This window comes from Aeromonas dhakensis (genome assembly GCF_000820305.1).
Taxonomy (GTDB): Bacteria; Pseudomonadota; Gammaproteobacteria; order Enterobacterales; family Aeromonadaceae; genus Aeromonas; species Aeromonas dhakensis.
The window spans coordinates 1-53690 of the sequence record NZ_CDBH01000038.1 but is presented as its reverse complement, the minus strand read 5'-3'; the positions used below and the strand labels follow the sequence as shown (position 1 = coordinate 53690).

At 60.7% G+C, this 53690-nt stretch carries 58 protein-coding genes and 7 tRNA genes; 46 read left to right on the top strand and 19 right to left on the bottom strand.

The genetic code is table 11. From position 1 onward, the window contains the following. Positions 1-75 precede the first annotated feature (75 nt). The 5 genes from BN1143_RS09475 to deoD all read left to right on the top strand — a co-directional run bounded on the left by BN1143_RS09475 (position 76) and on the right by deoD (position 4869). Positions 76-246, top strand: coding sequence for a XapX domain-containing protein (locus BN1143_RS09475; RefSeq protein ID WP_005305103.1), 171 nt, complete (start codon positions 76-78; stop codon positions 244-246). Positions 247-636: 390 nt separating this feature from the next. Beyond that, positions 637-1410, top strand: a complete 774-nt coding sequence (gene deoC, locus BN1143_RS09470; RefSeq protein ID WP_017783084.1) for a deoxyribose-phosphate aldolase — start codon at positions 637-639, stop codon at positions 1408-1410. A 110-nt stretch (positions 1411-1520) separates the two neighbouring features. After that, positions 1521-2852 carry a thymidine phosphorylase gene (gene deoA, locus BN1143_RS09465; RefSeq protein ID WP_010636140.1) on the top strand — a complete coding sequence of 444 codons (1332 nt, stop codon included), beginning with the start codon at positions 1521-1523 and terminating at the stop codon, positions 2850-2852. Between the two features lie 14 nt (positions 2853-2866). Then, entirely contained in the window at positions 2867-4075 is a 1209-nt protein-coding gene (locus BN1143_RS09460) for a phosphopentomutase (RefSeq protein ID WP_042050370.1), read from the top strand. 77 nt (positions 4076-4152) lie between these two features. Continuing rightward, the gene (gene deoD, locus BN1143_RS09455; protein ID WP_005305092.1) at positions 4153-4869 is read left to right on the top strand and encodes a purine-nucleoside phosphorylase; all 717 of its coding nucleotides are present in this window, start codon (positions 4153-4155) and stop codon (positions 4867-4869) included. Between the two features lie 69 nt (positions 4870-4938). Here deoD and BN1143_RS09450 read toward each other — a convergent pair whose 3' ends face one another. Beyond that, the gene (locus tag BN1143_RS09450) at positions 4939-7185 is read right to left on the bottom strand and encodes a sensor domain-containing diguanylate cyclase (protein WP_042050369.1); all 2247 of its coding nucleotides are present in this window, start codon (positions 7183-7185) and stop codon (positions 4939-4941) included. Positions 7186-7245: 60 nt separating this feature from the next. Then, positions 7246-7854: an AhpA/YtjB family protein gene (locus tag BN1143_RS09445; RefSeq protein WP_042050368.1), complete on the bottom strand. Its 609-nt coding sequence runs from the start codon at positions 7852-7854 to the stop codon at positions 7246-7248. A 120-nt stretch (positions 7855-7974) separates the two neighbouring features. Here BN1143_RS09445 and serB point away from each other — a divergent pair, with 120 nt between their 5' ends. Next, positions 7975-8985: a phosphoserine phosphatase SerB gene (gene serB / locus BN1143_RS09440; protein WP_042050366.1), complete on the top strand. Its 1011-nt coding sequence runs from the start codon at positions 7975-7977 to the stop codon at positions 8983-8985. 50 nt (positions 8986-9035) lie between these two features. Then, complete coding sequence (locus tag BN1143_RS09435) at positions 9036-9941, top strand: alpha/beta hydrolase family protein (protein WP_005305083.1); 906 nt, start codon at positions 9036-9038, stop codon at positions 9939-9941. A gap of 116 nt (positions 9942-10057) precedes the next feature. Here the strand turns inward: BN1143_RS09435 and BN1143_RS09430 are convergent, their stop codons facing one another. Beyond that, on the bottom strand, positions 10058-12436 hold the full coding sequence (locus tag BN1143_RS09430; RefSeq protein WP_010636145.1) for a PilZ domain-containing protein: 2379 nt from the start codon (positions 12434-12436) through the stop codon (positions 10058-10060). Positions 12437-12536: 100 nt separating this feature from the next. On the opposite strand from BN1143_RS09430, the gene radA reads away from it, so the two are divergent. Beyond that, positions 12537-13901: a DNA repair protein RadA gene (radA, locus tag BN1143_RS09425; protein WP_005305075.1), complete on the top strand. Its 1365-nt coding sequence runs from the start codon at positions 12537-12539 to the stop codon at positions 13899-13901. 71 nt (positions 13902-13972) lie between these two features. On the opposite strand, the gene BN1143_RS09420 is transcribed toward radA, so the two are convergent. Together BN1143_RS09420 and BN1143_RS09415 are read right to left on the bottom strand one after the other, a co-directional pair. After that, positions 13973-14353 (bottom strand): PilZ domain-containing protein, encoded by a 381-nt coding sequence (locus BN1143_RS09420; RefSeq protein ID WP_005305070.1) that lies wholly within the window; start codon positions 14351-14353, stop codon positions 13973-13975. A 101-nt stretch (positions 14354-14454) separates the two neighbouring features. After that, positions 14455-14940: an Rsd/AlgQ family anti-sigma factor gene (locus tag BN1143_RS09415; RefSeq protein WP_005305066.1), complete on the bottom strand. Its 486-nt coding sequence runs from the start codon at positions 14938-14940 to the stop codon at positions 14455-14457. A 97-nt stretch (positions 14941-15037) separates the two neighbouring features. On the opposite strand from BN1143_RS09415, the gene BN1143_RS22375 reads away from it, so the two are divergent. From BN1143_RS22375 to BN1143_RS09405, 3 genes are all read left to right on the top strand, one after another. Next, positions 15038-15223 (top strand): hypothetical protein, encoded by a 186-nt coding sequence (locus tag BN1143_RS22375; protein ID WP_156141296.1) that lies wholly within the window; start codon positions 15038-15040, stop codon positions 15221-15223. A 58-nt stretch (positions 15224-15281) separates the two neighbouring features. After that, positions 15282-15554 carry a nucleoid-associated protein HU-alpha gene (gene hupA, locus BN1143_RS09410; RefSeq protein WP_005305063.1) on the top strand — a complete coding sequence of 91 codons (273 nt, stop codon included), beginning with the start codon at positions 15282-15284 and terminating at the stop codon, positions 15552-15554. A gap of 101 nt (positions 15555-15655) precedes the next feature. After that, positions 15656-16081, top strand: a complete 426-nt coding sequence (locus tag BN1143_RS09405; protein ID WP_005305052.1) for a hypothetical protein — start codon at positions 15656-15658, stop codon at positions 16079-16081. 75 nt (positions 16082-16156) lie between these two features. Here the strand turns inward: BN1143_RS09405 and BN1143_RS21900 are convergent, their stop codons facing one another. Both BN1143_RS21900 and dusA read right to left on the bottom strand, forming a co-directional pair. Next, on the bottom strand, positions 16157-16306 hold the full coding sequence (locus BN1143_RS21900) for a hypothetical protein (RefSeq protein ID WP_005305049.1): 150 nt from the start codon (positions 16304-16306) through the stop codon (positions 16157-16159). A 2-nt stretch (positions 16307-16308) separates the two neighbouring features. Then, positions 16309-17295, bottom strand: a complete 987-nt coding sequence (gene dusA / locus BN1143_RS09400) for a tRNA dihydrouridine(20/20a) synthase DusA (RefSeq protein WP_024943335.1) — start codon at positions 17293-17295, stop codon at positions 16309-16311. 138 nt (positions 17296-17433) lie between these two features. On the opposite strand from dusA, the gene zur reads away from it, so the two are divergent. From zur to BN1143_RS09385, 3 genes are read left to right on the top strand one after another with little or no spacing between them, the layout of a single operon-like run. Beyond that, the gene (zur, locus tag BN1143_RS21895; protein WP_005305041.1) at positions 17434-17892 is read left to right on the top strand and encodes a zinc uptake transcriptional repressor Zur; all 459 of its coding nucleotides are present in this window, start codon (positions 17434-17436) and stop codon (positions 17890-17892) included. After that, entirely contained in the window at positions 17882-18343 is a 462-nt protein-coding gene (locus BN1143_RS09390; RefSeq protein ID WP_005305039.1) for a chemotaxis protein CheX, read from the top strand. The genes zur and BN1143_RS09390 overlap by 11 nt, the downstream gene beginning before the upstream one ends. A 4-nt stretch (positions 18344-18347) precedes the next feature. Continuing rightward, positions 18348-18575: a hypothetical protein gene (locus tag BN1143_RS09385; protein WP_005305036.1), complete on the top strand. Its 228-nt coding sequence runs from the start codon at positions 18348-18350 to the stop codon at positions 18573-18575. A gap of 64 nt (positions 18576-18639) precedes the next feature. On the opposite strand, the gene brnQ (BN1143_RS09380) is transcribed toward BN1143_RS09385, so the two are convergent. From brnQ (BN1143_RS09380) to BN1143_RS09370, 3 genes are all read right to left on the bottom strand, one after another. Next, positions 18640-19917 (bottom strand): branched-chain amino acid transport system II carrier protein, encoded by a 1278-nt coding sequence (gene brnQ / locus BN1143_RS09380; protein WP_042050364.1) that lies wholly within the window; start codon positions 19915-19917, stop codon positions 18640-18642. 393 nt (positions 19918-20310) lie between these two features. Beyond that, the gene (brnQ, locus tag BN1143_RS09375; RefSeq protein WP_005305030.1) at positions 20311-21618 is read right to left on the bottom strand and encodes a branched-chain amino acid transport system II carrier protein; all 1308 of its coding nucleotides are present in this window, start codon (positions 21616-21618) and stop codon (positions 20311-20313) included. A gap of 191 nt (positions 21619-21809) precedes the next feature. Next, positions 21810-22520: a tRNA1(Val) (adenine(37)-N6)-methyltransferase gene (locus BN1143_RS09370; protein ID WP_042050363.1), complete on the bottom strand. Its 711-nt coding sequence runs from the start codon at positions 22518-22520 to the stop codon at positions 21810-21812. Positions 22521-22648: 128 nt separating this feature from the next. On the opposite strand from BN1143_RS09370, the gene srmB reads away from it, so the two are divergent. Next, positions 22649-23872, top strand: coding sequence for an ATP-dependent RNA helicase SrmB (gene srmB / locus BN1143_RS09365; RefSeq protein WP_042007906.1), 1224 nt, complete (start codon positions 22649-22651; stop codon positions 23870-23872). A 176-nt stretch (positions 23873-24048) separates the two neighbouring features. Here the strand turns inward: srmB and yaaA are convergent, their stop codons facing one another. The 3 genes from yaaA to tapT are packed head-to-tail and all read right to left on the bottom strand — an operon-like array spanning position 24049 to position 27026. Further along, positions 24049-24822, bottom strand: coding sequence for a peroxide stress protein YaaA (gene yaaA / locus BN1143_RS09360; protein ID WP_017783834.1), 774 nt, complete (start codon positions 24820-24822; stop codon positions 24049-24051). Between the two features lie 31 nt (positions 24823-24853). Next, positions 24854-25963 (bottom strand): type IVa pilus ATPase TapU, encoded by a 1110-nt coding sequence (gene tapU / locus BN1143_RS09355; protein ID WP_017787575.1) that lies wholly within the window; start codon positions 25961-25963, stop codon positions 24854-24856. A gap of 28 nt (positions 25964-25991) precedes the next feature. Then, positions 25992-27026: a type IVa pilus ATPase TapT gene (gene tapT / locus BN1143_RS09350; protein ID WP_005305010.1), complete on the bottom strand. Its 1035-nt coding sequence runs from the start codon at positions 27024-27026 to the stop codon at positions 25992-25994. A gap of 39 nt (positions 27027-27065) precedes the next feature. Between tapT and BN1143_RS09345 the strand changes: the two genes are divergently transcribed. From BN1143_RS09345 to BN1143_RS09325, 5 genes are read left to right on the top strand one after another with little or no spacing between them, the layout of a single operon-like run. Further along, positions 27066-27767, top strand: a complete 702-nt coding sequence (locus tag BN1143_RS09345) for a YggS family pyridoxal phosphate-dependent enzyme (RefSeq protein ID WP_042050361.1) — start codon at positions 27066-27068, stop codon at positions 27765-27767. Between the two features lie 60 nt (positions 27768-27827). Next, a complete protein-coding gene (gene proC / locus BN1143_RS09340) occupies positions 27828-28652 on the top strand; it encodes a pyrroline-5-carboxylate reductase (RefSeq protein WP_017780457.1) in 825 nt (274 codons plus the stop codon). Positions 28653-28692: 40 nt separating this feature from the next. Further along, positions 28693-29244, top strand: coding sequence for a YggT family protein (locus tag BN1143_RS09335; RefSeq protein WP_005305000.1), 552 nt, complete (start codon positions 28693-28695; stop codon positions 29242-29244). Next, on the top strand, positions 29244-29543 hold the full coding sequence (yggU, locus tag BN1143_RS09330; RefSeq protein WP_005304998.1) for a DUF167 family protein YggU: 300 nt from the start codon (positions 29244-29246) through the stop codon (positions 29541-29543). The genes BN1143_RS09335 and yggU overlap by 1 nt, the downstream gene beginning before the upstream one ends. An 18-nt stretch (positions 29544-29561) precedes the next feature. After that, complete coding sequence (locus BN1143_RS09325) at positions 29562-29981, top strand: DUF4426 domain-containing protein (protein WP_005304995.1); 420 nt, start codon at positions 29562-29564, stop codon at positions 29979-29981. Between the two features lie 62 nt (positions 29982-30043). Here BN1143_RS09325 and BN1143_RS09320 read toward each other — a convergent pair whose 3' ends face one another. After that, positions 30044-30355, bottom strand: coding sequence for a hypothetical protein (locus BN1143_RS09320; protein WP_005304992.1), 312 nt, complete (start codon positions 30353-30355; stop codon positions 30044-30046). 120 nt (positions 30356-30475) lie between these two features. Continuing rightward, positions 30476-32080: a peptide ABC transporter substrate-binding protein gene (locus tag BN1143_RS09315; protein ID WP_042050358.1), complete on the bottom strand. Its 1605-nt coding sequence runs from the start codon at positions 32078-32080 to the stop codon at positions 30476-30478. Positions 32081-32248: 168 nt separating this feature from the next. Between BN1143_RS09315 and BN1143_RS09310 the strand changes: the two genes are divergently transcribed. Then, positions 32249-32956, top strand: coding sequence for a ParB-like protein (locus BN1143_RS09310; protein WP_042050356.1), 708 nt, complete (start codon positions 32249-32251; stop codon positions 32954-32956). A gap of 40 nt (positions 32957-32996) precedes the next feature. Here BN1143_RS09310 and BN1143_RS09305 read toward each other — a convergent pair whose 3' ends face one another. Next, a complete protein-coding gene (locus BN1143_RS09305; protein ID WP_042050355.1) occupies positions 32997-33656 on the bottom strand; it encodes a CatB-related O-acetyltransferase in 660 nt (219 codons plus the stop codon). 290 nt (positions 33657-33946) lie between these two features. On the opposite strand from BN1143_RS09305, the gene BN1143_RS09300 reads away from it, so the two are divergent. Further along, the gene (locus tag BN1143_RS09300; RefSeq protein ID WP_005304979.1) at positions 33947-34375 is read left to right on the top strand and encodes a DUF2753 family protein; all 429 of its coding nucleotides are present in this window, start codon (positions 33947-33949) and stop codon (positions 34373-34375) included. Between the two features lie 3 nt (positions 34376-34378). Here the strand turns inward: BN1143_RS09300 and BN1143_RS09295 are convergent, their stop codons facing one another. Next, positions 34379-35128, bottom strand: coding sequence for an enoyl-CoA hydratase-related protein (locus BN1143_RS09295; RefSeq protein ID WP_019838899.1), 750 nt, complete (start codon positions 35126-35128; stop codon positions 34379-34381). Between the two features lie 89 nt (positions 35129-35217). Between BN1143_RS09295 and BN1143_RS09290 the strand changes: the two genes are divergently transcribed. The 3 genes from BN1143_RS09290 (at position 35218) to BN1143_RS09280 (ending at position 37127) form a co-directional block, all read left to right on the top strand. Continuing rightward, on the top strand, positions 35218-35658 hold the full coding sequence (locus BN1143_RS09290) for a copper chaperone PCu(A)C (RefSeq protein ID WP_042050354.1): 441 nt from the start codon (positions 35218-35220) through the stop codon (positions 35656-35658). A 93-nt stretch (positions 35659-35751) separates the two neighbouring features. After that, the gene (locus tag BN1143_RS09285) at positions 35752-36381 is read left to right on the top strand and encodes a TIGR04219 family outer membrane beta-barrel protein (protein WP_010636188.1); all 630 of its coding nucleotides are present in this window, start codon (positions 35752-35754) and stop codon (positions 36379-36381) included. 65 nt (positions 36382-36446) lie between these two features. Then, positions 36447-37127: an SDR family oxidoreductase gene (locus tag BN1143_RS09280; RefSeq protein ID WP_005304962.1), complete on the top strand. Its 681-nt coding sequence runs from the start codon at positions 36447-36449 to the stop codon at positions 37125-37127. A 92-nt stretch (positions 37128-37219) separates the two neighbouring features. Here BN1143_RS09280 and BN1143_RS09275 read toward each other — a convergent pair whose 3' ends face one another. Further along, a complete protein-coding gene (locus BN1143_RS09275) occupies positions 37220-38944 on the bottom strand; it encodes a proline--tRNA ligase (RefSeq protein ID WP_042050353.1) in 1725 nt (574 codons plus the stop codon). A gap of 135 nt (positions 38945-39079) precedes the next feature. Further along, on the bottom strand, positions 39080-41089 hold the full coding sequence (locus BN1143_RS09270) for a methyl-accepting chemotaxis protein (RefSeq protein ID WP_042050352.1): 2010 nt from the start codon (positions 41087-41089) through the stop codon (positions 39080-39082). Positions 41090-41326: 237 nt separating this feature from the next. Between BN1143_RS09270 and ruvA the strand changes: the two genes are divergently transcribed. The 21 genes from ruvA (at position 41327) to BN1143_RS09170 (ending at position 53659) form a co-directional block, all read left to right on the top strand. After that, on the top strand, positions 41327-41941 hold the full coding sequence (gene ruvA, locus BN1143_RS09265) for a Holliday junction branch migration protein RuvA (RefSeq protein WP_042050351.1): 615 nt from the start codon (positions 41327-41329) through the stop codon (positions 41939-41941). 8 nt (positions 41942-41949) lie between these two features. After that, a complete protein-coding gene (gene ruvB / locus BN1143_RS09260) occupies positions 41950-42960 on the top strand; it encodes a Holliday junction branch migration DNA helicase RuvB (RefSeq protein WP_005304949.1) in 1011 nt (336 codons plus the stop codon). A gap of 440 nt (positions 42961-43400) precedes the next feature. Beyond that, positions 43401-43547 (top strand): hypothetical protein, encoded by a 147-nt coding sequence (locus BN1143_RS22370; protein ID WP_156141295.1) that lies wholly within the window; start codon positions 43401-43403, stop codon positions 43545-43547. Between the two features lie 348 nt (positions 43548-43895). Continuing rightward, on the top strand, positions 43896-45452 hold the full coding sequence (cydA, locus tag BN1143_RS09255; protein WP_005304948.1) for a cytochrome ubiquinol oxidase subunit I: 1557 nt from the start codon (positions 43896-43898) through the stop codon (positions 45450-45452). A gap of 12 nt (positions 45453-45464) precedes the next feature. Then, a complete protein-coding gene (gene cydB / locus BN1143_RS09250) occupies positions 45465-46601 on the top strand; it encodes a cytochrome d ubiquinol oxidase subunit II (protein ID WP_005304945.1) in 1137 nt (378 codons plus the stop codon). Positions 46602-46615: 14 nt separating this feature from the next. Then, complete coding sequence (gene cydX / locus BN1143_RS21890) at positions 46616-46732, top strand: cytochrome bd-I oxidase subunit CydX (protein WP_005304933.1); 117 nt, start codon at positions 46616-46618, stop codon at positions 46730-46732. Continuing rightward, positions 46719-47030, top strand: a complete 312-nt coding sequence (locus BN1143_RS09240; protein WP_041203624.1) for a cyd operon YbgE family protein — start codon at positions 46719-46721, stop codon at positions 47028-47030. Before cydX ends, BN1143_RS09240 begins: the two co-directional genes overlap by 14 nt. 105 nt (positions 47031-47135) lie before the next feature. After that, positions 47136-47543, top strand: coding sequence for a tol-pal system-associated acyl-CoA thioesterase (gene ybgC, locus BN1143_RS09235; protein WP_005304924.1), 408 nt, complete (start codon positions 47136-47138; stop codon positions 47541-47543). Further along, on the top strand, positions 47533-48222 hold the full coding sequence (gene tolQ, locus BN1143_RS09230; protein WP_005304921.1) for a protein TolQ: 690 nt from the start codon (positions 47533-47535) through the stop codon (positions 48220-48222). Before ybgC ends, tolQ begins: the two co-directional genes overlap by 11 nt. Then, positions 48222-48668 carry a protein TolR gene (gene tolR / locus BN1143_RS09225; RefSeq protein ID WP_005304918.1) on the top strand — a complete coding sequence of 149 codons (447 nt, stop codon included), beginning with the start codon at positions 48222-48224 and terminating at the stop codon, positions 48666-48668. Before tolQ ends, tolR begins: the two co-directional genes overlap by 1 nt. 5 nt (positions 48669-48673) lie before the next feature. After that, positions 48674-49831, top strand: coding sequence for a cell envelope integrity protein TolA (gene tolA / locus BN1143_RS09220; protein WP_017765796.1), 1158 nt, complete (start codon positions 48674-48676; stop codon positions 49829-49831). Positions 49832-49925: 94 nt separating this feature from the next. Further along, positions 49926-51251, top strand: a complete 1326-nt coding sequence (gene tolB / locus BN1143_RS09215) for a Tol-Pal system beta propeller repeat protein TolB (RefSeq protein ID WP_010636193.1) — start codon at positions 49926-49928, stop codon at positions 51249-51251. Between the two features lie 49 nt (positions 51252-51300). Beyond that, on the top strand, positions 51301-51825 hold the full coding sequence (gene pal, locus BN1143_RS09210; RefSeq protein WP_005304908.1) for a peptidoglycan-associated lipoprotein Pal: 525 nt from the start codon (positions 51301-51303) through the stop codon (positions 51823-51825). Positions 51826-51983: 158 nt separating this feature from the next. Further along, positions 51984-52793 (top strand): tol-pal system protein YbgF, encoded by an 810-nt coding sequence (ybgF, locus tag BN1143_RS09205; protein WP_042050350.1) that lies wholly within the window; start codon positions 51984-51986, stop codon positions 52791-52793. Between the two features lie 174 nt (positions 52794-52967). Continuing rightward, positions 52968-53043, top strand: a tRNA-Lys gene (locus BN1143_RS09200). 30 nt (positions 53044-53073) lie between these two features. Then, positions 53074-53149 (top strand) — tRNA-Val (locus tag BN1143_RS09195). Positions 53150-53198: 49 nt separating this feature from the next. Continuing rightward, positions 53199-53274: transfer RNA gene (locus BN1143_RS09190), tRNA-Lys, on the top strand. A 21-nt stretch (positions 53275-53295) separates the two neighbouring features. Further along, positions 53296-53371: transfer RNA gene (locus BN1143_RS09185), tRNA-Val, on the top strand. A 22-nt stretch (positions 53372-53393) separates the two neighbouring features. Beyond that, a tRNA-Lys gene (locus BN1143_RS09180) sits at positions 53394-53469 on the top strand. A gap of 16 nt (positions 53470-53485) precedes the next feature. Continuing rightward, positions 53486-53561 (top strand) — tRNA-Val (locus BN1143_RS09175). Positions 53562-53583: 22 nt separating this feature from the next. Further along, positions 53584-53659, top strand: a tRNA-Lys gene (locus tag BN1143_RS09170). Positions 53660-53690: the final 31 nt, after the last annotated feature.

The window sequence follows — 53690 nt, the reverse complement described above, 5'->3', positions numbered from 1 at the left end:
GGCGTTCGTGTATGGAGCGGTGACAACCGTTTTCCTTTCTAAACTAATAATAAAATGAGTCAAATCGGAGGTTATATGAATGAAGTGCTACTGGCGATGGCAGCCGGCTTTATCGTTGGCTTGTTGTTTTCTTTCCTCAAATTGCCGATCCCGGCCCCGCCCGTACTGTCCGGGGTGATGGGGATCGTTGGAGTCTATCTGGGGGGCCTGGCATACTCCTGGATACTCACCCGTTTCTTCTCTTAACGCACTTTCCAGTACCGGATTTGCCAGATGTGAGGTACCTCTGAAAATGGCAAATCCGGCTTGCAAACAAGGGGTATCTCGGCTGAAATAGGCATTGCCAGCAGGGTGCTGGCATTGACTAATGCCCGATGAAATCGGGTGTTGGCGGTCAAATGGAATTGATTGGGAAGTCGGGTCAGACCTTGTCTGCCTTTCTCAAGTCTTCATGGAACCAAGTCCGCACTTTTGTAAGAAAGTGACAGGGCTCTTGCCTTATTTGCAGCCTATTGCCCGTGCAGTTGCGCTGCAATTCCATTCCCGTTTTTCCGGGAGTCGCGTCTTGCCGGTTGCGTTGCGACAGGCAGCACCATGCCCTGGAATTCGGACTACATCGAGACTTTGGAGAACAGAATGACTGATCTGAAACTGGCCGCCCAGCGCGCCCTGAATCTGATGGACCTGACCACCCTGAACGATGACGACACCGATCAGAAGGTGATCGACCTGTGCCGCAAGGCCAAGTCTCCGGCCGGCCTGACCGCCGCTGTCTGCATCTACCCCCGTTTCATCCCCATCGCTCGCAAGACTCTGCGTGAGATCGGCGCCGCCGACGTGCGCATTGCGACCGTGACCAACTTCCCGCACGGCAACGACGACATCGAGATCGCCGTGGCCGAAACCCGCGCCGCCGTGGCCTATGGTGCCGACGAAGTGGATGTGGTGTTCCCGTACCGCGCCTTCATGGCCGGCAATGAACAGGTCGGCTTCGATCTGGTCAAAGCTTGTAAGGAAGCCTGTGGCGCCAACGTGCTGCTGAAAGTGATCATCGAGACCGGCGAGCTGAAAGAGGAAGCGCTGATCCGCCGCGCCTCCGAAATCTCCATCGACGCCGGTGCCGACTTCATCAAGACCTCCACCGGCAAGGTGCCGGTCAATGCGACTCCGATCGCTGCCCGCATCATGATGGAAGTGATCAAGGCCAAGAACCCGAAAGTGGGCTTCAAGCCGGCCGGTGGCGTGAAAGACGCCGCCGTGGCGGGCCAGTACCTCGCCATGGCCGAAGAGATCCTGGGCAAGGACTGGGTATCCGCCCGCACCTTCCGCTTTGGTGCATCCAGCCTGCTGGCCAGCCTGCTGGCCACGCTGGGGCATGGCGACAAGCCGGCCAACACCAGCGGTTACTAATAGGTTGATGAGAGGGCGGACCGCTGTCCGCCCTGTTGCGCCCCACCCGTGTGGGGTGCGGGCAAGGATTCAGACTTGTGTAACGCCAGCAATGGCGGAGGGAATGAAAGATGTTTTTGCCTCAAGAAATCATTCGCAAGAAGCGCAACGGTGAAGCGCTCAGTACCCAAGAGATTCAATTTTTCGTTCAGGGCATTACCAACAACACCATCGGCGAGGGCCAGATTGCGGCGCTGGCGATGGCGGTCTACTTCAAAGACATGACCATGGATGAGCGGGTTGCCCTGACCTGCGCCATGCGCGATTCCGGCATGGTGCTGACCTGGGACCACCTCAATCTGGGCGGCCCCATCGTCGACAAACACTCCACCGGCGGTGTGGGTGACGTCGTATCCCTGATGCTTGGCCCCATGGTCGCTGCCTGTGGCGGTTTCGTGCCGATGATCTCCGGCCGTGGCCTGGGCCACACCGGCGGCACCCTGGACAAGCTGGATGCCATTCCTGGCTACCAGACCTCGGTCGACAACGACCGTTTCCTGAAAGTGGTGAAAGAGGCTGGTGTGGCCATCATCGGCCAGACCGGCGATCTCGCCCCGGCCGACAAGCGTATCTATGCGGTACGCGACATCACCGCCACCGTCGAATCCATCGCCATGATCACCGGCTCCATCCTCTCCAAGAAGCTCGCCTCCGGGCTGGAAGCGCTGGTGATGGACGTGAAAGTGGGCTCCGGTGCCTTCATGCCGACCTTTGAAGCATCCGAGGAGCTGGCCAAGAGCATAGTCGCGGTGGCCAACGGCGCCGGCTGCCGTACTTCAGCGCTCTTGACCGACATGAACCAGGTGCTGGCCTCCAGCGCCGGCAACGCGGTGGAAGTGCGCGAAGCGGTGCGCTACCTGACCGGCGAATACCGCAACCCGCGCATCCATGCCGTCACCATGGCGCTGTGCGCCGAGATGCTGATCTCCGCCGGTCTGGCCAGCGACGACAGCGATGCCCGCCGCAAACTGCAGGCGGTGCTGGACAACGGCAAGGCGGCCGAGATCTTCGGTCGCATGGTGACCGGCCTCGGTGGCCCGAGCGACTTCATGGAGCGCTACGATCATCACCTGCCCAAAGCCGCCATTGTGCGCCCCGTCTATGCCGCCAACAGCGGTTTCGTGACCGCCATGGACACCCGCGAACTGGGTCTGGCCGTGGTCGCCATGGGCGGTGGCCGTCGCGCTGCCGGTGACAAGCTTGATTATGCCGTCGGTCTGACCGACTTTATCCGCCTGGGTCAAAGTGTTGAGGCAGACAAGCCGCTCGCCCTGATCCACGCTCAAACTGAAGAGCAATTTGCTCAGGCCGCCAGCATGGTGCAGGCTGCCGTCAAGATCGGTGATACCCAACCGGAGGCGCTGCCCGAGGTTTACCGTCGCATCGGTCTGGCTGATTTGTAACAAGGGGAAGTCCCATGAAACGTACCTTTATTCTGATGATGGACTCTTTCGGCATTGGCGCAGCCGCCGACGCCAACAAGTTCGGCGATGTGGGCGCCAATACCCTTGGCCATATCGCCAAGGCCTGTGCCGCCGGCGAACTGGAGGGGCGTGGCGCCCTCAATCTGCCGAACCTCAGCAAGCTGGGTCTGGGCCACGCGGGTGAACTCGCCAGCGGCACCTTCCCGGTCGGCCTGAACAAGGACGTCGAGGTAGTCGGTGCCTACGGCTTTGCCCAGGAGCTCTCCTCCGGCAAGGACACCCCGTCCGGTCACTGGGAAATTGCCGGCGTGCCCGTGCTGTTCGAGTGGGGCTACTTCAAGGATCACCACAACAGTTTCCCGCAGGAGCTGCTGGATGCCATCGTCGAGAAGGCAGGTCTGCCCGGGTATCTGGGCAACTGCCACGCCTCCGGTACCCAGGTGCTGGATGATCTGGGCGAAGAGCACATGCGCACCGGCAAGCCGATCCTCTACACCTCCGCCGACTCCGTGTTCCAGATCGCCTGCCACGAAGAGACCTACGGCCTCGAGAAGCTCTATGAGCTGTGCCACATCGTGCGCGAGCTGCTGGAGCCCTACAACATCGGCCGCGTCATCGCGCGTCCGTTTGTGGGCAGCGGCAAGGGCAACTTCAAGCGCACCGGCAACCGCCACGACTACTCCGTGCTGCCGCCGGCACCGACCGTGCTGGACTACATGAAGGAAGCGGGCGGCCAGGTGGTTTCCATCGGCAAGATCGCCGACATCTATGCCCAGCAGGGCATCACCAAGCAGGTGAAGGGCACGGGTCTGACCGAGCTGTGGGACAGAACCCTGGAAGAGGTGAAAGCGGCCGGTGACCAGACCATCGTCTTCACCAACTTCGTCGACTTCGACTCCTCCTACGGTCACCGTCGCGACGTGAAGGGCTACGCCGATGCGCTGGAGTACTTCGACTCCCGCCTGCCGGAGCTGTTCGAGCTGATGCAGGATGGCGACGTGGTGGTGCTGACCGCCGACCACGGCTGTGACCCGACCTGGAGCGGCACCGACCACACCCGCGAGTACATCCCGGTGCTGTTCTACGGCAAGCCGGTCAAGGCCGGTTCCGTCGGTCGTCGCGAGACCTTTGCCGACATCGGCCAGAGCATCGCGGCGTACCACGGTCTGCCCAAACTGGCGTACGGTACCAGCTTCCTGTAAGTTACCCGCCCGTCGCCTCGGCGGCGGGCAACCAATAAAGACAATAAAACTCAACCTAGTGTGAAGGAATCAAGAGAATGGCAACTCCTCATATCAATGCGAAAGATGGCGCCTTTGCTGACACCGTGCTGATGCCGGGCGACCCCCTGCGCGCCAAGTACATCGCCGAAACCTTCCTGGAGAACGTCGAACAGGTGTGCGACGTGCGCAACATGTTCGGTTTCACCGGCACCTACAAGGGTCGTCGCATCTCCATCATGGGCCACGGCATGGGCATCCCGTCCTGCTCCATCTATGCAAAAGAGCTGATCACCGATTACGGCGTGAAGACCCTGATCCGCGTTGGCTCCTGCGGTGCCGTGCGTGAAGACGTGAAGCTGCGTGACGTGGTGATCGGCATGGGTGCCTGCACCGACTCCAAGGTGAACCGTCTGCGCTTCAAGGATCACGACTTCGCCGCCATCGCCGACTTCGATCTGGTTGCCAATGCCGTACAGGCCGCCAAGAACAAGGGCGTTGCCGTGCGCGTCGGTAACATCTTCTCCGCCGACCTGTTCTACACCCCGGACCCCTCCATGTTCGACGTCATGGAAAAATACGGCATCCTGGGTGTCGAGATGGAAGCCGCCGGCATCTACGGTGTGGCCGCAGAGTACGGTGCTCGCGCACTGACCATTTGCACCGTCTCCGACCATATCCGTACCGGTGAGCAGACCACCTCTGAAGAGCGTCAGCTGACCTTCAACGACATGATCGAAATCGCGCTGGATTCCGTCCTGCTGGGCGACAACTAATCCCCTTCGCGCATGAATAATGAAAACGGCGGCCCTCGGGCCGCCGTTTTGCATTTCAAGGATGGCAGATCAGAGGTCGAGGGCGAAGCGCCCCTTGCCGGCCTGTTTGGCCCGGTACATGGCGCTGTCGGCCCGGTGCAGCAGGTCGTCGATGTGACAATACTGGCCCGAATGGCAGATGGCTCCGCCGATGCTGCCGGCGAGGGGCAGCTGGTGGCCGGCCACGTCGGCCGGTACCGCCATGGCCGCCAGCAGACGTTCGCACAGGGCGGGCAGCTCCAGCTCCGGCTGGCGCAGGGCCGGCAGTATGATGGTGAACTCATCGCCGGCCAGGCGCGCCACCATGTCACCGGGGCGCACCTCGGCACTCAGCACGCCTGCGAAGCGCTGCAACAGGGCGTCGCCGACATGGTGGCCGAGCTGATCGTTGATCCGCTTGAAGCCATCGAGATCGAGAAACAGCAGACCCAGAGTCTCGGCATTCTGGCGCACCCGCTCCAGCTCACGGGAGAGGCGCAGGGTGAAGGCGCGCCGGTTGGGCAGGCCGGTGAGGGGGTCGTGGGCCGCCTCGTGCTCCAGCTGGTTCTGCAGCGCCTTGAACTCGGTGATGTCGCTGCCGAGGATGTAGACCCCTGGCTCGTCGCCCCGGCTCGGGATCATGGTGATCCTGAGATCCCGTGGGCCTATGGGCAGCTCAAAGCGGTTTTCGAAGCTCACCTGCTCGCCGGCGAGGGCCTGCTCCAGATGGGCGATGGCCCGGCCGTAGGCCGCCTCGCCGATCACCTCCCGCACGCTCATCTCCCGTATCCGCTCGGGATCCAGCCCGAAGTAGCGACAGTAGGCCTGGTTGGCAAACAGGTAGCGCCCCTCGGGCGAGACCATGCTGATGGTGACCGGCAGGCCGTCGGTGATGGCCCGCAACCGGGCCCGCCCGCGCTCGATTTCCGCCAGCACCTGGCGGCGGGCGCTGATGTCGTGCAGGAACAGGGCGAGGCGCACCTTGCCGTCGAACTGGTAGCGCTCGGCGCTCACCTCGACCGGGATCTGGCGACCGCTGCGGGTGCCGATGTCGCACTCCAGGCGGCGCTGTGCGCGCTCGGGATGGGTCAGCAGCGCCAGTAGAGGGTGAGCGCTGCCGAGCAGGGTGGGCAGGGGGCGTCCCAGCATCTCCTCGGGGTGCCAGCCGAGCAGGGTGGTGGAGGCCGGGTTCCAGCCGGTAATGACCAGCGCCTCGTCGAGCTCGAGGAAGGCGTTGCTGGTGTGCTCCAGCATGTGTTGCAGCCGGCGTTGCTCCTGCCACAGGCGTTGCTGCACGGCGCCGCGCTCCTGCATCTCGCGATGCAGTTGCTCCACCGTGCTCGACAGCTCGCGGGTGCGCTCACGCACCTGCTGCTCGAGCCCTTGCTGCAGTTGCAGCAGTTCGGCCTCGACCTGCTTGCGCTCGGTGAGGTCGGCAAATACGGCGATCATGTGGGGGGCCATGGTGCGGCTCTGGCACAGGGTCACGCTGAGCTGGACCCAACACAGGCTGCCGTCGGCGCGGATCATCCGCTTCTCCAGCCGGTAGTCCTGCCGCTGCCCCGCGAGCAGGGCGGTGAACAGGGCCAGCTCGCGCGGCAGATCCTCGGGGTGGGTCATGGCGTGCCAGGTTCGCGTCAGCATCTCCTGTTCGCTGTAGCCGAGCAGTCGCTCCAGCCCCGGGTTGGCCCGCAGCCAGCGTCCTTCGACCGACGAGAGGGCCATGCCCACCGAGGACTGGTTGAAGGTGAGGGTGAACAGGTGTTCCTTGTCCTCCAGCACCTGGTTGAGGCTGCGCACCTGATGGCGCCTTTCCAGATCGTGCAGGGTGTTCTCCACCAGGCGGCCGAAGTCGTCGAGATCGCGACAGGCCTCCTCGTCGAGGTGGCGCGCTGCATGATCCACCAGACAGAGGGTGCCGAGCACCACGCCGTCCAGCGCCCGCAGTGGCCGGCCGGCATAGAAGACCACGTGGGGCTCGCCCGTCACCAGCGGGTTGTCGGCAAAGCGCGGGTCGAGTCTGGCATCCTGCACCTGCATGATGTCGGGGCGCAGGATGGCGTGGCCGCAAAAGGAGTGCTCCCGGCTGATCTCGCACAGGGTGACCCCGGTGCGGGCGAGAAACCACTGCCGGTTCACGTCGGTCAGCGAGACCATGGCGATGGGCAGCGAGAAATGGCGGGTGATGAGCCGGGTCAGGCGATCCAGCTGGTCGATGGGCTCGCGGTCAAGCAAGCCCAGGATGCGGAGCCGTTCCAGTCGGCTCTCTTCATCCAGAGGAAGAGGGGGGGCAATCATACAGCGCTCCTGCTGGTGGCATTGCCTGGGTTGTATACAAGGCGATGAGGTCGCACCGTCTTATTGCGGTTCGACCGGTTTGCTTTTCTTCTTGTGCTTGCGCACCCGCATGTAGTTGCGGCGCACCCCGTAGGAGATGAGCAGCCCGGCCAGCAGGGCGACCAGCAGCATCAGCCGCTGTTTCTCCTGCACCACCTTGAGCCGGGTGTCCTTGTCCGCCAGCATCTGCTGCTCCTCCAGCGTAATGCGCAGATAGCCCTGCGTCTGCTCCCCATCCAGGATCTCCTGCACGAACTGGATGCGCCCCTTGCCCTGCTCGGGGACCGACTTGTTGTTGTCGCCGATGGGCAGCAGGCTGTCCAGCGGCACTGCATTGTCCGACTGGGCGAGGGGAATGCCGCGGGCATCGTAGAGGGTGACATCGAGGATCTCGGGTTCGGCGGCCAGATCCCGGGCCAGCCGCTCCAGCTCGCTGTTTTTCTCCTCCTTGATCCAGCGTTTCATGTCCCTGGCGGCATAGGCCACCAGTGCCTGGGCCCGGTTGCGCGCCTCGCTGTGCAGCGAGGCCTGGCTTTCGCCCTGCATATGAATGAGCACGGCGAGTACCCAGAGTCCGAGCAGGACACCGGCACCCAGACTGAGCACACGTTTGATGGGGAGATGACGCAAGAGTTGAGCCTTTTGCTGACAAGGAGTGGCGGGATCTTGGCGCTTGCCTGTACAAAAAGCAATACGCTACTCTGGGCCAGTTTTGTTAACCCCATGATCACCAAGGAAGGCGTTATCCCTATGTTGTTGTCCCAATTGCCTGCAGAGATTTCAGAGTGGCCCGAGTGCCTGTCCGGCGCCCCCTGGTGGGAGGCGACGCCACAGGCGCTGCTGCCCGCCGCCAGTGCGCTGGATGGCGCCTGGCTGGTGCTGTTCGGTCGGGCCCTTGGCGGCCACCATCTCGGCCGGCTGGCCGGGCTGCTGGCGCGGCACGGGCTGCAGGCACGGCTCTATCCGCCCGCCATGCCGGCCGGGGTACCCCTGCTGCTGCTGGGCACGGATCGCTTCTCACCCGCTCTGGTACAGACGCTCAAGGGGGAGGAGTGGGATATCGATCTGTGTCATCTGCCGGCCCTGCCCAGCCTGGCCGAGCCCGGTTTGCTGGTGATGGACATGGACTCCACCGCCATCCGCATCGAGTGCATCGACGAGATTGCCCGTTTGGCCGGGGTCGGCGAGCAGGTGGCGGCGGTCACTGCGGCCGCCATGCAGGGCAAGCTGGAGTTTTCCGACAGCCTGCGGGCCAGGGTCGCCCTGCTGGAGGGGGCACCGGTCACCATTCTCGACGAGGTGGCGGCCAACATGCCGTGGATGCCGGGCCTGCAACGGATGGTCGACACTCTCAAGCAGGCTGGCTGGAAGGTGGCGATCGCCTCCGGTGGTTTCACCCGTTTTGCCGGCCAGTTGCAGCGGGAGCTGGGGTTGGACGCCATCTTCGCCAACGAGCTGGCGGTGGTGGGGCAGCAGCTGACCGGCAAGGTGAGCGGGCGCATCGTCGATGCCACCGTCAAGGCCGAGGTGCTGCAGCAGCTGGCCGCGGAGTACGGCATCGCCACTGGCCAGACCGTGGCCGTGGGCGATGGTGCCAACGATCTCAAGATGATGGGGGTGGCCGGGCTCGGCATCGCCATCCACGCCAAACCGCTGGTGCGGGCCCAGGCGGCGGCCACCCTCAACCACCACGATCTGGAAGGGGTGATCTGCCTGCTTGGCGCCCTGGCCTGCCGCCAGCAGCGCTGGGATAGGCGCTGAGCCCCCTAGGGCTGGACTCAACCCCACGTCACGGAGGACGTAGTCTCAAAATGGAACTGCTACAGCAATCCCTGTTTATTCCCTGCGGCGAACATCGGCTGCACGTACGCCACATTCAACCGCGGGTCGCGGTACATGGTGAGCCGATCCTGATGGTGCACGGCGCCATCGAGAACGGTCGCATCTTCTATACCGAGTCGGGCAAGGGGCTGGCCTGTTTTCTGGCCCGCCACGGCTATCAGGTCTATGTGGCCGATCTGCGCGGGCGGGGGCTCAGCACGCCGGCCATTGCCGAGCAGGCCGAACATGGCCAGCATGAGCTCATCACCGAGGATCTGCCGGCCCTGCACCGCTGGATTGCCGCCCGTCATGCCGGCTTCAAGTTGCACTGGATGGCCCACTCCTGGGGTGGCGTCATCATGGCGTCGACCCTGGTGCGCTTTCCCGAGCTGGCGGAGCAGGTGGCCAGCCTGGTGTTCTTTGGCACCAAGCGCGGCGTGTCGGTACAAAATCCGGAGCGCTGGCTGAAGGTGGATCTGATCTGGAACCGGCTGGCCCCCTGGCTGGCCAGCCGCAACGGCTTTCTGGCTGCGCGCAGATTGAAGATAGGGGCGGACGACGAGCCGCTGCGCTACCTACAGGAGACCATCCCCTGGGTCAAGTGTGGCCCCTGGCAGGATCCCAGCGACGGGTTCGCCTATGACGAGGCGGCCGCCCGGGTCAACTGGCCGCCGCTCTGGATGATCTCGGCCAAGGCGGACAAGGTGCTGGGTCACCCGACCGACGTGCGCCGCTTCAGTGCCGAGATGGGCTCGGCTGCACGCCATACCCGGCTTGGCCGGGACAACGGCAACCGGCTCGATTACGACCACATCAACATGCTGACTGCACCCCAGGCGCAGGAGGATCACTTCCCGCAGATCCTCGAATGGCTGCTCAACCCGCAGGCGGCCTGATGGGGGAACCCTCGGGGGGGCTGGTAGCCACAAGAGTGCGAAAAACAATGGCGGACCCAGGGTCCGCCATTGTTTGTTGCTTGGTGTAGCGCTGCCTCGAGTCGGCGCCCTCTTCTTTACTTGATGGGCGCCGTGATGCCGAGCCGGAACAGAGTTGCCTGGCTGGTATCGGTCAGCTCGCCAACCCCCACCACGCTCCACAGCTCCTCTTCCAGCTTCTTGGCCTTGTGAATGGCGAACTTGGCAATGTAGTCCAGCTCGTTGGCGATGAAGTTGGTATCGGGGCGACCGGTACGGGAGATGCCGACCAGCACCGAGTAGAACTCCCCCTGGCGCAGCGCCTGCTCGATAAAGCTGCGCTTCTCCGCCACGTTCTGGAAGCTGCTGGCAAGGCGGCTGGTGAAGATGGGCAGGCCGGTCGCCGTCTGCAGACTGGCGATATAGACCTCCTCCTCCTGGGGCTGATCCTCGCGCTCGATGGCCCGCAGCGGGTTCATGATTAGCTGCTTGAGCAACTCCCCCTGGAACAGCGGGTAGAGGTTGTCCTGATCGCCCTGCTCGGCACAGGCCTTGAGCAGCCGCGACAGGCTGCGCGGCTGCGGCGCATGGCCGACCGAGGCCGGCTTGGGCGCCCCCTTGAGCTTGTTGATGTAGACCGGGGTGCAAAAGACGTGGTGGGTATAGATGTTGCGCAGTGCCCGCGCCATGCCGCGATAACGGCGCTGCTCCTGGGCCGCTTTGAGCTTGTTCTGGTTGCTCTCGATCAGCAGCTTGAAGAACTGGCGGCCAGTGTGGCGCTCGGGATCCCCCTCGATGCACAGGTGCAGCACGGTGCGGGTCAGGTTGATGCTGACCAGCCGGTAGGGGAGGCGTTGCAGATCCATGCTCTTGGAGAGTTCCTGCAGGCGCGGCAAGGCGATGGTGACGATGTCGTCCTTCGCCCCCTCGAACGGCTCTTCCAGCTCGATTTGCATGCCGTGGGCCGAGATGTCGCGGGTCCAGCCGAGCCAGGCCCGGCCATTGTGCTTGATGGCGACGGCGGTCTTGTGGATGTAGCGAGCCTCCTTGCGCAGCTGGACATAGTGCAGCGTCTCGATCTCGAAGGGGGCGGCACTGCTGTCGTGACCGAAGCGTTGCAGCTCGTTGGCGTTGTGCTGGCTGGAAGCGTCGAACTGGAACTCTTCCCGCTGGCTGTCGAGGCCGACTTGCTGCAGCAGACCGACGTAGCTTATCTGCTTGAGCCGCTCCTGCAGCAGCATGTCCTGCAGCTGGGGGCTCTCCTTGCCCTGCTGACTGGCCAGATCGGCCTCGTGCAGGTCGCAGCGTTCCAGACTGAACTTGTAGACGCGCCAGCTGGGGCGACGGGCTCCCACCTGGAAGAAGAGCGACATCAGGCCGCTTTGCAGCAGCTCTTCCCGGGTGGCGGAGAAGAAGTAGAGGTGGCTGCGCACCGAGTGGGTAAAGCAGTAGATCAGGGTCTCTTTCAATTCTCCCTTCGCCGGCAACAGGGCCTGCATGCGGGTGGCCGAGAACAGGCTGGCGAGCATGTCGCGGTTCTTGGCGTCGCGCCAATACTCCAGGATGTGCTGGTTGTTCTCGGTGCGCAGGGCGATCTCGAGGCTGGGGCTGTCGCCCGAGCCGAAGAACAGCGGCATGCCGGTCATGCGCGGCAGGTAGAACTGCTCATACCCCTTGATGATGGCGGCGGAGAGCAGGTAGTCGACGCTGACCCGGTAGCGGCTCTTGTTGCTCTCGATGAAATCGTTCAGAAACTGGTCGAAGGCCGGGTGTTCACCGGTCTTGATCAGCCTGAGCCAGTATTTCCCCTCCTTGCTCTCTTCCCCGAGGATCTGGTAGCTGACCGAATGGTGCAGGACCGGGTTTGGGTGATCCCGCTCCAGCCCAGTGAAGAACACCTCGACCTGAGCGCCGGTCTGGTAGTTGGGCAGATAGGGCACCGAGACCCGGATCCCGCCCAGAGAGAGATCGGAACTCTTGGCGAACAGCTTGTCGCCATCGGCGAACTTGATCACCACGGGGGAGCTGAAGTGCATTCGCTCCTGGCGCCGGCCATAGTAGCTGGCAAAGGAGATGGGATTGACATCGTACTGGCGAAACGGGCTGACGGGGGGCTGGAGTTGGCCGTCGTTCTTGCCATGCTGGTATTTTTGCCAGTATTGCAGCGCTTCGTAGACCCCCAGGGTGTAGTCATCCTTGTAGAGGTAGCACTGGGACTGGAACAGGCCGATGGCCTCGGCCGGCATGAAATGGGTGATCCCTTCGAACTCGTGCACCAGGCACTCATCGCCCAGCTCGTCGCGCATGTCGATGACCCGGCGGCAGGGGGTGCATTTGCGTTTGAGCTCCATCTTGATCAGAAAACGGCTGTTGCTGTTCTCGTCCTGGGTCAGGCGATTGAAGATGTCATCGAAATCCTTTTCTCTGAGCAGAGGAATAAGTTGTTCAATCAGGTGCTGTTGTTGTTCTGATTCCATGTGTTCCTGCCACGGAAAGTCACTTTTCCGATTCTGGGTTTGATCTGTCGGTCGCAAACAAGTATATCAAGCAGGAATTCATCCTGTCCCCGAGTTATCCATGGCCAAAAACAAAACTGCCTATGTTTGTACCGAATGTGGCGCCGACTTCACACGCTGGCAGGGCCAGTGCAGTGAGTGCAAGGAGTGGAACACCATCAGCGAGGTGCGTCTCGGCTCGGTGACCCCGGGCAAGAGCGCCCGCTACAGCGGCTATGCCGGCGCCGTCGGCAGCCAGGTGCAGACGCTGGCGGAGATCGCCACCACCGAGATCCCCCGTTTCTCTTCCGGCTTCAAGGAGCTGGATCGGGTGCTTGGCGGCGGCGTGGTGCCGGGGTCGGCCATCCTGATCGGTGGCAACCCGGGGGCGGGCAAGTCGACCCTGTTGCTGCAGACCATGTGTGGCCTGGCCGAGCGGATGAAGACCCTGTACGTCACCGGTGAGGAGTCGTTGCAGCAGGTGGCGATGCGGGCATCGCGTCTCGGCCTGCCCACCGACAAGCTGCGCATGCTGTCGGAGACCTCGGTCGAGCAGATCTGCCTGATTGCCCAGCAGGAGCAGCCGCAGATCATGGTCATCGACTCCATTCAGGTGATGCATGTGGCGGATGTGCAGTCGGCGCCGGGGTCCGTCTCCCAGGTGCGGGAAGCGGCCGCCCTGCTGACCCGCTATGCCAAGCAGAATCACGTCGCCATCTTCATGGTGGGCCACGTGACCAAGGATGGCACCCTGGCCGGTCCCAAGGTGCTGGAGCACTGCATCGACTGTTCCGTGCTGCTCGACGGCAGCCACGACTCCCGCTTTCGCACCCTGCGCTCCCACAAGAACCGCTTCGGGGCGGTCAACGAGCTGGGGGTCTTCGCCATGACCGGGCAGGGGATGCGGGAAGTGAGCAACCCTTCCGCCATCTTCCTCAGTCGCGGTGAGGAACAGGCGCCCGGCTCCATCGTGATGGTGATTTGGGAGGGCACGCGTCCGCTGCTGGTGGAGTTGCAGGCGCTGGTGGACTACTCCCAGCTCTCCAATCCACGCCGGGTGGCGGTGGGGATGGATCACAACCGGCTCGCCATGCTGCTGGCAGTGCTGCATCGCCACGGCGGGTTGCAGATGGCGGATCAGGATGTCTTCATCAACGTGGTCGGCGGGGTCAAGGTAGAGGAGACCAGTGCGGATCTGGCCCTGTTGCTGGCCATGGTCTCCAGTTTTCGCGATCACTCCCTGCCCAAGGATCTGGTGGTGTTCGGCGAGGTGGGGTTGTCCGGCGAGATCCGGCCCGTGCCGTCCGGCCAGGAGCGGCTGCAGGAGGCGGCCAAGCATGGCTTCCGCCGGGCCATAGTGCCGCACGCCAATGCCCCCAAGCATCCCATCGAGGGCATGGAAGTGGTGCCGGTCAAGAAGCTGGCTGATGCCCTGGAGGCCTTGTAATCGGCATAGTGGCCGTAGGCAGGCAATAAAAAGGAGCGCAATGGCGCTCCTTTTTACATTGAATGTACCGCTCAGGGGTGAGGGTGTTCGAGATGTTCGCTCAGCAACTGTTCCAGCTCCCTGTGTAGCAACTCTTCATCGCCGACGTTGAGCTCGATCATCCGTTTGAGATGGGTGGCGCTGTCGATGTCGATATGATGGCAGTAGAACCCAAGCTTCTTGCTGGCTTCATGGGTCAGCATGACCTGCATCTTGATCTCGATGTCACTGCCGCTCAGCACGAAGCTGAGTGAGTACTCTTTGTCGTCATTGCTTTCCCAGTCATCGGGCCGGATCAGCAGGGCGCCCTGCAGGGAAATATCGACCAGCTGGGTCCGCCATTTTTTATCGCCCTGGACGAGATCGGCCATGGTCAAGTAAAGGATCCGTGAAAAACGGCGACGCTCGGACATTCTCATCTCCTGTCAGCAATAGGTACGGGTGCTAGAGGTCATGACATAGAGTGTAATGCACCTTGCACATCAGGATCTTGAACTGGCTCCGAAATTGGATATCAAACCTGCTGGGCGCTGAGTGACTCTACTACCTGCAGTGCCTTGATCAGCCGATCTTCCTGCTTGAAACGATCTTCCAGCACGGGGCCAAGCTGGTTCAAGTCTTCATCCAGCAGCAGCATCTGGGCCTCGTCCGCGTTGCTGTACTTGTCGTTGAACTCCAGCGCGAACTCGGTGCAGGCGCGGATATGGGGGTAGATGCGCTTGGCCAGCTCCAGCTTGTCGCCGCTGGCCTGTTCGAAAGCGGTCACCACATGGTGGTAGATCTCGAAGTGGCCGGCACTGACGTAGTCGACCAGCTGTTCGCAGAAACTTTGCAGTTCCACATGACCCGGGAGCGAGCGCTGCTTGCTGTTGCGGGTGGGTTTCAAGCCGGCGAGGCGCATGTACTCGACCAGCAGTGCCTGTCTGGCGTCCAGCCAGTCATCGATAGCTCTGTGCTTTCCTGCCAATGCGCGTTTGGTTTGTTCCAGTTCAGTTAACATACTCCCTCCGTGGGGCATAGGCATGGAGTGCTATCGTGACAGGCCTCCGGCCTTTTTATGGACTGACGACACCTTCCTATAACTAGGGAAAATCCGGTTGACCGTCAATAGGGGCATGGGGATATTGTTACACCGGGCGGTGTTTTGGTTACAAGGCGCCATCATTTGCTCTCCTCTTCCCGTCAATTACGATCACGAAGGGGCGAGATATGTGACTATTTCCGCAGATCTTGATGAAAACCCCAGCATTCAAGCCAATCCGGCTGATAAAGCCTTTGCCTGAGTGTTTTTTTTTGAATAGAGTGGCCCGGTGCTAAATGCCCGATCATAAAGGAAATGTTATGAACAAAGCTCAACTTGTCGATGCAATTGCAGCCAAAGCAGATCTGAGCAAAGCTCAGGCCAAAGTTGCTCTGGAAGAGATCATCAATGGTATTACCCAGAGCCTGAAAGAAGGTGATGCTGTGCAGTTGGTGGGTTTTGGTACCTTCAAGGTGAACCATCGCGCTGGCCGTACCGGTCGCAATCCGCAAACTGGTAAAGAGATCCAGATTGCAGCCGCGAATGTGCCGTCCTTTGTGGCAGGCAAGGCGCTCAAAGACGCCGTCAAGTAATCCCCCAAAACCCGGCGCCAGCCGGGTTTTTTATTGCCATCGTCAGCGGAAATTGTTTCAGATACACTCAAGATATGGCGTGCGCTGTAGTGAGGTGGATGATGGAACAGAAAAATGCCATTCGGCAGGTTGCCGTACCTTGGGCTCCGTCCCGCCAACTCCCCCCGGGCCTGGTCGTGGCCGAACTTCATCAGGATATCTGGAGCGATTCCCTCACCATCATGCTGGGCAGGGCTCGCAGCATCGATCTGCCGCCGCAGATCCTGTGCCGGGTCTATTTCCGGCATATCTTCGCGGTGCGGGTCATGGAGGATTGCGATCTGGCCGAGGGCAAGGATAGTCATGCCATCGAGGAGCAGATCCAGCTCATCACCCCGTCCCGGTTTGCCAGCTGGTTCCATCAGGAGTCGGACGGCCTGCACCTGGACGAGGATCTGCAGCACTATCGCATCTCGACCTGGGATTACTGCGCCGATGTGCTGACCTCCAGGGCGCCCGAGCTGCAGTTCGTGGAGAAAGGGGAGTAGCGTCACTCTCTGCAGCATAAAAAAACCGGCAACACTGAGTGTTGCCGGTTTTTTATTGGTCGATGCGGGGTGAGTTCAGCCGAGCAGCTGGTCCCGATGCAACCCCAGCACGATGAGCAGGCCGATGAAGTAGAAGGCGCTGAGCTTGACGCCCAGGATGGCGAGCAGACCGGCGCAGAGTCGGACGATGGCCTTGTGCAGCCAGGAACCGGTGAAGCGGTACATGGTTACTCCGCCGCTTCGGTGGCGGCGAATTCCGGCACCTTGGCCATGGCATCCAGCACCACCTGGATATCTGCTCCCGGCTTGCAGGCATTTTCGCTCAGGTGACGGCGCCAGGCACGGGCACCCTGCATGTTCTGGAACAGCCCCAGCATGTGGCGGGTCATGTGGGAGAGATAGTTGCCTTTGGCCAGCTCCTGTTCGATATAGGGCAGCATCATCCGCACCACCTCGTGGCGACTCGGCACGGCGTTGTTCTGGCCGAATACTAGATTGTCCACCTGCGCCAGAATGTAGGGGTTCTGATAGGCCTCGCGCCCCATCATGACGCCATCCAGGTGTTGCAGGTGCTCGAGGGTCTGTTCAAGGGAAGTGACACCGCCGTTGATGGCGATGGTGAGATCCGGGTAATCCTGTTTGACCCGGTAGACGCGGGGATAGTCGAGCGGCGGGATCTCGCGGTTTTCCTTGGGGCTCAGACCGCTCAGCCAGGCCTTGCGGGCATGGACGATGAAGGTATCGCAACCGGCGTCGCGCACCTGTTCGATGAAGGCCTGCAGAAATTCGTAGGAGTCCTGATCGTCGATGCCGATGCGGGTCTTCACCGTTACCGGAATATCGACCAGATCGCGCATCGCCTTGACGCAGTCGGCCACCAGTGCGGGCTCACCCATCAGGCAGGCGCCGAAGCGGCCGTTCTGTACCCGATCGGAGGGGCAGCCAACGTTGATGTTCACCTCGTCATAGCCACGCTCCTCGGCCAGCTTGGCGCAGCGTGCGAGATCGGCCGGATTGCTGCCACCCAGTTGCAGGGAGATGGGATGTTCCTGCTCGCTGTACCCCAGGTAATCCCCCTTACCGTGGATGATGGCGCCGGTGGTCACCATCTCGGTATAGAGCAAGGTCTGGCGAGTCATCAGACGATGGAAATAACGGCAATGCCGATCGGTCCAGTCCAGCATGGGGGCGATGGAAAAACGCTGCGCCTGCATAAAAATCATCCGGGTTGGCTAAACAAAGGGGGCGGATTTTACCACAACGTGAGGCAGCCCCAGAAAATGAATTTTGTCACCGCGCCAAAGGGGGCCCTGTGATAGTATCCGGCTAATAAAAAGGGTAATTGCGTGATCATGAATCAAGACCAACTTTTACAACGAGCCGAACGACTCTGCGAACAACGCGGGATCCGCTTCACCCCTACCCGACGTCAGGTGTTCAGGCTGCTGGCTGCCCATGGCAATGCCATCAGCGCCTATGATTTGTTGGCCCAGTTGCAACAGACAGAGGCCCACGCCAAGCCGCCGACCGTTTATCGGGCGCTCGATTTTCTGCTCGAACAGGGTTTTGCCCACAAGGTGGAGTCGCTCAACGCCTTCATATTCTGCTGTCACTTCGACCATGCCCACCCGATGCAGCTACTCATCTGTGATCAGTGCGGCGAGGTGGTCGAGCTGCATGATCCGGCGATCGATGGCGCGTTTTCCGAGCAAGCCAAGTTGCATGGCTTTACTATTACCAATAAGACGATTGAGGCACATGGCCAATGTGCTCGCTGTACGCCCACTGTAGGAAGTCAACATGAAGGCTGATTTTGTAAACCCGTTCCTGCTCTCCCTGCTCAATGTGCTCTCCACCATGGCACAGCTTGAGCTCAAGCCGGGCAAACCCAAGCGCAAGATGGACGAGCTGGCGCGCGGTGATGTCTCAGGCCTCATCGGCATGGTCGGCCCGCAGACCCGGGGATCCCTCTCCATCAGTTTCGAGAAGGGGCTGGCACTGGAGATCATGCGCCGCATGCTGGGCGAGGCGCCGGCCACCATCAATGAAGAGGTGACCGACATGGTGGGCGAGATCACCAACATGGTGACCGGCGGTGCCAAGCGCATGCTGGGGGAGAAGGGGTATGAATTCGACATGGCGACTCCCATCATCGTCTCCGGTCTCAACCATACCATCACCCATCGTGCCGACGGCACCAAGATCATGATGCCGTTTGAATCAGATTACGGTCGGGCCACCATCGAAATCTGCTTCGAGTAACCCTATGTGGAAAGCGCTGAAATGGTTCTTCATCGGCTGGGCCCTGCTGCTTATCCTCTCTGACATCGAGATCACCACCTCGCTCTACAAGTACGAAGACAACCGGGTGCTCGTGAATTTTCCGCGTTGGCAGGCAGCACAGCCCTGGGGAACCTTTGAGTGGCATGCCGGGCGAGTGGAGACCCACTGGTACGGACTGGCCGGCAAACCCAAACCGGATCCGCTGCTGTAACGGCAGACCCCGCCCAACGAAAGAGGCCAGCTGATGCTGGCCTCTTTCGTTATTGGCTGACGGGTCAAGCGGCTTCTGCCGCCAGCGCCTCGCGGGGGCGCTGCAGCATGCCGAGGCCGCAGGTCAGCAGGGTTGGCAGCAACCAGGCCAGCCCCTTGTCGAACAGCGGCAGGAAGGCGAAGGCATCCATCTGCATGCCGGCCGCTCCCAGCCCGTCCAGACAGCCAAACAGAAAAGCCACCAGCAGCACGGCGCGAAACGCCAGCCGTGGGCGGCCGAAACGGCCCTGTGCAAAAGTGACCAGCACCAGTGCGATGGCGACCGGATAGATGGCGACCAGGATCGGAATGGAGAGGCTGATGAGCTGGCTCAGCCCGATGTTGGCCACCAGGATGGAGACGCATCCCATCAGCAGTACCCACTTGCGGTATGTCCAGCCGGCCAGACCGTGGAAGTAGTCGGCGCTGGCGCAGAGCAGGCCGACTGCGCTGGTGAAGCAGGCCAGGGTGATGATGGCGGCCAGGATCAACTGACCGGAGTGGCCAAACAGGCTCAGCACGTAGGCGTTGACGATGGCGCCGCCATTGTCGACGCTGGTCACCACGCCTGCTGCGCTGTTGCCGAGGTAGAACAGGGAGATGTAGACAGCCGAGAGACCAACCGCCGAGATGAGCCCTGCGATGGTCAGGTACTTGAACTGGCTCGGGTAGTCCTCGATCCCCCTGCGTTGCAGCAGGCCGATGATGAGGGCGCCAAACATCAGGGAGCCGAGGGTATCCATGGTGTTGTACCCCTCCAGCATGCCCTTGATGAGCGGCGTATCTGTATAGTCACCGCTGGCCTCTGGTTGGGTGCCTTGCGGGTCAACCAGGACCCCGATCGCCAGGATCAGCAGCATCACCATCAAGACAGGGGTCATGTATTTGCCCACCGCATCCAGCAGCCTGCCTCGGTTCAGCGATACCAGGATCACCAGTGTGAAGAAGAGCAGGCTGTAGAGCAGCAGACCGTGCTGGCCGGCGTCACCCAGCCAGGGCTTGAGCCCCATTTCATAAGCCACCAGGCCAGTACGGGGGGTGGCGAAGGCCGGCCCCATGATGATGTAGATGGCAATGGCCAGTGCCGTGGCTGCCCAGGTCGGCAGATGGCGGGTCATCGCCGTCCAGCCACTGCTGCCCTGTCCGGCGCTGCCTCTGGCAACGGCGACTAGGGTCAGCAGAGGCAGACCCACCGCCGTCAGCAGAAAACCGACCATGGCGGCCAGCAGATGCTCACCGGCCATGAAGCCGGCCAGCGGTGGAAAAATGATGTTGCCTGCTCCCAGATAGAACGCAAACGTCATAAAACCCAGTCCGAATATGTCGGACAACTTCAGTGATTTCGTCAAACCTGACCTCATCTGCCTTATCAGCTTGTTCTTGTTGATTGCACCCACTGCCTGGCAGATAACCGGATAACAATGCTTCCCTCTCCTGTGCCATCGGAAGATTGTCACAGGAGTACCATCTTGAGCATAAAGAAGAGATATTTGATCTCAATCACACATTAATATCTTGAAACAATTTAGTTGGCCAGAATAAATCACCGATAGAACTGCAACTGGCGGAAGCGAGAGGGCAGAGCGGGAAAGGACGTGGCTGCATGACATAGTCGGCAGGAAACCATGCCGGGCGAGATGGCACACAAACAAAAGAGCCTGCACAAGGCAGGCTCTTTGACATGGGAGGGAGCGAAATCAAGCGGCTTCGGCAGCCAGTTTCTCGCCGGAGCGTACCAGCATCCCGAGGCCACAGGCCAGCAGGGTCGGCAGCAACCAGGCCAGGCCCTTGTCGAACAGCGGCAGGAAGGCGAAGGCATCCATCTTCATGCCGGCGGCACCCAGGCCGTCCAGGCAGCCAAACAGGAAGGCAACCATCAACACGCCACGGAACACCAGGCGCGGACGACCGAAGTAACCCTTCAGGAAGGTGACCAGTACCAGCGCAACCGCAACCGGGTAGATGGCGACCAGCACCGGGATGGAGAGGCTGATGAGCTGGCTCAGACCCACGTTGGCCACTACGGCGCAGATGACGCCCAGCAAGACCACCAGCTTCTTGTAGCTCATGCCGGTGAGGTTGTGGAAGAAGTCCGAGCAGGCGGAGATCAGACCCACGGCGGTGGTGAAGCAGGCCAGGGTGATGATGGCGGCCAGGATGAACTGACCCGGCTGGCCGAACAGGCTCAGTACGTAGGCGTTGACGATTGCGCCGCCGTTGCTGACGTCGGTGGCGACGCCGGCAGCCGTATTGCCCAGCTGGAACAGGGAGACATAGACCACGGACAGACCGATGGCTGAGATGATGCCGGCAATGGCCAGGTACTTGAACTGGCTACGGTAGTCCTGGATGCCTTTCTGGCGCAGCAGGTCGACGATCAGGGCGCCAAACATCAGGGACGCCAGGGTGTCCATGGTGTTGTAGCCTTCCAGGATCCCTTTCACGAAGGGGCCGTTCTGATAGTCGCCGGAAGAGACGGGCATGGAGCCTTGCGGCGCCACGAATACACCGATGGCCAGAGTCAGCAGCAACAGCATCAGCAGCGGAGTCAGGTATTTGCCGATGGCGTCCATCAGCTTGCCCTGATTCAGAGAGACCAGGATGGCCACCCCGAAGAACAGCACCGTGTAGGCAAACAGGCCGGCTTGGCCCATGTCGCCGATGAAGGGCTTGAGGCCCATCTCGTAGGCCACCAGACCGGTGCGGGGGGCGGCGAAGGCCGGGCCAATGATGATGTAGATGGCGACGGCCAGTGCGGTGGCCACGCCGGCCGGCAGCAGCTTGGTCATGCCGGCCCAGCCGTTGCCGGCCTTGGCGACGGCAATGATGGTGATGAGGGGCAGACCCACGGCGGTCACCAGGAAGCCCAGCATGGCCAGAGAGAGGTGCTCACCCGCCATGTAGCCGGCCAGCGGCGGGAAGATGATGTTACCGGCGCCCAGATAGAACGCGAAGGTCATGAAGCCCAGTCCGAGCACGTCGGACAATGTGAGTGATTTCGTCAAGTTCAACCTCGTCTGTCTTGTAAACTATTGCTTGTTATAGTTTTTTATTGGTCGGTGACCGGCGTTGTTCAGGGGGAAAAAAAAGGAGCCCCGCTTGTTTTTTCATCGCAACCAGTGGTTTGAGCTGGTCTGGAGCGGGCGCTCGTTTAGGAGTCAGCATAATGGCGTGAAAAAATAGTTCAAGACGAAATTTACATCTTCAAATAGAAGGGGCTAGTCAGTTGGATATATCTGTCGGAATAGGTTCCCTCAGCAGAATGGATCACAATTTCACCCCTATCACACCTGTTTAATCCTCTGCCAAGTAGCAATAAAACACGATTTGCCTCTTTTCCCGCCCTGGTGATAACAGCTGTATAACAAACGGCATGCAGATCATAATCCGCCGAAATGCATAAAATTTCATCGGCCATGGCCGTCGGCACGACCAGTGCGACCTGGCCATCGGGGGTCAGCAAACGGTCGCAGGCGGCCAGCAGAGCATGGCTGTCGAGGGCGCCGGTATGGCGGGCCATCGCCCTGGCGGGATCGCTAAATGACTGGCCCGCCACGAAGTAGGGGGGGTTGGCGACGATGAGATCGTAAGGGGCGGCCTGATACCCCTGAATGGCGCTCTCTATGATGGTGACCCGCCGCGGCCAGGGGGAGGCGGCCGCGTTCTCGCGGGCCTGCTGCGCCGCATGCTTATCCAGCTCCACCGCATCGATGCGGCAATCGGCGTGGCTGCGTTGGGCCAGCATCAGGGCGATGAGGCCGCTGCCGGTGCCAATGTCGAGGATCCGGCGAGCTTTGCCGAGCGGTGCCCAGGCGCCCAGCAGAATGCCGTCGGTGCCCACCTTCATGGCGCAGCGATCGTGCTCGACGTGAAACTGTTTGAAGGTAAAACCGCTGTTTCGTGCCATCCGACTCCCGTCCTGTACCTGCCTCGCAGAAAATGGTCGGCGATTATAGCGGCTAAGGCACAGTCACCATAGGAGCCGACGACATAATCGCCTATAATCTGCCGTTTCCTTAATGACCGAGTATTGCCATGAGCCAGTCCTTTGATGATTTCGACCTGAATCCAGCCCTCAACCGGGCCTTGGCCGAGATGGGTTTCACCCGCCCCACCACCATCCAGCAGATGGTGCTGGAGCCAGCCCTGGACGGCCGCGATATTCTGGCATCCGCCCCGACCGGCACCGGCAAGACCGCCGCCTTCCTGTTGCCGGCGCTGCAGCATCTGCTGGACTTCCCGCGCCGCAAGCCGGGCCCCTGCCGCATGCTGGTGCTGACTCCGACCCGCGAGCTGGCGCTGCAGGTGACCGCTCACGCCAAGGCGCTGGCGGCCCACACCAATCTCAGCATCGAGACCATCATCGGCGGCGTCAGCCACGAAGAGCAGTTGCCGGCCCTGACCAAGACCACCGACATAGTGGTCGCCACCCCGGGCCGTCTGCTCGAGTACATCGAGAAGGAGGAGTTCGAGAGCCACGACATCGAGGTGCTGGTGCTGGATGAAGCAGACCGCATGCTGGACATGGGCTTCATCAAGGACGTGAACCGTATCGTGGAAGAGGCGCGCTATCGCAAGCACACCATGCTCTTCTCCGCCACCCTGGAAGGGGCAGGTCTCGAGAAGTTCGCCAGCGAGATCCTCAAAGATCCGGTTGAGCTGCATGCCGAGCCGCCGCGCAGCGAGCGTCGCCCGATCACCCAGTGGGTTCACCTGGCCGACGACGCTGCTCACAAGCTGGCACTGCTGGTGCACATCCTGAAGAACCCGGAAACCCAGAAGGCCATCATCTTCGTCAAGACCCGCGAGCGGCTGGCGGAGCTCTCTGGCCAGCTGCAGGCGGCGGGCGTGCCCTGCGCCTGGATCCGCGGCGAGATGGAGCAGGCCAAGCGCATCGAGTCGATCCGCAAGTTCCATGAAGGGGAGGTGCCCTTCCTCATCGCCACCGACGTTGCGGCCCGCGGCATTGACCTGCCCAATGTCAGCCACGTCATCAACTACGACATGCCTTACGGCGCCGATGTTTACGTTCACCGTATCGGCCGTACCGGCCGCGCCGGCAACCGCGGTTGCGCCATCAGCCTGGTGGAAGCTCACGACATGGCCATGGTGGCCAAGATCGAACGCTACACCGAAGAGCGCCTCAAGCGCCGGGTGATCGACGAGCTGCGTCCCAAGCACAAGGAGGCGCGAGTGCCGGTGAAGAAGAAAAAGCCGAAGGACGACAAGAAGAAGTCTACCAAGAAGAAAAAGAAGTAAGCCTGCCCGCCACAACGGCCATCCCTGGATGGCCGTTGTGCTTTTTGGCGTTTGATGGGCCGGATGTCGGGCAGAAAAAAGCCGACGCATAAACGTCGGCCAATAAAAAGTGCTTACAACAGAGGATTCACCTATTCAGACTGGAGGATCCTGAAATTGGTTCCCTCGGGTCGTAATTAATTTTCAGCGCGTTTGAACATCAGGGTGTTGGCATCGGACTCTTCCGGTACGAAGTAGTAGCCGTCGGCGTTGAACCCGGTCAGCTGTTCCACCTTGGTGAGTCTGTGCTTGATGATGTGACGGGCCATCATGCCGCGCGCCTTCTTGGCGTAGAAGCTGATGATCTTGAACTGGCCGTTCTTCTCGTCCTTGAACACCGGCGTGATGATGCGCCCCTGCAGGGCCTTGGGGCGTACCGACTTGAAGTACTCGTCGGAGGCGAGGTTGATCAGCACCTCGTCCCCCTGGGCGGCCAGCGCCTTGTTCAGGTGTTCGGTGATGATGTCGCCCCAGAACTGATAGAGATCCTTGCCGCGCGCGTTGTCGAGCCGAATGCCCATCTCCAGCCGGTAGGGCATCATCAGATCGAGCGGACGCAGCACCCCGTAGAGACCGGAGAGCATGCGCAGGTGGGCCTGGGCGAAGTCGAGGTCCGCCTCGCTGAAATCCTCCACCGCCAGCCCCGTGTAGACATCCCCCTTGAAGGCCAGCAGTGCCTGACGGGCGTTGGCCGGGGTGAAATCAGGCTGCCAGTCGGCAAAACGGGCGGCGTTGAGGCCGGCCAGCTTGTCGCTGATCTTCATCAGGCTGGCGATCTGGTCCGGGCTCAGCTGGCGGGCGCGGCCGATCAGTTCGGCGGAGTGGTCCAGCAGCTCGGGTTGGGTGAAACGGGAAGTCACCAGCGGCGACTCGTAGTCCAGCGTCTTGGCCGGGGAAACCACAATCAGCATAACGATCCTTTATAGCGGTGACGCACGCCCCTCATTCATCCAGGGTGACGTTGTCGAGTGTGCCTGAACCCAGCTGTTCTCGGCCCGACAGCTTGATCAGCAGTCGCAGGTCGTTGGCGGAGTCGGCATGGGCAAGGGCCTCACTGTAGCCAATTTGGCCGGCACAGAACAGGGCGAACAGCGCCTGATCGAAGGTCTGCATGCCGAGTTCGGTGGACTTGGTCATCACCTCCTTGAGGCGATGCATCTCCCCCTTGCGGATGATATCGGTGATGAGCGGGGTGTTGAGCAACACCTCGAAGGCGGCAAAACGACGCCGTCCATCCGGGCTGGGCAACAGTTGCTGGGCCACGATGGCGCGCAGGTTGAAGGAGAGATCGAACAGGAACTGACGGTGTTTCTCCTGCGGCACCAGATGCAGGATGCGATCCAGCGCCTGGTTGGCATTGTTGGCGTGCAGGGTGGCGAGGCAGAGGTGACCGGTCTCGGCAAACTGCAGGGCAAACTCCATGGTCTCCTGGCTGCGGATTTCGCCGATCAGGATCACGTCCGGCGCTTGACGCAGCGAACTCTTCAGCGCCACGTCGAACGACTCCGTGTCTATGCCCACCTCGCGCTGGGTGATCAGGCTGCGGCCGTGCTGATGCACGAACTCCACCGGATCTTCCACCGTCAGGATGTGACCGTCCACATGCTGGTTGCGATAGCCGATCATGGCCGCCTGGGTGGTGGATTTGCCGGCTCCGGTGGCACCGACGAACAGCACCAGTCCGCGCTTGGCCAGGGCTATCTCCTGCAAGATGGGGGGCAGTGCCAGCTCGTCGAAGGTGGGGATGCGGGTCTCGATGCGGCGCAGCACCATGCCGGGCAGCTCCTGCTGCCAGAAGGCACTGACCCGAAAACGGCCAAGCTCCTCGCGGTGGATGGCGTAGTTGGCCTCCTTGGTGCGCAGGTAACGCTCGAAGTGATCCTGACTCAGGGTCTCTTTGACCAGCGCCAGTGCCCTTGCCTTGTCGAGGGGCGCTTCTGCCAGCGACTGCAGGTGGCCGTTGACCTTGAGGGTCGGCGGCGTGCCGACCGTGATGAACAGATCCGAGCCTTTGCGGGCGACCAGCTCGGTCAGCAGGGCATCCAGATTCATAACGACTCCTTCCCTAGATTCGTCGTGGTTAGATGGTGTTGGGATCGACCGCCTTGGCCTTGGCATCCAGCGCTGCCACCATGCCGCGGCTCACCAGCTGCTTGAGGCTCTGATCCATGGTCTGCATGCCGTGGGTCATCCCGGTCTGGATCACCGAGTAGAGCTGGGCGATCTTGTCCTCCCGGATGAGGTTACGCACTGCCGGGATCCCCATCATGATCTCGTGGGCCGCCACCCGGCCGCCACCGATGCGTTTGAGCAGAGTCTGGGAGATGACCGCCCGCAGCGATTCGGAGAGCATGGAGCGCACCATGTCTTTTTCCGCACCGGGAAAGACGTCGATGATCCGGTCGATGGTCTTGGCCGCCGACGAGGTGTGCAGGGTGCCGAACACCAGGTGGCCGGTCTCGGCCGCGGTCATGGCGAGGCGAATGGTCTCGAGGTCGCGCATTTCACCCACCAGAATGATATCCGGGTCTTCCCGCAGCGCCGAACGCAAGGCGTTGCTGAAGCTCTTGGTGTCGCGGTGCACTTCCCGCTGGTTCACCAGGCAGCGTTTGTTTTCGTGCACGAATTCGATGGGGTCTTCAATGGTGAGGATGTGGTGATGAAAGTTCTCGTTGATGTAGTTGACCATGGCCGCCAGGGTGGTGGATTTGCCCGAGCCGGTCGGACCGGTCACCAGCACCAGGCCGCGCGGGTATTCGGCAATCTTGCGAAAGATCTCCGGGGCATCCAGATCTTCCAGGCTCAGCACAGTGCTGGGGATGGTCCGAAATACCGCGCCGGAGCCGCGCGCCTGCTGGAAGGCGTTGACCCGGAAGCGAGCGAGGTTCGGCACCTCGAACGAGAAGTCCACCTCGAAGTTCTCTTCCAGTTCCTTGCGCTGGTGGTCGTTCATGATGTCATAGATGAGGGCGTGTACTTCCCGGTGCTCCAGGGCGGGCAAATTGATCTTGCGAACCTCGCCATCAACCCTGATCATCGGGGGAACCCCGGCCGAGAGGTGTAGATCCGAGGCTTTATGTTTTACACTGAAAGCCAATAACTCTGTGATATCCATAGATTTGTCATTCTCCCATCACAAGATCACGAACGAAACATGAGCCAGATTGCCGAGCACCTGCTTCAGGTAAAGGAACGTATTGTACAAGCCGCCAGCCGGGCTGGCCGACGCGGCGATCACATCCAGCTGCTGGCGGTCAGCAAGACCAAACCGCTGGAGGCCGTTTGCGAGGCCTATGCCGCCGGTCAACGCCGCTTCGGCGAATCCTACGCCCAGGAAGCGGCCACCAAGATAGATACCCTGCATGAGCAGGGGACCTGTACAGACATAGAGTGGCACTTTATCGGCCCGCTGCAATCGAACAAGTCCAAGCTGGTGGCCGAGCGGTTCGACTGGGTACAGAGCGTGGACAGAGAGAAGCTGATCGAACGCCTCAACAACCAGCGCCCGACCGGGCTCGCGCCGCTAAATGTCTGTCTGCAAATCAATATTAGCGGAGAGAGCAGCAAATCCGGAACGTCGGAACAAGAGATTTTCCGTCTGGCCGAACTGGTCTCCCGGTGCGAGCGGCTGCGGCTGCGCGGTCTGATGGCCATTCCGGAGCACACCAGCGACGAGGCGGTACTGGCTGCCCAGATGGTGCGCATGCAGGCTCTGTTCACCGAGCTTGCGCGACAATACCCGGGCGTGGACACCCTCTCGATGGGGATGACCGAGGATCTCGAACTGGCGATCGGCCACGGCAGCACCATGGTGCGGGTCGGTACCGCCATCTTCGGTGCCCGCGACTATTCATGAGCAGGAGCCCGTGATGCGGCGCATGCGGGCTCTGCCTTTTTCAGATCACAGGAGTGTTTGATGCAGTACAGAACCCTCGCCTTTATCGGGGCAGGCAACATGAGCCGCAGCATCATTGCCGGCCTGGTTCAGGCGGGCTACCCGGCTGACCGGATCATTGCCGCCAACCCCAGTCGGCCCAAGCTGGATGCGCTGGCTGGCGACTACGGCATTCGCGTCACCCAGGACAACGCCGAGGCGGCCCGGGCGGCCGAAGTCATCGTGCTGGCGGTCAAGCCGCAGCTGATGGCGGCCATGCTGAGCGCGCTGGTGACGGCGCTGGGCACGCTGGAGGGCAAGCTGCTCATCTCCATCGCCGCCGGCATCAAGGTGGCACGGCTGGCCGAAATGGCGGGCGGCCACGGCCGGATCATCCGCACCATGCCGAACACCCCCTCTCTGCTGGGGCTGGGCATGACCGGGCTGTACGCCCCGCCCGGCATCGAGCAGGCCGATCGTGAGCTGGCCGAGCAGATGATGCAGGCGGTAGGCAAAACCCTCTGGGTGGAGCAGGAGTCCGGCATCAACGGCGTCATCGCCGCGGCCGGCAGTGCGCCTGCCTACTTCTTCCTGTTCATGCAGGCCATCGCCGAGGAGGCCGAGGCCATGGGCTTCTCCCCCGAGCAGGCCCGCCTGCTGGTTCAGCAGACCGCCCTTGGCGCGGCTGCCATGGTCGAGCAGAATCCCGAGCTGTCGCTGCAGACCCTGCGCGAGCAGGTGACCAGCAAGGGTGGCACCACCGCCGAAGCGATCAAGACTTTCCAGCAGCAGGGGCTGATGCCGCTGACTGCGCAAGCCATGCAGGCGGCCGTTGCTCGGGCCGGCGAAATGGAAACCCTGTTCTGAACCCGATTTTCGTTACTCTCAGTTGCAACCTGGAGCCCAGATGAACACTGCTTACTTTCTGATTAATACAATTTTTGACCTCTATCTCATGGTGGTGCTGTTGCGCGTCTGGCTGCAGTGGGCCCGTGCCGACTTCTACAACCCCATGAGCCAGATGGTGGTCAAGCTGACCAACCCGCTGGTGGTGCCGCTGCGCCGGGTCATTCCCGGGCTGGGCGGGCTGGATCTGGCCTCGGTGCTGCTGGCGTTGCTGATCGCCTTCGCCAAGCTGGCGCTGCTCAAGAGCATGAACGTGCTGCTGGCCGACTGGCTCACCCTCAGCCTGTTTGCCGCCCTCACCGTGCTGAAGAAGGCTGGCTCCATGATCTTCTGGGTGCTGCTGATCCGCGCCATCCTGAGCTGGGTCAGCCAGGGGCGCAACCCCATCGAGTACGTGATGCACCAGCTGACCGAGCCCTTCCTGGCCCCTATCCGTCGCATTCTGCCGGCGCTGGGCGGGCTGGATCTCTCCGTGCTGGTCGCCTTTATCGGGCTGCAGGCCATAAACTATCTGTTGGGGGATCTGTTCGGCCAGCTGTGGTGGATGATTTGATGGCAGCCGTCCTGCGGGAAGGGGATGAGCTGGTATTGCATCTGATGATCCAGCCCAAGGCGAGTCGGGATCAGATCGTCGGATTGCACGGAGAAGAGTTGAAAGTGGCCATCACGGCGCCGCCGGTGGATGGTCAGGCCAACAGCCACTTGATCAAGTATCTGGCCAAGCAGTTCAAGGTGGCCAAGGGGCAGGTTCGCATCGTGCGGGGGGAGCTGGGACGGCACAAGACGGTCGCCATCGAGGCGCCCAGGCAGATCCCCGCCGAGGTCAGTGCCCTGCTGGACAATCAGGGTTAACACGAGAAGGATGACACCATGAAAACAGCCTGGATAAGCTGCCTGCTGGCACTGTTGCTGACCTTGCCCCTGCGGGCCGAACAGATGAAGGAGCTGGGCCCCTGGCAGGTGCACTACAGCGCCTTCAACTCCAGCTTCCTCACCCCCGAGGTGGCCAAGGCCTATGGCCTGGAGCGCAGTCGCTACAACGGCATCGTCAACATCGCGGTGCAGAACAAGCAGGGGGTGGCCCAGGCGGTGGGGATCACCGGCGAGGCCAAGAACCTCACTGGTACCATCCGCAACCTGACCTTCCAGGAGGTCAAGGAGGGCAACGCCATCTACTATCTGGCGGTGCTGCCCTATCGCAACGAGGATACCTACCAGTTCACCCTGAAGATCATGGGGGAGGGGCAGCAGCAGACGCTGACCTTCCAGCAGACCTTCTACGTCGACTGATGCCGGCACCCACCTTGCTCTGAAAAAAAGCCCCGAACGCAGGTTCGGGGCTTTTTATGACGTTATGACGGCGAGTCGGTCGGCGGGGTGAAGTCGTGGATCTCCCCCAGTCGCGGGGTGAAGCGAGGATCCTGATCCCGGTTGTGTTCCACCCACTCCATGGCCTGGCAGAAGCTCTCCCGCTTCGAGAATTCGCTGCGCACCTGATCGATGGCCCGCTCCGCGCTGCGCCGCTCCATCTTGCTGGCCTTGCGGTCGCTGAACTGTTGCTGCTGGGCCAGCATCCATTCGGTGAAGGCCTGGCGGCACTGTGTTTCGCTGGCCGCCTGGGCGGGCAGGGTCAGCAGCAGAGAGATCATCAATACAAAACGCATAACAAACCGGTGATTGAGGGGGTGGTTGCCTGAAAGGGCGGCATTTTATGCCGAAAACTTGAGCATGAACAGGGGGCGATGGCAGAAGATTGGGGCCGGCATGGCCGGCCCCGGGCAGGATCAGTGCTTGACCAGGTAGAGCTGGCGGCTGTAGGCCACGTCTTCCGGATTGTTGATGGGGTAGCCCTTGAGCCAGGGCTTGATCAGCCGGGCGTTGGTGTACTGATAGATGGGGGCGATGGGTGCCTCGTCCTGCAATATGGCCTCGGCCTCATCGAACAAGCGGGCCCGTTCACGGGGATCCTGACTGTTGGCCGCCTTGGCCAGCAGAGCATCGTAGTCGGCGTTGGCGAAGCGGGCCATGTTGCCGCTGTGGTGGGAGCCCCACAGGCCGAGGAAGGCTGATGGATCGTTGTAATCGGCCACCCAGGAGGAGCGGATCACCTCGAACTGGCCGCTCTGACGGCTGTCGAGATAACTCTTCCACTCCTGATTGGTGAGTTCGACCTGCGCCCCCAGCTTCTGTTTCCACAGGTTGGCGATGGCCAGCGCCATCTTCTTGTGCACCTCGGCCGTGTTGTAGAGCAGGGTCAGCTTGAGCGGGTTGGCCGGGCCGTAGCCCGCCTCCTTGAGCAGGGCTATGGCCTTGTCGTCGAGGACCTGCTGGCTGCTGCTGGAGAGCAGGTTGGCCTTGGGTTCGAAGCCGGCGACCACGTCCGGGGTGAAGTGATAGGCCGGTTTCTCACCCGTGCCCAGGATCTTGTTGGCGATGAGGCCCCGATCGATGGTGTAGGAGAGCGCCTTGCGCACCCGCACATCGTTGAGGGGGGCACGCTGGGTGTTGAAGGCGTAGTAGTAGGTGCCGAGCTGATCCGGGGTATAGACCTCACCCGGGATCTGCTGCATCAGCTTGTGATACTGCTCCTTGGGGAAGGACTCGGTGATGTGCAGGTCGCCGGCCAGGTAGCGGTTGGTGGCCGCACTCTCCTGGTTGATGGGTACGAAGGTGACCTTGGTCAGCACGGTATGGGCGCGATCCCAGTAGTAGGGGTTGGGGGTCAGTTCCAGCTTTTCGTTCACCACCCGGTGACTCAGCACGAAGGCCCCGTTGCCGACCAGCTTGCCGGGCTGGGTCCACTGGTTGCCGTATTGCTCCATGCTGGCACGATGCAGCGGCGACAGGCTGGGGTGGGTCAGCAGGCTCAGGAAGTAGGGCACCGGCTGGGAGAGGGTCACCTGCAGGGTGTGCTGGTCGAGGGCCTTCACGCCGAGTTCCTCGGGGGCCAGCTTGCCGGCCACTATGTCGTCCACCTTGTCGAAGCGGGCCAGCTGGGCGAACCAGGCAAAGGTGGCGGCCTCTTTGGGATCGACCAGTTTACGCCAGCCGTAGACGAAGTCGGCGGCCTGTACGGGATCGCCGTTCGACCAGCGGGCGTCCGGGCGCAGATGGAAGGTGAAGCGCTGATTGCCCTGGTTGTCCCAGCTGGCGGCCACCCCGGGCAGCACCTTGCCGTCCGGCCCCTGGGTCAGCAGCCCCTCGTAGAGATCCCGCAGCACCTGCAGCTCGGGCAGGCCGACCAGCTTGAGCGGACTCAGGCTCGCCGGCTCGTCTTTCAGATGACGCACGACGGCCTGCTCGGCGGCGAGCTGGGTGCCGGGCGGAACATCGGCAGCCTGGACACAGGCACTGCCCAGCAGGGCCAGCAGGAGACTCCATCCTTTCATGGTTAATCCTTCAAATAGTGTGAAGCGGGGAGAAAACTCGGCGATAAGTGGTCGCCGACAGACGGGAAATCATGATATCCCGTTTGCTGGTCAGACCGCCAGCATGAGTCCCTCGGCAGGGGACGCTGGCGCCCACGTTGACCCCCAATCCGGGGAGAGGAGCAAGCGATGAGAACATGGATCCTGTTGGCCCTGGCCATCAGTCAGGGGGCCTGGGCGCTGGCGCCGTGCGAGCGGCAGAGCAAGGTCGGCAGCTGGTGCGAGGCAAACATCGCCGCGCTGCACCCCACCCAGGGAGGCGTGGGCCAGATCCAGGTCGACAGCACCCAGGCCGAGCTGGCGGGCAAGAGCGCAAAACAGCTCGACAAGGTGATGAAAAAGAAAGAGATCCCCATCGTCATCGCACCCGATGGAGGCTACTGGCTGGTGGACAGACACCATCTGACCAAGGCGCTGTGGCAACTCGGGGTGAAGCCGGTGCGGGTCAAGGTGATCGCCAGGCTGCAGGACAAGGCCAGCTTCTGGAGCCAGATGCAGGGTAATCATTGGGCCTGGCTCAAGGACGAGCGGGGGCAGCCCCTCACGCCGGAACAGTTGCCGAGCCGCATCGACCTGCTACCCGACTACCCCTATCGCACCCTGGCCGGGTTGCTGCAGGATGCGGGCTATTTTGACAAGCGGGAGCAGGTCTACTTCGTCGAGTTCGCCTGGGCCAGCTGGCTTGGCCGGCAGATGGACTGGCTGCCGATCGACAGCGCCAACCTGGCGGATCGCCTCTATCAGGCCAAGCGGCTGGCGTGCAGCAACAAGGCGGCCGATCTGCCCGGCTATCCCGGCAAGCAGTGCCGGGTCAATCCGCCCGATAGCGACAACTGAGTGACAGGATGAAAGCGGGGGGCCATGGCCCCCCGCTGCATCATGGTCGGGTCTCGCCCCAGCGGGCGGCAGCCTGTTCCAGCAGGGCCACCTCGCCTTGCTGGATCAGTGGCAGCAGCGCCTGTACCTGTTCATCTGGCCACTCCCACCAGGCCAGCGCCTGCAAACGGGCAATCTCGTCCTCAGCAAAGCGCATCCTGATAACCTTGGCCGGCGTACCGGCCACCATGGCATAGGGCGGCACATCCTGATTGACCAGGGCACGTGCCGCTATGATGGCGCCGTCGCCGATGGTGACCCCCGGCATGATCATGGCGTCCATGCCGAGCCAGACATCGTTGCCGATGCGGGTGTCGCCGGCCGGGCGGTAGCTGCGCCGGAGCGCCTCCACATCTGAAAACGGATAGGTGCTGATGAAGGCCGTGTTGTGGGTCTGGTTGCCCCCCATGATGATCTTCACCCCGGCGGCTATTTGCACATAGTCGCCGATGCGGAGCTGATCGATGTGCCAGAGCGGCTCCCAGCCGGTCTCCGGGCTGCGGCTGAAACGGTCGCCGTGCAGATAGCGCACGGCATGCTCTTCAAAGGGGCCGTCCCAGGCGCCAGAGTAGTAGCTGTGCCGTCCCTTGAGATGGATGTTGGGGTTGCTCACCGTCAGATGCAGATATTCGACCTGCGACCAGTGTTGGCAGGGTTTCATGGCTGTTTCCTCGTTCAAATGGATAGGGGTGTATGACGCGAGGAGCGCAGCTAATAGATCCAGACCAGCAGGCGGGGCACGCACAGGGTCGAGCAGCCCAGCGCCTGGGGTAAACGGGGTCGCAGCATGGGAAGAGGGATCCTGAAGGATGAGTTCCCATGGTAAGCCATGCCGGGGCGGGAGCCAAGCCGTGCACCGCCAGCTGGTCAAAACCTGCACAAAATATCGGGTTGATATTCATTCTCAACTGGGCATGATAAAAGTCCCACCCATCAACCTGGGAGATCGGCATGACCCATCAAATCTGGCAGCGTTACATGCTGGAGGCTGAAAATGCGCTGGGCGCCGGCGCGCTCGGCACCGCCATTTGTCTCTATCAACAGGCCCTCGCCGAGGTGTATGAACTGAGTGACGGCGATCTGGATGAACTGGCCAGCATGCGGGTGGCGACCTGCCACCGGCTGGCCGATTTCTGGCGCGCCATGGAGGAGCCGGCCTACGAGCTGCGCTACCTCAAGCTGGCCTCGGAGCTGGTCACTGCGCTGGTGCCACAGTGTCCGAACCGGGAGTGTGAATCCCTCATCAGTGAACTGGGCTGCTGCCGGGCGGCGCTGCTCTCTTTCCTCAAGCGCCACCCCAATCCAGATATCGCCCGTCTGATCCAGTTGCAGGATCAGGTGCAGGGCTGCGAGCTGATCGGCCGTTTTCGCCTCAACTGAGGATCATTTACGGCCCTTGAGGCGCTGGGCGATCCGCGTCTGCGCCTCTTCCCCCTGCAGGGCGAGGGAGAAGGCGCGCGCCTCCAGATCGATGACGAAGTGCACCGCCTGCCTGAGCTCCTGCTTGAGCAGCGCCTTGCTCTTTTGCAGCGCCCCGGGCGCCTTGGCTGCCAGCTTCAGACCCTGCTCCCTGGCAAAGGGGTGCAGGGCTTCGGCCGTCAGCACCCGGTTGGCGAGCCCGAGTCGCAGCGCCTCGTCGGCATCGATGGCTTCGGCCAGCAGCAACAGCTCCGCTGCCTTCAGGTGACCCACGCTGCGCGGCAGCAGCAGGCTGGAGGCAAACTCCGGCACCAGCCCCAGCTCGACGAAGGGCAGTTGCAGACGGGCATTGTCGGCCAGATAGACCAGATCGCAGTGCAGCAGCAGGGTAGTGCCGATGCCGACCGCGGCGCCGCCGACCGCGGCGATCACCGGTTTGGGGAAGTCGGCCAGGGTATGCAGAAATTGCAGGATGGGGTCGTCGGGGTCCAGCCCCGTCTTGCCCATGAAGTCTGCCAGATCATTGCCGGCGGTGAAGCAGTCTGGCTGTCCCTGAATGAGCAGGGCATGGATGGCGTCATCCGCCGTCGCTTGCCGCAATGCCTCGGTGAGCGCACGATACATGGCGGTATTGAGGGCGTTGCGCTTGTCGGGGCGATTGAGGGTCAAGGTGAGCAAGCCATCCTGCTGCTCGGCAATGATAATGGGGTCCATGTCTAAATCCTTGTTATTGCTGGCTGTCAAAGGCTTACCGCTGCGGTAAGCTTTGTTGCGTTTAACAACATCATAAAAGGATTTCAACCATGTTTAAACGTGCGTTCTATTCCCTGCTGGCCCTGGGACTGACCGCTCCCGCCCTGGCCAAGGTCGAGGCCGTTGATGGTTATGTGCGTCTGCTGCCGCCGGGCTCGCCCAACACCGCCGCCTTCCTGGTGCTGAAGAATGATGCCGATCAGCCGGTCAAGCTGGTGGCCGCCGCCTCGCCCGAGGTGGGCCGCGCCGAGCTGCACACCCATCTGCACGAGAACGGCGTGATGAGGATGCGCCAGGTCGAGAGCATCGAGGTGCCGGCCAAGGGGGAAGTGGCGCTCAAGCCCGGCAGCTTCCACATCATGCTGTTCGAGGTGCGCGAGCTCTCCCAGGGCTCCCCTTTCCCGCTGACGCTGACGATGGATGATGGCCAGCAGCTGGAGCTGAGCCTGCCGGTGAAGCCGGTTGAACCCATGGCGGGCATGCAGCACTGACATTAATGGACGCTTGTTCAGCTTTTTACACTGTGTATTCCCGTCGCTCTGGGTAAAATGATGGCCTTTCCAGTCCAACAAGAGAGTAACGTGATGAAGAAGACCTTGATTGCCGGTTGTGTGCTGGCCCTGTTCAGCCAGGCTGCCATGGCTGCCGATGACTGGCGTTTTGCCGCCGGTGCCGATGTATGGAATGCTCAGGGCAGCGGCCAGATCAACGGTGTCGGGGCCAACGGCAGCTACGACGAGAACTACAACTGGAGCGGCTACCTGCAACTGGAGCACGGCATCATCCTGCTGCCCAACGCCAAGTTCGAGATCTCCGATTTCGGCACCAGCGGCGGCGCCCTCAACAACGATCTGATGGCCTATGACCTGAGCCTCTACTATCGCCTGTTCAACAACGATCTGTTCCAGATCGACCTGGGTCTGACCGGTCGTCGCTACGATGGCGATTTCAACACCCAGCACTACTCCTATGACAAGGACGTGCTGATGGCCTACACCGGCGCCGAACTGCGTATCCCGGGTACCGGCTTTGCCGCCTTCGGCGATGCCCGCGTGCAGGATGCCGACAACTACGACTACCGTCTGGGTGGCTCCTACAAGTTCGCTACCGTACCGCTCAAGGTACGTGCCGGCTGGCGTGATGCGAGCATGGACTTCGATCGCGTTGACCAGCGGGTAGACGGCTGGTTCATCGGTGGCGAATTCACCTTCTAAATTCCGGCAATCTCTGGTGACGATGCCCTCATCATCCCGATGACGGCATCCGGCGAGGAACGAACATGGGTCATATCATAGTGACGGGGGCGGGATCCGGCTTGGGCCGCGCCTTGACCATAGGTCTGGTTGAACGGGGCCATCAGGTTTCCATGATGGGGCGTCGTTATCAGAAGCTGCAGGAGCAGGAAGCCTTGCTCGGCAAGGCGGTGATCGGCATCGCCGCCGATCTGGCGCACCACGAGGAAGTGGACGTGGCGTTTGCCGCCGCGGTGGAGTGGGGCGGCCTGCCCGAGCTGGTGCTGCATTGCGCCGGCGTGGGCGAGTTCGGCCCGGTCGGCGTCTATACCGCCGAGCAGATCCGCCGGGTGGTGGAGAGCAATCTCATCTCCACCATTCTGGTGGCCCAGCAGACGGTGCGCCTCATCGGCGACAAGGGCGGGGTGCTGGCCAATGTGCTCTCTTCCGCCGCCCAGGTGGGCAAGGCCAACGAGAGTCTCTACTGCGCCTCCAAATGGGGGATGCGCGGCTTTCTCGAATCCTTGCGGGCCGAGCTGAAGGGCTCGCCGCTGCGGCTGGTGAACCTCTATCCGAGCGGGATCCGCAGTGAATTCTGGGACAACTCGGATCACGTGGACAGCAGCGGCTTCATGACCCCGGAAGATGCCGCCGCCTACATGCTGGATGCACTGGAAGCCAGAAGCAGCTGCCACGTGACCGATCTCTTTATCGGTCGCAATCCCTGACAAAAGGCCGCCGTCATCCGGTTGCCATCGTCAGAATACAGAAACAAAAAGCGCGCCATCGGCGCGCTTTTTTATACCTGCAAGGGGCGGGATTAACGGCCCAGCTTGGCCTTGAGCATGGCGACGATGTCGCTGATGGCCACTTCCTGCTTCTCGCCGGTGCGGCGGCACTTGTACTCCACCACGCCGTTGTCCATACCGCGCTCGCCGATGACGATGGCGTGCGGTACGCCCAGCAGCTCCATGTCGGCGAACATCACGCCCGGACGCTCTTTACGGTCGTCGAACAGCACGTCCACACCGGCGGCCTTCAGCTCGGCGTAGAACTGCTCGGCCAGCTCGGCAACGCGTACGGACTTGTGCATGTTCATCGGTACGATGGCCACTTCGAACGGGGCGATGGCGTCCGGCCAGATGATGCCGTACTGGTCGTTGTTCTGCTCGATGGCGGCAGCCACCAGGCGGGAAACCCCGATGCCGTAGCAACCCATCTCCATGGTGACGGACTTGCCGCCTTCATTCAGCACGCTCGCCTTCATGGCTTCGGAGTACTTGGTACCCAGCTGGAAGATGTGGCCCACTTCGATGCCGCGTTTGAGCAGCAGCTTGCCCTGGCCGCACGGGCTCGGGTCGCCTTCCACCACGTTGCGCAGGTCGGCAACTTCATAGGTGGTGATGTCGCGATCCCAGTTGGCACCGGTCAGGTGGAAGCCGGTCTCATTGGCGCCGCAAACGAAGTCAGCCAGGTGGGCGGCGCTGCGATCGGCGATGATGCGACCGGCAAAGCCGACCGGGCCGATGGAGCCTGCGTCGCAACCGGCGGCTGCCTTGATCTGCTCGTCGTTGGCGAAGGTCAGCGGGTTGGCGACACCCGGCAGCTTCTCGGCCTTGATTTCGTTCAGCTCGTGGTCGCCACGCAGCACCAGCGCGATGACGGCCTGGTTGCCGTGCTCGTCCGCTTCGCCCAGCACCAGCAGGGTCTTGGCGATGGCGCTCGGGGCCACGCTCAGGAAGGCGGCCACTTCGTCGATAGTGTGGATGTTCGGTGTCGCAACCTTGGTCAGGGCTGCGGTGGCAGCGGCGCGCTCGCCAGCCGGGGCCAGCGCCTCGGCCATCTCGATGTTGGCGGCGTAATCTGATGTATCGGAGAAGGCGATCAGGTCTTCACCGCTCTCGGCCAGCACCTGGAATTCGTGGGAGCCGGTACCACCGATGGAGCCGGTATCGGCCTGCACCGGACGGAAGTTCAGACCCATGCGGGTGAAGGCCTTGCAGTAGGCGGCGTGCATCTTCTCGTAGGTATCGACCAGGGAGGCCTTGTCGATGTGGAAGGAGTAGGCGTCCTTCATCAGGAACTCGCGGCCACGCATCACGCCGAAACGGGGGCGAACTTCGTCGCGGAACTTGGTCTGGATCTGGTACAGATTCAGCGGCAGCTGTTTGTAGCTGTTCACTTCGTAACGGATCAGCGCGGTGATCACCTCTTCGTGGGTCGGGCCCAGCACGAAGGGACGGTTGTGACGGTCGGTCAGACGGCACAGCTCGGGACCGTAGTCATCCCAGCGGCCTGACTCCTGCCACAGCTCGGCGGGCTGAACCACCGGCATGGAGACTTCGATGGCACCAGCATTGTTCATCTCTTCGCGAACAATGTTCTCGATTTTTTTCAGAACCCGCAGACCGGACGGCAGCCAGGCATACATGCCGGAGGCCAGTTTGCGGATCATGCCGGCGCGCAGCATCAGCTGATGGCTGATGATCTCGGCGTCGGACGGGGTTTCCTTGAGAGTGGAAAGCAGATATTGGCTGGTACGCATCGCGGTAGACCTTAGCTAAGACGGGCGGCGGGGCCCTGGATAATTTCAAGAGCGGAATTTTAACAGGACGGGCCCTGCGGCCCAAGGGCTAAATTCGTACGATGGGAGAAAGCGGGGGCGTCGCCCCCGCTGCGGTCAGACCCGAAATTGCGACAGTAACCGCTGTTGCAGCAGGCTGGCCTGATGGAGAGAAGAGGCGAGCTGCAGACACTCCTGCGCCTCCTGCTCACCAGTCTGGGCCTGCTGGCTGATGCCGGAGACCTTGTCCGAGGTGTGGCTCAGGGTATGGGAGAGCTGGCCGGTGGCGTCCGCCACCTGCTGTACCATGTCCGCCAGGTGGTCGATGGCGCCCTCCACCTTGAACAGGATCTGCTTGGTGTTGTCGGAATCCGCCATGCCCGACTCCACCGTCTTTAGGTTGCGCTGCATCATCAGGTAGGCGGTTTCGGTCTGCTGCTGGATGCTGTTGATCACCTCGTTGATCTCGGCGCTGGAGGAGGCGGTGCGATTGGCCAGGGTGCGCACCTCGTCGGCCACCACCGCAAAGCCGCGGCCCATCTCGCCGGCCCGGGCGGCCTCGATGGCGGCGTTGAGCGCCAGCAGATTGGTCTGCTCGGAAATGCCGCTGATGGTGGAGATGATCTGGCCTATCTGGCTGGCCTGCTCCTTGAGGGCGTTGATGGCGGTGGCGCATTCGCCCACCTCCATCACCACCCGCTGCATGCCCGCGCTGGCGGAGGAGACATACTGGCTGCTCTCGGTGGTGAGCTGGCGCACCTCGTTGGCGTTTTGTGCCGCCAGGCTGCAGTTGTCCGAGATGGTGGTGGCCACCTGCACCATCTGCTCGCTGTCATGGTGCAGCGCCTGGGCATGTTCGGCCGTCTGGCGGCTGCTCTGGCTGATGGCCTGAACCCGGTTGACCGAGGTGTGCACGTGCTCGCTGATGTGCTGGTTGTTGTCCATGGTCGAGCTGATCATCTTCTGCAGCTTCTCGATGAAGCGATCCACGCTGCCGGCCAGCGAGCCGATTTCGTCGTCACGCCTGAGGTTGATGCGGGCGTTGAGATCCCCTTCGCCGGCTGCGATGTCCTGCATGCGCCGATTGACTTGCAGCAGGGGCCGCACGATGGCGCGCACCAGCCAGAAGCCGCACAGGGTCACGATCAGCAGGCTGAACAGCAGGCCGCCCAGGATCAGACTCTTGGTATGGTTGATGATGGCGTTGAGCTGACCCACCTGATCCTCGACCGTGGCATCGCCCTTTGCCTCCACCTCGACCAGCAATTTCTTGAGCTGATCGGCGCTCTGCTCATAGCTGGTCAGCTGGCGTTGATACTCGCCAAGGGCCGCCATCCACTGCACCATCAATTGCTGAACCTCGGTTTCCAGCGCCCGATACTGGGTTGCCAGTGACTGGCCGGCAAACTCCCCCTCAGCGGGCACATCAAACAGTCCGCTGGCCAGCATGGCTTCGACCGCCTCCCGGTAGAAGCGGGTCGCCTCCTCCATCTCGCTCTGGATGGCGGGGGTGAGCCCTTCGCTCTGCATCTTCTCCAGCGCATAGAGCTGACGCAGGAAGCCTATATTGGCCTCCATGCCGCCATCGGCCGCGTGCCAGCGGGTTGCCAGGCCGCCATTCCAGCTGATGGCCTGATCCGGTGACTGGGTGAGGCTCTCGACCGCGCCATCACCCACCACCTCAAGCTGGGTCGAGAGGCGGGACATGCGTTCAGAACTGGCGCGCAGCGCCTGATCGAGGCGGGTAAACGTCTGGTAGAGCGCCAGCAGCTGTTCCTGCTGCTGCTGGTAGACCTGATGCTGCTGGTTCATGGTGTTGATGGCGGCGTCATCGATGAGCCGACCTTCGCCCACCCGGCGCATGGCGTCGGTGGTGGCGGTTCTGGCCTGCTGCAGTTCCTGCTCGTCGAGGGACATGCCTCTGAGCATCTTCTGGATGTAGAGCGACTGGTTGCCGAGCTCGATGGAGCCCTCCATGGCGCCGTCTGCAGTCTGCCAGGCGGCACCCAGCACATAGGAGAGCAGATCCGCCAGCCGCTGGCTGCCATACCAGCCGACGACGCCCATGCCCAGCGTGCAGCTGAGCAGAATGGCCAGCCCCAGGTTCGATGTGGTGACGATTTTCATGATTAAGGACCTTCCTTGGCTCCAAACAAACCCAATTTAGTGTTTTATCAGTGGCAACAAAATGCCATGCCAGATGGAAAATAAAGTTGTTGCCCGGCTCGGATCCAAGCATGGCTTGGAACGCGCGAATGTGCCGAAAATCCGCTGCGGTCCCGCCGCCCTATGCTGGATACTTATCCAGTTATTCTTTATGCTATGAGCCAATTTACAGATAGCTGGTTTGGCGAGGAGAGAGCCGTGATTGGTCGCTTGAGAGGCGTAGTCATTGAGAAACAACCCCCCGAGGTATTGCTGGAGGTCGGGGGCGTGGGCTATGAGGTGCACATGCCCATGAGCTGCTTCTATGATCTGCCCGAGATTGGCAAGGAAGCGGTCATTCACACCCACTTCGTGGTGCGGGAAGACGCCCAGCTGCTGTACGGCTTCAATCACAAGCAGGAGCGGGCGCTGTTTCGCGAGCTGATCAAGACCAACGGGGTCGGCCCCAAGCTGGCGCTGGCCATTCTCTCCGGCATGAGTGCCACCCAGTTCGTGCTGAGTGTCGAGCGCGAGGAGATAAGCTCCCTGGTCAAGTTGCCAGGGGTGGGCAAGAAGACCGCCGAGCGGCTGGTGGTGGAGATGAAGGACAGACTCAAGGGGTGGGTCAGCCACGATCTCTTCTCGCCGGCCGAGATCACCCTGCCCGCGAAGGAGAGTGCCCTGCGGGCGCCAGATTCGAGCGAAGAGGCCGCCAGTGCGCTGGTGGCACTCGGTTACAAGCCGCAGCAGGCCAGCCAGATCGTCAGCAAGGTGGCGGTGGATGGCATGTCGGTGGAAGATATCATCCGTGAAGCGCTGCGCAGCCTGGTGTGAGGTAGAGAATGATTGAAGCGGATCGCCTCATTTCCGCCGCTGGCGGGCGTGAGGAAGAAGTCATCGATCGGGCCATCCGACCCAAGCTGCTGGCCGATTACACCGGCCAGGATCCGGTCTGCGAACAGATGGAGATCTTCATCGCGGCGGCTCGCCAGCGCGGCGAGGCGCTCGATCACCTGTTGATCTTCGGCCCGCCCGGGCTTGGCAAGACCACGCTCGCCAACATAGTGGCCAACGAGATGGGGGTCAACATCAAGACCACCTCGGGCCCGGTGCTGGAGAAGGCCGGCGATCTGGCGGCGCTGCTCACCAACCTCGAGCCGAACGACGTGCTGTTCATCGACGAGATCCACCGCCTCAGCCCTGTGGTGGAGGAGGTGCTCTACCCGGCGATGGAGGATTACCAGCTCGACATCATGATCGGGGAGGGGCCGGCGGCTCGCTCCATCAAGCTCGACCTGCCCCCCTTCACCCTGATCGGCGCGACGACCCGGGCCGGCTCCCTCACCAGCCCGCTGCGGGATCGCTTCGGTATCGTGCAGCGCCTCGAGTTCTACAACGTCAGGGATCTGACCGACATCGTCGCCCGCAGCGCCCGTTGCCTCGGGCTCGACATGACGGAAGACGGTGCGCTGGAGGTGGCGCGTCGCTCGCGCGGTACGCCGCGAATTGCTAACCGTTTGTTGCGCAGGGTGCGGGATTTTGCCCAGGTGAAATCCGACGGCCGGATTGACGGACCCATAGCGGCCCGAGCCATGGACATGCTGGACGTGGATAACGAAGGGTTCGACTTCATGGACCGCAAGCTATTGTTGGCTGTCATAGACAAGTTTCTGGGGGGGCCGGTGGGGCTCGACAACCTGGCTGCGGCCATCGGCGAGGAGAAGGACACCATCGAAGATGTGCTCGAACCCTATCTGATCCAGCAGGGCTTCCTGCAACGTACACCCAGAGGGCGGATCGCGACACCAAGAGCTTATGCGCATTTTGGCCTGCAACGGCCAGATGAAGGGTAAAAACAGTTGATTGAACAAAAAACCGCCTTCAAGGGCGGTTTTTTGTTATCCGGGCAAAAAAAAGCCCACTGCGGAGGCGGTGGGCAAAGACAATTCAGGATGGATGTTCACAGACAGTGAGTGCGTCTGGAGACAGACCGGTAAAAAACGGAATGAGCCGTCGCGAGGCCTCAGAGTCGGTTCATTTGATAGAGCTGAACGAACGAAAGCTTGTAGTAACGGATGGTTTTAGCAACAAACTTTTTCATCTTTAATTCCAATAGACAGGTTCGAAATGTTCATCGAATACGTACCGGGAACCCAGATTGACCGGCCTGTATCCAAGGGTATGCCCTCACTGCGAGGCGCATTGTAGGAGCTCTGTCTGACTCGGACAAACAAGAAAAATTACCCATATCAGATTAGATTAACTAATCATTTTGTGGCCTTGTCGAATTAGCATGGATATGCGTTTTTATTGGTTTTTAATTGGTTTTATTCTGGCTGGGGACAAGCGAGGGAAACATGATGAAAACACCCTTGAGAGTTGTTTTTTAACAGAAGCATTACTTATTTGCTTCAAGATTAAAGTTGATTTAAATCAATGATTTGCGATTTTTATTTTTTTGTGACCCAGCTCTCTAAAATAAATGGAAAGGGTCGTGAAAATGCCTTTGAAAGGCATGTATTGATGGTGGTTTTACATTGATTTCAATCAAATAAAGGTGATATAAAACTCAGGTCATTATGGGCGGGAATAAAGCAAGCTTGATTGTTTTGCAATTGTTAAACATTAGCTTTTTTTGTTCCCTATTATTGCCTTGTTGTTAATGTGGTGGCAGTCGAATCCGGTCGTCAGTGCAAAACTGGAACATGACCGATAATTCGGGGACTTCCAACGGAAGCTTTGTCTTAAAACTTAAAATAGCCGTGCCAATAATCGGTGAGGAAACATCATGATTGCTGAGCATGTGGTAGACCTATCGCGGTTCCAATTCGCTGCGACGGCCCTTTATCACTTCCTGTTTGTGCCCTTGACGCTCGGAATGGCCTTCATTCTGGCGATCATGGAGTCTGTCTATGTGATGACCAACAACCCTGTCTACCGGGACATGACCAAGTTCTGGGGCAAGTTGTTTGGTATCAACTTTGCCCTCGGGGTCACCACAGGGCTGACCATGGAGTTCCAGTTTGGTACCAACTGGGCCTACTACTCCCACTATGTCGGCGATATCTTCGGGGCCCCGCTGGCCATCGAAGGTCTGATGGCATTCTTCCTGGAATCCACCTTCGTCGGTATGTTCTTCTTCGGCTGGGATCGGCTCTCCAAGCGTCAGCACCTGGCTGCGACCTGGTTGATGGCGCTCGGGACCAACCTCTCCGCGCTCTGGATCCTGGTTGCCAACGGCTGGATGCAGAATCCGGTCGGTGCCGAGTTCAACTTCGAAACCATGCGCATGGAGATGGTGAGCTTCGCCGATCTGGTGTTCAACCCGGTTGCCCAGGTGAAGTTCGTCCACACAGTGGCGGCAGGCTATACCACAGGTGCCATGTTCGTGCTGGGAATCTCTTCCTACTACCTGCTCAAGCATCGTGACGTGGCCTTCGCCCGTCGCTCCTTCGCCATAGCGGCCGCATTCGGCATGGCATCCATCCTCTCCGTGCTGATCCTCGGTGACGAGTCCGGCTACGAGACAGGTGAAGTGCAGAAGGTGAAACTGGCGGCCATCGAGGCCGAGTGGAACACCGAACCTGCGCCAGCCTCCTTTACCCTGTTCGGCATCCCGAACCAGGAAGAGATGCGCACCGACTACGCCATCAAGATCCCTTATGCCCTCGGCATCATCGCCACCCGTTCGCTGGACGGCCAGGTGACCGGTCTCAAGGATCTGAAGAGCGAGCACGAGCTGCGCGTGCGCAACGGCATGACCGCCTACGACCTGCTGACCAAGCTGCAGTCCGGAGACAAGTCTGACGATACCCGCGCCCGCTTCGACGAAGTGAAGCAGGATCTGGGCTACGGTCTGCTGCTCAAGCGCTATACCTCCAACGTGACCGACGCCACCGACGAGCAGATCAAGGCCGCCGTGGATGACTCCATCCCGCAAGTGCTGCCGCTGTTCTTCGCCTTCCGCATCATGGTTGCCTGCGGCATGTTGATGCTGGTGCTGATTGGCCTGGCCTTCTATGACAGTACCCGTCACAAGATCGGCGAGCGCAAGTGGCTGCTCAAGGCGCTGCTGTACGGCATCCCGTTGCCCTGGATCGCCATCGAGTGTGGCTGGTTCGTCGCGGAATACGGTCGTCAGCCCTGGACCATCGCCGAAGTGTTGCCGACCTCGGTCTCGGCCTCCAACGTGCCGGCGTCCGAGATCTGGTTCTCCCTTATCGGGATCTGCCTGTTCTACACCGTACTGCTGATCATCGAGATGTACCTGATGTTCAAGTACGCGCGTCTGGGCCCAAGCAGCCTGAAGACCGGCAAGTACCACTTCGAACAGAGCAAGGCATAAGGAGAGCAACCCATGTTTGATTACGAAATGTTGCGCCTGGTCTGGTGGGTGCTGGTCGGCGTCCTGCTGATTGGCTTCGCCATCACCGACGGCTTCGATATGGGGGTGGGCGCACTGCTCCCCTTCGTCGGCAAGAAAGATGTTGAGCGTCGGGTGATGCTCAACACCATGGGCCCGCACTGGGAAGGGAACCAGGTCTGGCTGGTGACCGCCGGTGGTGCCCTGTTTGCAGCCTGGCCAATGGTGTATGCGGCAGCCTTCTCCGGCTTCTACATCGCCATGATCCTGACCCTGATGGCACTGTTCTTCCGCCCGGTCGGTTTCAAGTACCGCTCCCTGCGTGAAGATGCCAAGTGGCGCAGCAACTGGGACTGGGCGCTGTTCGTCGGTAGCGCGGTACCGCCCATCGTGTTTGGCGTGGCGTTCGGCAACCTGCTGCAGGGCGTGCCGTTCGACTTCAACCAGTTCATGATGCTGACCTATCATGGCAACTTCTTCGGTCTGCTCAATCCGTTCGGCCTGCTGGCAGGTCTGGTGAGCCTGTTCATGCTGGTCACCCAGGGAGCTACCTGGCTGATGATGAAGACCGACGGTGAAGTGCTGGCCCGCTCCCGCACCGCTGCCATGATCTGCTCGCTGGTGACCCTGGTGCTGTTCGCACTGGCCGGTTTCTGGGTCAGCGGCATGGAAGGCTATGTGGTGGTCAAGGCCGCCGCGACCGATGCCGTCTCCAATCCGATGAACAAGGAAGTGGTGCGTCAGGCCGGTGCCTGGATGAACAACTACAGCCTCTATCCCTGGATGGTTGCGGCGCCCGTGCTGGGTCTGGCGATGAGCCTGCTGACATCGCTGTTTGCCAAGCTGAACAAGGGCTGGCTGGCGTTCACCTGCTCCTCCCTGGCGATTGCTGGCGTGATCCTGACTGCCGGCTTCTCCATGTTCCCGTTCGTGATGCCCTCAAGCCTTGAGCCGTCACTGAGCCTGACCATGTGGGATGCCACCGCTTCTCTCAACACCCTGCGGGTGATGACGGTAGCGGCCGCCATCTTCGTACCGATTGTGCTGGGTTATACCCTGTGGACCTACATCAAGATGTTCGGCCGGGTGACCAGCAAGCACATCGAAGACAACCAACAATCGCTCTACTAAGAAGGTGCCCTGATATGTGGTATTTCACCTGGATCCTGGGTCTGCTGCTGGCTTGTGCATTCGGCATCATCAATGCGCTGTGGCTGGAACACACCGAGAACATGGATCGCCAGATCGATGAGAACAAGTGATCGACTCGCCCGGTTGGCTGCTCCCCTGGAGCGCCAACCCTGGCAGGGGTTGATGCTGGTAGCGGCGGCCCTGTTGGCCGTCGCTATTTTACAGGCCCCCAATCTGGTGGCCGCCAACACCAGCGAACACGGCCTCTGGCTGGCGCCCTGGCTGATGTGGGCGGTCTGTTGCGGGGTCATGCACGGGCTGGGATTCCACCCCCGCAGCCTCGTCGGTCGCGTGCTGTTTTTCCCCTGGCTCGCCTTGCCCAGTTTGTTGTACGGGCTCTGGCTGACTCAAGGCTATTTCCTTTCATAAAAAACGGGGGGAGGCAGGATTTCCCTGCTTCCCCCTGCTTCTTTCCTATTCAGCCCTGCGCTATGATAGCCCCCCATCTGACTGTCGTATGGATCACAGATTGTTATGGGGGAAGTCTCTGAGTTTCCGGTGCGTGTCTACTACGAAGACACCGATGCCGGGGGCATCGTCTACAACGCCAATTATCTCAAGTTTATGGAACGTGCTCGCACCGAGTTCCTGCGTGCTGGCGGCATCGAACAGGATGTCCTGCTGGGCGCCGGGTACGCGTTTGTGGTGAGTCGAACAGAGATCGATTTCCGCTCGGCGGCCCGTTTTAATGAGCTTTTGACTGTATTGACGCAAGTGACCGAAGTGAAACGCGCCTCCATGCGCTTCTCACAACGGATACTGGCGGCTGATGGACGACTGATCACCCAGGCCATGGTACAGATAGCCTGTGTCAGTCATCCGCATATGAAACCTGTTGCAATACCTGAAAATGTGAAGGGAGTGCTGTTAAGTGCACGCTGAAATTTCGTTTATTGGCCTGTTTTGGCAAGCCAGCCTGTTGGTAAAACTGGTCATGATGACCCTGATGGGCATGTCGGTCGTCTCTTGGGCGCTGATCATCCAGCGCTCCAAGGCCATCAAGGCAGCCAATATCGCATCGGAGCAGTTTGAAGACAGATTCTGGTCCGGGGTCGACCTCAACCGTCTCTACCAGGAGTCCTCTTCCCGCCGCGACGACATCGAAGGCATGGAAGACATCTTCTACTCCGGCTTCAAGGAGTATGCCCGTCTGCTCAAGGCCGGCGCCCGTGGTCAGGATGCGGTGATGGACGGTACCTACCGTGCTATGCGCGTCTCCCTCTCCCGCGCGGTGGACGATCTCGAGTCCAACCTGCCGATCCTGGCGACCATCGGCTCCATCAGCCCCTATATCGGTCTGTTTGGTACCGTCTGGGGGATCATGAACGCCTTTATCGCCCTGGGTCAGGTGCAGCAGGCTACCCTGCAGATGGTGGCCCCCGGTATCGCGGAGGCGCTGATCGCCACCGCCATGGGTCTGTTTGCCGCCATCCCGGCCGTTATCTTCTACAACCGCTTCTCCAACAAGGTCGAGCGGCTGGAGAACGCCTACGCCAACTTCATGGACGAGTTCACCACCATTCTGAACCGTCAAATTGCTCAGCAGCAGGGTGATCAGTAATGCAAACCTATCAGCGGATCCGGCGCAAGAAGGTGGCCGAGATCAACGTGGTTCCCTATATCGACGTCATGCTGGTGCTGCTTATCATCTTCATGGCGGTGACGCCCGTGATCACCCAAGGGGTCAAGGTTGACCTGCCGCAGGCGGAATCCGAGCAGTTGCCGGAAGATGCCAAGCCGCCCTTCATCGTCAGCGTCAATACCGAAGGCGAGTACGTCATCAAGGCCGGCGAGGCCGAAGACGAACCCGTGCCGAGCGGGACGCCCGAGGCGATGCAGCAGTACATCACCGAGAAGGCCATGGGTTACCTGGCCATCAACCAGAACGCCCCCGTGGTAGTGGCCGGTGACAAGTCGGTGCGCTACGAAGAGGTGATCCTGCTGATGGTGGCCCTCAAGAAAGCCGGTGTGCCTCAGGTCGGCCTGATGACAGATCCGGTGAACTGACGGAGATGGATGTGAAGCGTGGTATTTCCGGTTATCTCATCGCGTCGCTTCTGCTGCACCTGATCATCGGCATCATCCTGTTTGTCGGGCTCGACTTCAGCAAGCCGAAGCGACCCGAGTCGAAGGGGCAGATCGTCAATGCCGTCATGCTCGACGAGAACTTCCTCAACGAGCAGGCCAAGCAGATCCAGCAGCAGAAGGCTCAGCCCAAGCCGCAGAAGGTAGAGAAAGAGAAGGATAAGGAAGACACGGACATCGCCAAGCGCGAGCTGGCCCAGCAGCAGGAACGGTTGCGGATTGCAGAGGCCAAGCGCAAGGAGGCCGAGGAGGCCACCCGCAAGGCCGAAGTAGAGAAGCAGAAGAAGCAGGCCGAGCAGAAGCAGGCGGAAGAGAAGGCCCAGAAGGCCGAGGAAGCCCGCAAGCTCGAAGAGCAGAAGGCCAAGAAGGCTGAGGCCGAGCGCAAGGCCGCGGAAGAAGAGAGCAAGGCGCTGGCGCTGAAGAAGAAAAAGGAACAAGAGAAGAAAGAGGCTGAAGAGAAGGCCAAGGCTGAGGAGGCCAAGGCCAAGAAAGCGGAAGCCGAGAAGAAAGCCAAAGCCGAAGCCGAGAAAAAAGCGAAGGCAGAAGCGGACAAGAAAGCCAAGGCGGAGGCCGAGCAGAAGGCCAAGGCTGAAGCCGAGAAGAAAGCCAAGGAAGAGGCGGCCAAGAAGGCAAAAGCTGACGCAGAGAAGAAAGCCAAGGCAGAGGCCGACAAGCAGGCCAAGATCGCGGCTGAACGCAAGCGCAAAGCGGCCGAGGAGGCCAAGCTGCAAAAAGAGATGGAAGACATGATGCAGCAGCAGCTGGCGGCTGAGGCTAATGCCCGCAGTCAGGCGGCATCGGCGGCGGCCAAGGGTGAAGTCGACAAATATGCGGCGCTTATCAAGGCGACTGTTGAGCGATATATGATTTTGGATCCCACCATGCGGGGCAAAACATGTACTATCGGCGTACGTCTTGCGAGCACCGGCTTTGTCATCTCGGTAGATAACGGCCAGGGTGACCCGGCGGTATGTCGTTCCGGCAAAGCAGCCGTACTGAAGGCCAATCAGTTGCCGGTACCCAAGGATCCTGCGGCATTCGAGATGTTGAAGGAGTTCAACCTCAAGCTGGAACCTAACATCTAGCACTGATGGCGAGGGGATCGAGTAAGGTGGTTGGCAGCGTCTTGCCGAGAAAGGAAGTTAATCTCTCATTATTTTGGAACCGAGTGTTTAAGCCATGATAAGAAAAGTGTTTTTTGCTTTGGTTGGCTGTTTGTTGCTGGGTCAGAGCGCCCAGGCGGCCTTGGACATCGTCATCACCGGCGGTATCGACAGTGCACGGCCGATCGCCGTCGCCCCCTTCAAGTGGGAAGGCAATGGCCAGCTGCCGCAGGACATCGCGGAAGTGGTCTCCAACGATCTGATGCGCAGCGGCAAGTTCAGACCGCTGGCCCGTGGCCAGATGCCGCAGACCCCGAGCTCCAGCGGTGAAATCAACTTCGCACCCTGGGCCTCCCAAGGCGTCGAAGCCGTGGTGGTCGGTTCCATCGCCGCCGTCGGCGACGGTACCTACAAGGTCAACTTCGAGCTGGTCGACGTGCTCAAGGGCCAGCTGGCCAAGACCCAGGGCGGCGAGAGCAATGGCTACATCCTGGACAGCCGGATGGCGACCATCCCGGGTGCCCAGATGCGCCAGTTTGCCCACCGCATCTCCGACATCGTCTACGAGCGGCTGACCGGCGAGCGCGGGGCCTTCCTGACCCGTCTGGCGTACGTCTCCGTGCAGCAGGGTACCCAGTTCCCGTATCAGCTGCGGATCTCCGACTACGACGGTTACAACGAGAAGACCCTGCTGCGTTCCCGCGAGCCGCTGATGTCCCCAGCCTGGTCGCCGGATGGCAGCAAGCTGGCCTACGTGAGCTTCGAGAACCAGAAATCCGAAATCTACGTGCAGGACATCTACACCCAGCAGCGCAGCCTGATCACCAGCTTCCGCGGCATCAACGGGGCGCCGGAGTGGTCTCCGGATGGTCGTCGTCTGGCTATCGTTCTCTCCAAGGATGGGTCACCGAACCTCTATGTCGTTGATGTTGCTAGCAAGCAGCTGACCCGCGTCACAACCAGCCGGGTAATCGACACCGAACCCTCCTGGATGCCGGACGGTCAAAATTTGCTGTTCACCTCTGAACGTGGTGGCAAACCCCAGATTTATAGCGTAAATTTGGCGACTGGCATGACTCGCCGGATGACCTGGGAAGGTGAATCCAACCAGGGTGCGTCCATTACTCCTGATGGCAAAATCATGGTGATGGTGACCCGGGTTCAGGGACAATACCGTATCGCCCGTCAGGATATGGAAAACAATGCCCTGCTGGTCCTTACCCAGAGCGCGCTGGATGAGTCGCCAAGTGTGGCTCCCAATGGCAGCATGATCATTTATGCCACCATCTATCAGGGTCGTAAGAGTCTCGCATTGGTGTCGACTGATGGTCGCTTCAAGGCTGTGCTTCCGACCAGTAGCGGTGAAATTCGTGCACCAGCTTGGTCGCCCTTCTTGAATTGATAAAAATCCAATTGTTTTTTGTTTTGTTATAAAGGTTTAAGGAAATAGCATGCAACTCAATAAACTGCTCAAGGGTTTGGCCATCGCACTGCCACTGTTCACCCTGGCCGCTTGTAGCTCCTCTTCTGATTCTGACGCCGCTGGTGCCGAATCAGGCATGACCGACGGCATGGGCGGTGTACAAACCGGTGGCGCGAATGGCATGTTGTCCCCGGAAGAGCAGATGCGTCAGAAGTTCGAAGCGCTGCAGCGTGACAACGTGATCTACTTCCCGTTCGACGGTTACGACATCCAGGGTCAATACGCCGACCTGCTGGATGCCCACGCCAGCTACCTGCGTGAGCGCCCGAGCGTCAAAGTACTGATCGAAGGCCACGCCGACGAGCGCGGTACTCCGGAGTACAACATCGCGCTGGGTGAGCGTCGTGCCAAGGCTGTTGCCAAGTATCTGCAAACCCTGGGTGTGCAGGCTGAGCAGCTCTCCATCGTCAGCTATGGCGAAGAGAAGCCGCTGGATATGTCTCACACCGAGGATGCCTTTGCCAAGAACCGCCGTGCGGTCCTGGTTTACTAAGGTTTGAATCGAACGAAGTTCGTTTATATGCAAGCGGCCATTTCGATGGCCGTTTTATTTGCACTAAACGCCAAGGTTTGATCCGAATGAAATCTGTATAAGCGAGCGACGATGGCGCTGGCCGTTTTATTTGCACTAAACGCTAAGGTTTGATCCGAATGAAATCTGTGTACAAGCAAGCTGCTGTTGCGCTGGCCGTATTGGTTGCTCTGAATGCGCAAGCGGCGGCACCGGTGAGCGATCTGAGCGGTGACTCGGGTGGCGGGGTTGTCCTAAGCGGCAACAACGGCGCTATCGTGCCCACCGGCAGCCTGGAAGACAGGGTGGCCCTGCTGGAGCGCACGCTCAACGCCCGTCTGCGCCTGCAGGCAGATTTGCAGCAACAGGTGGATGCCCTGCAAGGAGAGGTCTCCGAGCTGCGTGGCCAGCTGGAGCAGCAGACCTACCAGATGGAACAGTCGCAGGAGCGTCAGCGCCAGCTCTATCAGGAGCTCGACAAGGTGGCCAACAGCCAGCCTGCCGCTACATCAGCAGCCCCGGCAGCCGCCGCTGCGAGCGCGACGCTGGCCGCCGCGGCCAACTACTCCACCAACCAGAACGAGAATCAGGCCTATGATGCGGCCGTGAACATGGTGCTCAAGGAGAAGAACTACGACAAGGCGATTCCGGCCTTCGAAGGGTTCATCAAGCAGTTCCCGAGCTCCAGCTATGTTCCCAACGCCCATTACTGGCTGGGCCAGCTGCTGTTCAACAAGGGGGATCGGACCGGCGCTGCCGCCCAGTTCACCACGGTGGCCACCAAGTTCAGCAAGTCGCCCAAGCGCGCCGACGCCCTGTTGAAGCTGGGTATGCTGGCACAACTGGATGGCAAGAAGGCGGAAGCCAAGAACTTCTATGAGCAGGTGATCAAGGGCTATCCCAACACCTCGCCGGCCCAGCTGGCCAAACAGAGTTTGAGCAAGCTATAACTTTGCCGCATGTCACTGTTTTCGTAACAGTCTTGTAAATACAGCCTCGCTTTGTATGCGCAGTGAACAAACAGATGGAATTTAAGATTTTTCTGTTGCGCCAGGATGATAAATCCGTAATATAGGCCGCCGTCAGAGCCGGTGCAGCATTGCAGTTGGTCCTGGTCGTGGTGAGGGTCGTTAGCTCAGTCGGTAGAGCAGTTGACTTTTAATCAATTGGTCGCTGGTTCGAATCCAGCACGACCCACCATTTCTCCACCAGGTGGAGACAGAATTCCCAGGTCGTTTAGCTCAGCTGGGAGAGCACCTCCCTTACAAGGAGGGGGTCACTGGTTCGATCCCAGTAACGACCACCAGTTTTAAGCTGTCTGCCAAGGCAGGCAGTGAAAGAGGCAAGTCAGGTGTGGGTCGTTAGCTCAGTCGGTAGAGCAGTTGACTCTTAATCAATTGGTCGTAGGTTCGATCCCTACACGACCCACCAATTTGCCCAGATGAATTCCCAGGTCGTTTAGCTCAGCTGGGAGAGCACCTCCCTTACAAGGAGGGGGTCACTGGTTCGATCCCAGTAACGACCACCAGTTTGTAAAAAATGATTTAGATGGGTCGTTAGCTCAGTCGGTAGAGCAGTTGACTTTTAATCAATTGGTCGCTGGTTCGAATCCAGCACGACCCACCATCATTTCAGAATCCCAGGTCGTTTAGCTCAGCTGGGAGAGCACCTCCCTTACAAGGAGGGGGTCACTGGTTCGATCCCAGTAACGACCACCAGTTTGTAAATAATGATTTAGATGGGTCGTTAGCTCAGTCGGTAGAGCAGTTGACTTTTAATCAATTGGTCGCTGGTTCGAATCCAGCACGACCCACCATCATTTCAGAATCCCAGGTCGTTTAGCTCAG

Excerpts from the sequence above, each read along its gene's own strand:
- cydA (WP_005304948.1), top strand. The coding sequence starts at position 43,896 with ATGATTGCTGAGCATGTGGTAGACCTATCGCGGTTCCAATTCGCTGCG.
- yggU (WP_005304998.1), top strand. The coding sequence starts at position 29,244 with ATGGCAGCCGTCCTGCGGGAAGGGGATGAGCTGGTATTGCATCTGATG.
- BN1143_RS09435 (WP_005305083.1), top strand. The coding sequence starts at position 9,036 with ATGGAACTGCTACAGCAATCCCTGTTTATTCCCTGCGGCGAACATCGG.
- serB (WP_042050366.1), top strand. The coding sequence starts at position 7,975 with ATGTTGTTGTCCCAATTGCCTGCAGAGATTTCAGAGTGGCCCGAGTGC.
- deoA (WP_010636140.1), top strand. The coding sequence starts at position 1,521 with ATGTTTTTGCCTCAAGAAATCATTCGCAAGAAGCGCAACGGTGAAGCG.
- BN1143_RS09370 (WP_042050363.1), bottom strand. The coding sequence starts at position 22,520 with ATGGCACGAAACAGCGGTTTTACCTTCAAACAGTTTCACGTCGAGCAC.
- dusA (WP_024943335.1), bottom strand. The coding sequence starts at position 17,295 with ATGCAGGCGCAGCGTTTTTCCATCGCCCCCATGCTGGACTGGACCGAT.
- brnQ (WP_042050364.1), bottom strand. The coding sequence starts at position 19,917 with ATGACGTTTGCGTTCTATCTGGGAGCAGGCAACATCATTTTTCCACCG.
- tolB (WP_010636193.1), top strand. The coding sequence starts at position 49,926 with ATGATAAGAAAAGTGTTTTTTGCTTTGGTTGGCTGTTTGTTGCTGGGT.
- BN1143_RS21900 (WP_005305049.1), bottom strand. The coding sequence starts at position 16,306 with ATGTACCGCTTCACCGGTTCCTGGCTGCACAAGGCCATCGTCCGACTC.
- BN1143_RS09345 (WP_042050361.1), top strand. The coding sequence starts at position 27,066 with ATGAGCCAGATTGCCGAGCACCTGCTTCAGGTAAAGGAACGTATTGTA.
- BN1143_RS09315 (WP_042050358.1), bottom strand. The coding sequence starts at position 32,080 with ATGAAAGGATGGAGTCTCCTGCTGGCCCTGCTGGGCAGTGCCTGTGTC.
- BN1143_RS09390 (WP_005305039.1), top strand. The coding sequence starts at position 17,882 with ATGAAGGCTGATTTTGTAAACCCGTTCCTGCTCTCCCTGCTCAATGTG.
- BN1143_RS09295 (WP_019838899.1), bottom strand. The coding sequence starts at position 35,128 with ATGGACCCCATTATCATTGCCGAGCAGCAGGATGGCTTGCTCACCTTG.
- BN1143_RS09290 (WP_042050354.1), top strand. The coding sequence starts at position 35,218 with ATGTTTAAACGTGCGTTCTATTCCCTGCTGGCCCTGGGACTGACCGCT.
- BN1143_RS22370 (WP_156141295.1), top strand. The coding sequence starts at position 43,401 with ATGGATATGCGTTTTTATTGGTTTTTAATTGGTTTTATTCTGGCTGGG.
- tapT (WP_005305010.1), bottom strand. The coding sequence starts at position 27,026 with ATGGATATCACAGAGTTATTGGCTTTCAGTGTAAAACATAAAGCCTCG.
- srmB (WP_042007906.1), top strand. The coding sequence starts at position 22,649 with ATGAGCCAGTCCTTTGATGATTTCGACCTGAATCCAGCCCTCAACCGG.
- yaaA (WP_017783834.1), bottom strand. The coding sequence starts at position 24,822 with ATGCTGATTGTGGTTTCCCCGGCCAAGACGCTGGACTACGAGTCGCCG.
- pal (WP_005304908.1), top strand. The coding sequence starts at position 51,301 with ATGCAACTCAATAAACTGCTCAAGGGTTTGGCCATCGCACTGCCACTG.
- BN1143_RS09300 (WP_005304979.1), top strand. The coding sequence starts at position 33,947 with ATGACCCATCAAATCTGGCAGCGTTACATGCTGGAGGCTGAAAATGCG.
- BN1143_RS09270 (WP_042050352.1), bottom strand. The coding sequence starts at position 41,089 with ATGAAAATCGTCACCACATCGAACCTGGGGCTGGCCATTCTGCTCAGC.
- BN1143_RS09320 (WP_005304992.1), bottom strand. The coding sequence starts at position 30,355 with ATGCGTTTTGTATTGATGATCTCTCTGCTGCTGACCCTGCCCGCCCAG.
- hupA (WP_005305063.1), top strand. The coding sequence starts at position 15,282 with ATGAACAAAGCTCAACTTGTCGATGCAATTGCAGCCAAAGCAGATCTG.
- BN1143_RS09420 (WP_005305070.1), bottom strand. The coding sequence starts at position 14,353 with ATGTCCGAGCGTCGCCGTTTTTCACGGATCCTTTACTTGACCATGGCC.
- deoD (WP_005305092.1), top strand. The coding sequence starts at position 4,153 with ATGGCAACTCCTCATATCAATGCGAAAGATGGCGCCTTTGCTGACACC.
- BN1143_RS09450 (WP_042050369.1), bottom strand. The coding sequence starts at position 7,185 with ATGATTGCCCCCCCTCTTCCTCTGGATGAAGAGAGCCGACTGGAACGG.
- cydB (WP_005304945.1), top strand. The coding sequence starts at position 45,465 with ATGTTTGATTACGAAATGTTGCGCCTGGTCTGGTGGGTGCTGGTCGGC.
- BN1143_RS09280 (WP_005304962.1), top strand. The coding sequence starts at position 36,447 with ATGGGTCATATCATAGTGACGGGGGCGGGATCCGGCTTGGGCCGCGCC.
- cydX (WP_005304933.1), top strand. The coding sequence starts at position 46,616 with ATGTGGTATTTCACCTGGATCCTGGGTCTGCTGCTGGCTTGTGCATTC.
- BN1143_RS09405 (WP_005305052.1), top strand. The coding sequence starts at position 15,656 with ATGGAACAGAAAAATGCCATTCGGCAGGTTGCCGTACCTTGGGCTCCG.
- BN1143_RS09385 (WP_005305036.1), top strand. The coding sequence starts at position 18,348 with ATGTGGAAAGCGCTGAAATGGTTCTTCATCGGCTGGGCCCTGCTGCTT.
- tapU (WP_017787575.1), bottom strand. The coding sequence starts at position 25,963 with ATGAATCTGGATGCCCTGCTGACCGAGCTGGTCGCCCGCAAAGGCTCG.
- BN1143_RS09275 (WP_042050353.1), bottom strand. The coding sequence starts at position 38,944 with ATGCGTACCAGCCAATATCTGCTTTCCACTCTCAAGGAAACCCCGTCC.
- BN1143_RS09325 (WP_005304995.1), top strand. The coding sequence starts at position 29,562 with ATGAAAACAGCCTGGATAAGCTGCCTGCTGGCACTGTTGCTGACCTTG.
- BN1143_RS09415 (WP_005305066.1), bottom strand. The coding sequence starts at position 14,940 with ATGTTAACTGAACTGGAACAAACCAAACGCGCATTGGCAGGAAAGCAC.
- zur (WP_005305041.1), top strand. The coding sequence starts at position 17,434 with ATGAATCAAGACCAACTTTTACAACGAGCCGAACGACTCTGCGAACAA.
- tolR (WP_005304918.1), top strand. The coding sequence starts at position 48,222 with ATGCAAACCTATCAGCGGATCCGGCGCAAGAAGGTGGCCGAGATCAAC.
- ybgC (WP_005304924.1), top strand. The coding sequence starts at position 47,136 with ATGGGGGAAGTCTCTGAGTTTCCGGTGCGTGTCTACTACGAAGACACC.
- BN1143_RS09430 (WP_010636145.1), bottom strand. The coding sequence starts at position 12,436 with ATGGAATCAGAACAACAACAGCACCTGATTGAACAACTTATTCCTCTG.
- BN1143_RS09310 (WP_042050356.1), top strand. The coding sequence starts at position 32,249 with ATGAGAACATGGATCCTGTTGGCCCTGGCCATCAGTCAGGGGGCCTGG.
- BN1143_RS09335 (WP_005305000.1), top strand. The coding sequence starts at position 28,693 with ATGAACACTGCTTACTTTCTGATTAATACAATTTTTGACCTCTATCTC.
- deoC (WP_017783084.1), top strand. The coding sequence starts at position 637 with ATGACTGATCTGAAACTGGCCGCCCAGCGCGCCCTGAATCTGATGGAC.
- BN1143_RS09305 (WP_042050355.1), bottom strand. The coding sequence starts at position 33,656 with ATGAAACCCTGCCAACACTGGTCGCAGGTCGAATATCTGCATCTGACG.
- tolA (WP_017765796.1), top strand. The coding sequence starts at position 48,674 with ATGGATGTGAAGCGTGGTATTTCCGGTTATCTCATCGCGTCGCTTCTG.
- proC (WP_017780457.1), top strand. The coding sequence starts at position 27,828 with ATGCAGTACAGAACCCTCGCCTTTATCGGGGCAGGCAACATGAGCCGC.
- radA (WP_005305075.1), top strand. The coding sequence starts at position 12,537 with ATGGCCAAAAACAAAACTGCCTATGTTTGTACCGAATGTGGCGCCGAC.
- BN1143_RS09285 (WP_010636188.1), top strand. The coding sequence starts at position 35,752 with ATGAAGAAGACCTTGATTGCCGGTTGTGTGCTGGCCCTGTTCAGCCAG.
- BN1143_RS09240 (WP_041203624.1), top strand. The coding sequence starts at position 46,719 with ATGAGAACAAGTGATCGACTCGCCCGGTTGGCTGCTCCCCTGGAGCGC.
- BN1143_RS09460 (WP_042050370.1), top strand. The coding sequence starts at position 2,867 with ATGAAACGTACCTTTATTCTGATGATGGACTCTTTCGGCATTGGCGCA.
- ybgF (WP_042050350.1), top strand. The coding sequence starts at position 51,984 with ATGAAATCTGTGTACAAGCAAGCTGCTGTTGCGCTGGCCGTATTGGTT.
- ruvB (WP_005304949.1), top strand. The coding sequence starts at position 41,950 with ATGATTGAAGCGGATCGCCTCATTTCCGCCGCTGGCGGGCGTGAGGAA.
- BN1143_RS09475 (WP_005305103.1), top strand. The coding sequence starts at position 76 with ATGAATGAAGTGCTACTGGCGATGGCAGCCGGCTTTATCGTTGGCTTG.